Consider the following 56,598-nt stretch of genomic DNA (forward strand, 5'->3'; position numbering starts at 1 on the left):
TTGCGCCCTATAGAACCGAGCACATCAATCGGTATGGCGATTACACCTTAGACTTGGAAAGAAAGCTGCCGCCAATGAACTACAAAACCAAGATTCTTCAATAATTCAGTCACTTACAGCTCAATTTGGGTATTTTTACACGGATCCCGGCCGACCCTCTAAATCGCTGTTGCCATTACGATTCCTTTCGCCAGGTGAACGCGTCGGCAAACTGTTGCGCCTTGCGCTCGAGTTTCGAGTGAATCAGGTGGGTCACCTCGACCAGGCGCCGCGCGTACAGGTCGGCCAGCGCGTCGATCACCTGGCCCAGCGCCGCCGTGGCCGGCTGGTAGCGGAACACCGGCTCGCTGCCTTCATGGCGCAAGGTCACTGTCATGCCGGCGCGCGACAGATCCGCCAGCACGGTCGCGGCCAGCTTGTCGCCGATGTACAGCCGCTCGGCCACTTTTTGCACAGTCCAGTCCTGAGGCGCGCTGTTGCGCAAAAGCAGCAGCGCCTCCAGATGGGGAACGGAGGCAATGCTGGTCAGCAGGAAACGACGCAGTTCTTCGGGAATCGGTTGGAGCACCATGATGTACAAGAATCCATTGCGCCAAGCTAAGCCAACGCGGTCCAAAAATCGTATTCTAGTCGATTTTGCTTATCAAGTATGCATCGTTGTTGCGTGTTTACGTATCAACGTGTCAATACTTGAAGCGCCGCGCCAGCTTACGACAGGCCGCGCACCAGGTGCACCGCGCTCAGCACCGCCACCAGGATCAGCAGCACGCCCATGACGCGCGCGAGCAGCGTGGCGGCGCCCGGACGCTGTTCCAGCCAGCGCCCGGCGCCGCCGCCCAGCCAGGCCAGCGCGCCGTAGATGCCGGCCTGGGTCAGCGCCGTGATCGCCCGCAGCAGCGCTGCCTGGGTCCACCGCGGCGCGGGGCCGGGCCTGAGAAATTGCGGAAAGATGGCCAGCATGAACAGGTAGGCTTTGGGATTGAGCAAGCTGGTCACCAGCGCGCGCCGGAAGGTCGCGCCGCTGCTGCACGCCCTGGACGGCAGGCGTTGCGCAAACTGGCCGCTGCTGCGCATGAAGCTCCAGCCGATCCAGGCCGTGTACACGGCGCCGGCGGCCAGCATCGCCTGGAACAGGGCCGGCCACAGCCGCAGTACCGCGGCCACGCCCAGCGCCCCCATCGCCAGGTGGCAAACGCCGCCGCAGACGATGCCGGCCACCGCCGCCAGGCCGGCGCGCCGTCCGCCCAGCACGGCGCTGCCCATGACGAAGGCCATGTCGAGGCCGGGCAGGGCGATGATCCCGAACACGACCACAAAATACAGCCACAGATTGGCGCTCGCGCTCATGCCGGCACCGCCGGGCAGTGAAAGGCATGGTTCAGGGTAGGGAAGGGCATGGCGGGGCTCGCTTTCGGTTGGCAGGTTGGAACATCGACAGGGCGGAGAGTAGAGGTGGATCAGGGCAGATTGCGCCCTATTAATCTGCTATCGTTGCGCCATGTACCATCCAACCACCCGCGTGCTGGCAGTGCTGGAACTGCTGCAAACCCATGGCCGCCTGAGCGGCGCCGAGATGTCGGCGCGCCTCGCCGTCGATCCGCGCACCGTGCGCCGCTACATCGTCACGCTCGAAGAGATGGGCATTCCCATCACCACCGAGCGCGGGCGCCATGGCGGCTATGCGCTGATGGCCGGCTTCAAGCTGCCGCCGATGATGTTTACCAACGACGAAGCGCTGGCCCTGGCGATCGGCTTGCTCGCCGCGCGCAGCCTGGGCTTTGCCGAAGCCGCGCCGGCGGTGGCCAGTGCCCAGGCCAAGCTCGAACGCATCATGCCGGCCAACCTCAAGCGGCGCATGCGCGCCATCGACGACACCGTGCGGCTCGACATGCTCCGCGCGGTGGCGCCGCGGGACAACGACGCGCTTGTCACGCTCAGTTCGGCGGCGCTGGCGCAGCAGCGTGTCTGCCTGCGTTACCGCTCGCCCGAAGGCGGCGACACCGAGCGCGATTTCGACGCCTACGGCCTGGCGTTTCGCGGCGGCTGCTGGTACGTGATCGGCATGTGCCATCTGCGCGCCGGGATGCGTTCGTTCAGGATCGACCGCATCGTCAAGGCCGAGCCGCGGCCGGTCTCGTTTGCGCGTCCGGCCGGCTTCGACGCGCTTGGCTACCTGAAACAGTCGATGGCCCTGATGGCGCGCGAGCACGCGGTGGAAGTGCTGTTGCACTCCGACCTGAAAACGGCCAGCGCGCATTTTCATGGCGCGCTCGGCGTGTTCGAACAGGTGGCCGATGGCGTGCTGCTGCGCTGCACCGCCGACGACATCGACTGGTTCGCCGGCCACCTTGCGGGCCTGCCGTTCGACTTCGACGTGCGCGCGCCGGATCAGCTGCGCGCCAGTCTTGCAAAATTAGCTGAACGACTGCTTCGCATGGCGGGCACGCTCGGCTAGAATGCGTCGCTCAACTATTTTCGTTTTGGAAAACATGATTCAGAAAACACTGGCCGGCATCGTCCTCGGATGGACCCTGCTGGCAGCCGGCAGCGCATTTGCCGGCGGCTGTCCCGCACACTACATGGATGGGCGCCTGCCCGAGATCCGCAACCCCAAGCTGGCCAAAGCGACGACCGAATTGTGCTACGGCGTGTTCGGCGTGATGCACTCCGGGATCACCCGCACGCCGCTGTGGTCGGCCGAGCGCCTGCTGCCGGGCAACCTGAAACTGGCCAAGAAACTCTCGCGCGACGATTCCTTCCACGCCGAGGAACGGCTGTCGCCGTCGCAGCGCGCCGAGTTGTCCGACTACGCCCGCAGCGGTTTCGACCGCGGCCACATGGCGCCGAACGGCAACATGCCGGACCGGCAGACCCAGCACGAAAGTTTTACGCTGGCGAACATGGTGCCGCAGGATGCCGACAACAACCGCCACCTGTGGGCCGGGCTGGAGGGCCGCGTGCGCGATATGGTCCGGAAGGAAGGTACTTTATATGTGATCACCGGGCCGGCGTTCATCGGCGGGCGTTTGCAAAAGGTCGGCAACGTGCTGGTGCCGAGTCATCTGTACAAGGCGGTGTATAGTCCGAGCCAGAAGGCGGGCGCGGCGTGGATCGTGGAAAACCGTTCGACGGACGAGCTGGACGTGATGACGATCGCCGAGCTGGAAGAAAAGATCGGCATCAACCTGATGCCCTCCCTGAGCGCGCGGCAAAAATCCGCGATGCTGGACCTGCCGCAGCCGAAACAGAAGAAATCGCGCCGTTGGCCGTTTTGACTATCAAAGGAGACGCAATGAGTGGCAAGAAACAGAGTTTTGTACCGTACGCAAACGAGGCCGATGTGGTCGCGGTCGGCAAGCTGATGATCGAAAACCGGCTCGACCGGATCACGCTCAGCGGCGATGTCGACCTGACCGCCGACAAGGCCGGCCTGGAGCACGCGCGCAAGCTGCAGGCGCTGCTCGGCGAGATCGTCGCCACGCTGGAAGGGATGACCCTGCCGGCCGAGTTGCCGCCGCCGGCGGTGGGCGAAGTGGACAACCCCTTCAACTAAGGCGGTGTCAGGTCCGACATTCGGACCCGGCCAGGAAAGGCACGAGCTGAACCATCGGAACAAGGGCTGGGAATGGGATACTTGCGATTACTGCGGCGCCGGGGTGAGATGGTCTACACCGACAGTGAGCAAAACGCCCTGTTGGCGCTGTTCACGCGCTTTGAAGGCGTGAGCGCAGCGATTGACGCTGTGCATGTGAAAGGGGGATATCGGGTTCGCTGTACGATACCCGAGAAGACGTTCGACAGTCTCATCCTGGAACTTGAGCGGAATGACTGGTTTAGCGCAATGTAGGACGCACTCCGGGAACACCTGTGGTCGTTGAAACCGTCCCGGATGCGTTTTTTAGCAGGCGTCCTATTTGGCGCCGGCCGCCGGCGGTGGATTGGGATTGAGCTTCATCGACCAGATCACCGATGCGATTTTCCAGCCGTCCTCGGTGCGCACCAGATGCCAGGCTTCCTTGCCCCAGTTCTCGCGGTAGTCGCCCGCCTTGAAGCTGTAGTCGAACCAGACCTGCGCCACGTCCTCGTCGGCGTCGATGCGCACGTTCTCGAAGGTTTCCTCGAGTGGCTCTGTGGCTTTGGCGATGTCGTCGATGAATTCGCGGGGCGAGCCGCCGACGATCTTTTTCGGGCGCGGCAGCGCCTTGTTGGTGCGGCGCGCCATGATCCGGTCCAGGCTGGCATCCTCGTAGGCCGCGGCCCAGGTGATATCCTCGCGCAGGAACAGCTTCATGAAGTTGTCCTTGTCCTTGTTGACGATTGCCAGCCGAAACTTCTCGACGACCTTTTCGATCTGCTGCCGGCTCTGCGCAGGGGCATCGGCATGCGCCGGCAGCGTGGTGCACATCAGTAAGGCAAGCGCAAGGCCGCTTGCGGCCGTAACAAATCTCATCGTATCGTTCTCCTTGAAATTGATGAGTATATGCAAACATCAAGCGCCGAGGCTCACCAATTGTAACCATGATAACGATCGGACTGGCGACGTGTTGGTTTGACATCGGCGCCGTTTCACATGCCCCCTATCGTTGCAGCACATACGTCCCCGGCGCCGGTGCGAGTCCGCCTTGTACCTGGCGCGGCGGCAGGCGCGGCTGCCTCGATACCGCGTCGAGCCAGTGCGTCCACGCCGGCCACCACGAACCATCGCGCTGGCCGGCCTGCGCCAGCCAGCGGTCGGGATCGAGGTAGCACTCGCCGCGCGGCCGGTGCGCCGCGTGGTAGCGGCGCCCGCCATGGCCCGGTTCGCTGACAATGCCGGCATTGTGGCCGCCGCTGGTCAGCACAAAATGCACGTCGCACGGTGAAACAAGGTGGATCTTGTACACCGAGCGCCACGGCGATACATGATCCGTCATGGTGGCCACCACGAACAGCGGCGCCCGTATATCGCCCAGCGCGACCGGCCGCCCGTCGACCTGGTAACGCCCCGCACACAGATCGTTGTCAAGAAACAGCTTGCGCAGATACTCGCTGTGCATGCGGTACGGCATGCGCGTGGTGTCGGCGTTCCAGGCCATCAGGTCGGTCATCGGTGCGCGCTTGCCCAGCAGGTACTGGTTGATCGCCCTCGACCACACCAGGTCGTTCGAGCGCAGCAGCCGGAACGCCCCCGCCATCTGGCGATTGTCGAGATAGCCTTGCTGCCACATCAGGTCTTCCAGGAAGGAGATCTGGTTGTCGTCGATAAACAGCATCAGTTCGCCCGCCTCGCTGAAATCGGTCTGGGCGGCCAGCAGGGTCATCGAATTGATCAGCGCCTCGCCTTCGCAACCGAGCGAGGCCACCGCGATCGACAGCAGCGTGCCGCCGAGGCAATAGCCGGCCGTGTCGATGCGCTGGCCGGGCGCGACGCCACGGATGTGCCCGAGCGCGGCCATGATGCCGTCGCGCAGGTAGTCGTCCATGCCGAGGTCGCGGTCTTGCGCGTCCGGATTTCGCCACGACATCATGAATACCGTGTGCCCGTGCCCGACCAGGTAGCGCACCAGCGAATTGTGCGGCGACAGGTCGAGAATGTAGTACTTCATGATCCACGCCGGCACGATCAACATGGGCTCGGCGCAGACGCTGGCGCTGCCCGGCGCCGGATCATACTGGATCAGCTCGATCAAGTGGTTGCGGAACACCACCTGGCCCGGCGTGACGGCGACCTCGATGCCCGGCCGGAACGCGTCGGTCCCGGCGGGCGGCATGCCGGCCAGGCTGCGCCAGGTGTCGTCGGCCAGGTTCATCGCGCCGCGCACGAGATTGGCGCCGGCTTCGCGTACGGTTGCCTCGTCCACTTCCGGATTGGTGGCCACGACATTGAGCGGCGAGGCCAGGTCGAGCAGCTGGCGCGCGGTGAACGACACCACATCCTGATGGTGACGGCTGACCCCGTCGATGCCGGTGGTCGCGTTGTGCCACCATTGCTGATTGAGCAGGAAGGCCTGCTGCATCAGGTCGTACGGCCAGCGTTGCCAGGCCGGACTGCGGAAGCGCCGGTCCTGCGGCAGCGGTTCGATGCACGGCGCGGGCGCCTCGCGCAGCGTGCTGCGCAGTGCATAGTCGAGCCAGCGCATTTCTTTGGTCCAGGCCTTGTGCAGCAGGCGCTGCCACTTGGCGGGCGACTGCATCAGGTTGAGCAGCCAGTCGGCGTGCGCCAGCGCCAGGCTGGTGGGCGAGATGCCTTGCGTCAGCTGCGCCTGCATGGCGTGCAGATAACGGTCGAGCGGGCTGGGCGGTTCGATGTCGGGCGGCGCCGTCGCCTGCGGCGCGCCACGACGGTCGCTCAGTTCGGTCAGCGTGGTGGACGTGGACGGCAGCGGCATTGCGGATTCCTCCCGGGCCCAGTGGCGGGCGACACTCAAGCTTCGGCTGCGCGGCCGATCAAAACTTGAGGAAGGTCAATGGTGCGCAGGGTCGGCGCACTTTGCGGTACTCTCAACGGCTCCTGCTGCGGCGTTTTTCGGGGAGCGAACTTCATGGCAACAGACAGTGCCGAATCCTATGGCGAGCCCGGTGGCGACACGTTCACCGTGCCGCTGCACCGCGAAGAACTGCGGGTGGGAACGCGCGTCGTCGACACCGGGCGCGGCGTGCGGATTCACAAGAGCGTCGGCGAACATCTCCATCAGATCGACGAAACCCTGCTGTACGACGAGCTCGACGTCAGGCATGTGAGCGTCGACCGGATCGTGCCCCTGTCCGAGGCGCCGGTGGCGCGCCAGGAGGGCGACACGCTGATCGTGCCGGTGGTCGAAGAAGTGCTGGTGACCGAGCGGCGCCTGCGCACCAAGGAAGAAGTCCACATCACGCGCACCCGGCGCACCCGCACCCAGGGCGGGACCGTCATGCTGCGCGCGGAAGACATTGTCGTCGAACGGTTCGACGAAGGCCCTCACAAGTAAGCGAGTTCAAGCGAGTTCAACAACACGGAGGTAGTCATCATGGAACACACACTGGTAGCGGTATTTGACAATCGCGGCGACGCCGTGCAGGCGCTTGACGACCTGCTCGGGTCGGGTTACGCACGCCAGGACGTGCGTCTGAGCGATGGCGATGCGGACACATCCGGCAACCGGGTGGGCGGCGCGGCCGACCAATCGCTCGGATCGAGCATCAAGCATTTTTTCACCGACCTGTTCGGCGGTGAGCGCAGCGAGCATGCGCGGATGTATTCCGAGGCGATGGAACGCGGGCACTACCTGCTGACGGTGACGAGCACGACCGAACACGAGATCGAGCGCGCCGCCGACATTGTCGAGCGTCATGGGCCGCTTGATATCGACGAGCATGCCGGCCAGTGGCAGGGCGCCATGCAGGGTGGCGACGCCATGCGCGCGCAGACGCTGTCGCAGCAGTCCACGTCCGGCTCGGCGCAGGGTGGCGGCGCGCAGGGCTCGGCCATGGGCGGTTCGCAGCAGCGTGCGGCCGACACCACGGCCATTCCCGTGATCCAGGAAGAACTCAGGGTCGGCAAGCGCGAGGTGCAGCGCGGCGGCGTGCGGATTTACCAGCGCATCGTCGAGACGCCGGTGAGCGAAAGCATCGGCCTGCGCGAAGAGCATGTCAATGTGCAGCGGCGCGCGGTGGACAAAATGGTCGATCCGGCCGACATTGCCGCCTTCCAGGAAAACACGATCGAGCTGCGCGAAACGGCGGAAGAAGCGGTCGTCGAAAAATCCGCGCGGATGGTGGAGGAGGTTATCGTCGGCAAGGAAGTGACGCAGCGCCAGGAGCAGATCACGGACACGCTGCGCCATACCGAAGTGGACATCGAGCAACTTGCGCCGGACGACGACGCGTACTTCCGAGGCCACTGGACCAGCAATTTCTCACGCGAGGGCGGCAGTTACGACGATTATGCGCCGGCGTACCGCTACGGCACCAGCATGGCGGGCAGCGCGCTGTATCGTGGGCGTCCGTGGGAAGAGGTCGAGCCCGGGCTGCGCACCGATTGGGAGGCGCGCAATCCCGGATCGGCCTGGGAAAAGATGAAGGCGGCGATCAGGCATGGCTGGGAGCGCATGACTTCCTGATGCCGGCATTGTCGCCACTGCTTCGTCGTCTCCGCCAATGGCGGAAGCGACGAGCTAGCGATCCGCGCCAGCGCACGGCTTCTTACTGTGTCTACTCGGCAAACACCGCACTCGCCGGCGTAATCCTGACCGCCTCCGGCTTGATGTCGAGCTTCATGCTGCCGATGACCTTGTCTTCGTCGAGCAAGCTCTGCGGCTTGTTGCCGTCGTACTTGATCGTCGACACCGCATCGCTCACCAGTTTCTCTTTCAGTCCGGCGGCATCCTTGGTGATGAACACCAGCGACAGGTTCCTGGTCGACAGGTGCTTCTTGATGGCGGCGTTCAGGTCGGCCAGGGTCAGCTTGCTCAGGCCGTCGCGCATCATTTTGGTGAACTCGGGCGTGCCGTACCACTGCGAGTCGAGCGCATAGCCGAGATATTGGTCCTGCGTGGCGGTCATCACGAACACGTTTTTCATCAGGTAGCCGCGCGTGATCTCGAACTGCTCCTGGGTCAGACCGTGCTCGATCACCTTGTCGAGTTCGGTAAGCGCGATACGCAGCGCCATGTGGGCATTATCCGGCGCAACCGGACGAATCCAGACTTCGAACAGCTGGCCCTTGCGGCCGATATTCGGGTTCGGGAAGAACTGGAACATGCCGCGCGGGAACGCTTCGATGTAGGTGTAATCGCCATAGTTCATGCCGCGCACTTCGCGAATGCGCTGGTACAGATAGGCATTCGAGGCGCGGTGTTCACCGAGGAAGGTCTTGGCCAGCCACAGCGCCGGGAAGTCCGGATGGCCACGGCGTACCTCGATCGGCAAGCCGAACGACAGGGCGGTCGCGCGCGTGTTTTTCTCGATGATCTCCACTTCCCGGCCGTTCGGCATCTTTGCCAGCGGGGCACTGGTGGCAGGCAAGCCCGGACCGGGCGGCAGCTTGGCCAGCGCCTGCTTGAGCGCGGCCGTCATCTGGTCCGACACATCGCCCGAGATGCCGACCCGCACCGATCCCTGGGTGTAGGCCTTCTTGTAAAAATCCTTGACGTCGTCCAGGGTGATCGCGTCGATGCCTTTGGCGGTGCCGAGTACCGGATGGTCGTACGGCGTGCCGGCGAACACATTGGTTTGCAGGCGTTCCTTGCCCAGTTCTTCCTCGTTATTGTCCTTCAAGTCCACCAGCAGGGCGTTCTTGAGCGAATCCTTGAGGCGGCGGAAATCTTCCTCGCGAAAGCCCGGCGTGACCAGTTGCGGCATGGCCACGGTCATGTACTTGCTCCAGTTATCCTTGTGGATCGAACCGGTGAAGGTGGTCATTTCCTTGTCGGTCTGCTCGGTGAACGAGCCGGCCAGCGGGAACAGGGCCTTGGTCACTTCGTCGATCTTGCGCTCGCTTGAGCCGGCCGAGGCGACCATCATGGCGGTCAGCGCCGCCAGGCCTTCCTTGCCTTTTGGATCGTGCGCGGAACCGGCCGCGAACAACAGCTTGAAGCGGATCTGCGGCAAGGCCGATTTTTGCACCAGTACCTCTACCTTGGCTTCGGCGCCGCTCGCCGCTGCCGGCTTGGCCTGGCTTGCCGTCGCTTGCGGCAAGGCATCAACCGCCGGCGCGGCCGTGCCATTCGCGGCCAGGGTGGTCAGCTTGGGCAGGCTCGCCATCGCTTCCGGCAGCGCTTGGTTGGACAGGGTGGTGACGATCATGCCGTCATCGACCAGGTATTGACGCGCGGCCGCCAGCAGGTCGGCCGGGGTCAGGCTGTCGGTGACGCGGTAGAACTGGTTGAGCGTGCCGTAAGAACGGTTGTAGTGCACGTACGAAGCCAGGGTGCCGGCGATCTGCTCGGTATTGTCGAGCGAGCGGATCAGGCCGTATTTCTGGGCCGACTTGGCGTCGGCCAGCGCCTGCGCGGTGACCGGCACGTTGCGCAGCTGTGCGACGGTCTGCATGATCTGGTCGCGCACATAGACAGTGTCTTCCAGCTTTTTCACGCGGGCGATGATGGTCGCCAGGCTCGGGTCGATCCGTCCAGGGGTGTAGTCGCTGAACTGGTCGACCTTCTGCTCATCCTGTACCAGCTTTTTGTAGAGCGGCGAGGTGCGGCCGAACGAGAGCGACATCAGCATCGACAGCGCCGCGTGATCCTTGGCGGTGGCGGAAAACGCTGGCGCGCGGAAACCCACCGTGACGAACGGCAGCGTCTGGGTCGGCCAGGCGACATGCTTGTAGAGCGCACCGCGCGCAGCCGGCTCCACCGGTACTTCGCTCTTGTAACTGCCTTTCTGCCACTTGCTCCAGTATTTCTCGACCAGGGCGATGGCTTTTTGCGGCTCGACGTCCCCGGCGATGATCAAGGTGGTGCGTTCGGGGCGATACCAGCGGTCGAAAAACACTTTCGAATAGGCATACTGGTTCGGCATGTCCTCGATGTCCTTGATAAAGCCCATCGTGGTGTGCTTGTACGTATGCGTAGTGTAGGCGGCGTCGCGCTGCACTTCGAACAGCTTGGACATCGGATTGGCGCTGTTCTTATTGTATTCACCGAGCACGGCGCGCGATTCGGTCTTGAACGCATCTTCCTCGTACGACAGACTCTGGAAGCGGTCGGCCTCGACCTTGAGGATGGTTTCGAGGTCTTCCTTGGCGAAGGTCGTGTGGTAGTTGGTCAGGTCGTCGCTGGTATAGGCATTCTGGCGCGCGCCCGATTTGGTGATCACATCCTGGTATTTCTCAGGCGGATAAGCTTTGGTGCCGCGAAACATCATGTGCTCGAAAAAATGCGCAAAGCCCGACTTGCCCGGCTCGATCTCGTTGCGCGAACCGGTCTGCACAGGAATCTGTACCGACACCAGGTTCGGGAAGCCGGTCGGGACGACGATGATTTTCAGGCCGTTGGCCAGGGTTTTTTCGGTGGCTTTAAAGGGCAGAACATCGGCTTTGCCGGCTGGCGTCGCTGGTGCGGCCGCCAGCGCGTTCATGGCGAACGCGGGCAGGGCAAGCAGGCTGATCGGGATGAGTTTCGACACATTGTCTCCGGAGGCTAAAAATAGTAGCCGCAGGATAAAAGAATCGGACCAGAAAGAACAGCGGAAATTTGTGCATACACCCGTTTTGACATGTCCACCGCGGTGACAGGCACGGCGGTAGGCACCGGAGTGGACACGAGCTCGGCCGGCGTTCATGTCCATCCCGGTGTCCACTGCGGTGACAGGCACGGCGGTAGGCACCGGAGTGGACACGAGCTCGGCCGGCGTTCATGTCCATCCCGGTGTCCACTGCGGTGACAGGCACCGGAGTGGACACGAGCTCAGCCGGCGTTCATGGTGGAATGGCTGTCCGAGCGCGTGGTGGCGATGATGTCGGGCTCGGTCGCCGGCAGGCTGATGCGGTTGCGGCCCATGTGCTTGGCGCGGTACAGCGCCGCGTCCGCCGTCGCCACCAGCTGGCAGGCGCTGGTGTCCGACGAGGCGATCGCCGTGGCCGCGCCGATGCTCACCGTGACGTGTTCATTGACGCCGCGTCCGTTCGGCACCTTGAGCTGTTCGACCCGGCGGCGGATGCGCTCGGCCACGATGGCCGCCCCCTTGAGCGACTGGTTCGGCAAAATCACCGCGAATTCCTCGCCGCCGTAGCGCGCCACCAGGTCGTTCGCCCGCATTTCGCTCGATACGGCAATGGCGATGCGCTTCAGGCATTCGTCGCCGCCCAGATGCCCGTTGGCATCGTTGTAAGCCTTGAAATTGTCGACATCGACCATCAGCAAGGACAGCGGCTGCTGCTGGCGCAGCGCGCGCGACCACTCGGCGCCCAAGGTGTTGTCGAAACAGCGCCGGTTGGCCAGGCCGGTCAGTCCGTCGAGCGTCGCCAGTTGTTCCAGCGCGACCTGGGCCGCTTTTTCATCGGTGATGTCGCGCAGGGTCTGCACCACCGCTTCGAGCTTGCCGTGCTCGCCAAGGATGGGGATGGCATCGACGGCCAGGTAGCGCCGCTGCCCGAAGCGCGGCATGTCGCACCAGCTTTCCGCCCCCAGCTGGCCGGCCACGTGGCAGCTCTTGGCCACCTGCGGATACAAGGCATCGAGCTCGTCGCCGCGGTCCTGCACCACCAGGTCGGCCAGGGTCGGCCGCGCTTCCTCATAAAAACTCTGCCAGTGGTCGCGCGTGCCCAGCACTTCCTCGGCCGCCACCCCGGTCAGGCGCTCGCAGGCCCGGTTCCAGATGATCACCCGCCGTTCGTTGTCCAGCACAAACGCGGGAACGGCCAGCATCTCCATGAGCTTGTAGGCAAACGCGTGGCCCTGTTCCGGTGCGGCGTGCGCGCTTGCGCTCTGGACTATCATCGTGCTCATCATGTGCCGCCCCTGTGAAGTAGTTCCTGACAATATCCTGTCGGCAAAATATTGACTGCCGACAAGACTTAATTTTGCCCGTCGTGGACGGCGGTTCTATTGATAAAGCACAAGGGTGAGCGAGATCGTGCTTCAGTGTGCGGCAAACGCAACCGTCAAGGGGATCGACACCGACAGCACCACGCCGCTGCCGGGCAGGCTGTCGATGGCGAAGCAGCCGCCGATGGCGCGCACCCGTTCGCGCATGCCGGGCAGGCCGCAGCCGCGTCCGTTGCCAAGGTCGACCATGCCGACCCCGTTGTCCTGCACGCGCAAGGTGAGCATGTCGCCGAAGCGCTGCAGCTTGATGTCGACCTCGGTGGCATGCGCATGGCGCGCCACGTTCGACAGCGCTTCCTGCGCGATGCGGTACAGCATCGCGTCACGGTCGGCGTCCTCGGGCGCATGCAGCGCGTCCGGGTCGGCGCTGAAAGCATGGCGGATGCCGTGCATGCGGGTAAATTCGCTCAGTTGCCACTCCATCGCGCTCTGGAAGCCCGCTTCCAGCACGATCGGGCGCAGATCGTAAATAATGGCGCGCAAGGACTTGATGGTGTTGTCGAGATTGCAGATCATGCCGTCGATTTTTTGCGTGATCAGCGGATGAGCGCCGGTCGTGCTTACGTGCATCAATTGCAGGTCGATCTTGAGCGCCAGCAAATTCTGGCCCAGGTCGTCGTGGATGTCGCGCGCGATGCGCTGGCGTTCGCTTTCGCGCACGTTTTCCTGGTGCTTGGTGGCCTGGCATAGCGATAAATGGGTGTTGGCAAGCGCCAGTTCGGCCACGGCGCGCGCGTGGCGTTCGATGGCCAGCTGGGCTTCCGTGTCGGCCAGCTGGTCGTCCAGGCGCAAATGGCGTTGCAGCAAGGCGTAAAATCCCCAGCCGATGAACAGCATCCAGAACAGGGCGAGGAGAGCGGTGGGCGTAATGTGCATGAGAACCTTCCGAGGAAACTGATAAGACAAGCTGACAAGTCCAAGCTGACCCTGATCAAGTTACTCCCCGTCATCACCATTGATATTGTCTCGGATCAACTCTATTTCATTTTGGAACTTATCTGGCGTAACGGCATCATTTTTAGTGATTCCCAGTCGTCCCACGCGACCTTGGTATAATGGAGGGTTGACGATTAGGATAATCAAGTGACTTACAGCATCAAAGAGATTTTCTACACCCTGCAGGGAGAGGGCGCGCACGCGGGTCGTCCCGCCGTGTTTTGCCGTTTCTCGGGCTGCAACCTGTGGACCGGACGCGAAAGCGACCGCGCCAGCGCCGTCTGCACCTTCTGCGACACCGATTTTGTCGGCACCGATGGCGAACGCGGCGGCAAGTTTGCCAACGGCGAGGCCCTGGCCGCGCTGATTGACAGCCTGTGGCCGTCTTCCTACCCGCACAGCAAATACGTGGTCTTCACCGGTGGCGAGCCGCTGTTGCAGCTCGACGCCCCGCTGATCGACGCGATGCACGCGGCCGGTTTCGAGATCGCCATCGAAACCAACGGCACCTTGCCGGTGCCGCCCGGGGTCGACTGGATCTGCGTCAGCCCCAAGATGGGGTCGAAGCTGGTGGTGGAGAAGGGCAATGAGCTCAAAGTGGTCATTCCCCAGACCAATCAGGACCTGGGCGCCTATGAAAACCTCGATTTCGAGAATTTCTTCGTGCAGCCGATGGACGGCCCGCTCGGCGAACACAACACCCGTCTCGCCATCGAGACCTGCAAGCGCAATCCCAAGTGGAAGCTGAGCTTGCAAACCCATAAACTTTTACAGATACCTTAAAGCACTTCATGCTCACGATTACACGCAAGCTCGAATTCGATGCAGGGCACCGCATTCCCGACCATAAAAGCCAGTGCCGCAACCTGCACGGGCACCGCTACACCCTCGAAATCACCCTCACGGGCGCCGTCATCCAGGCCGAAGGCAACTCCGACAACGGCATGATCATGGACTTTTCCGACATCAAGGCGCTGGCCAAGGAGCACCTGGTCGATGTCTGGGACCACGCCTTCCTGGTCTACGAAAAAGACGACAAGGTGCGCGAGTTCCTGGCCTCGCTGCCGGGCCACAAGACCGTGGTGATCGACCGCATTCCGACCGTCGAGAACCTGGCGCAGATCGCTTTCGACATCCTCAAGGCGGCCTATACCGACCGCTTCGGCACCGGTTTGCACCTGCACAAGCTGGTGCTGCACGAAACTCCGAATTGCTGGGCAGAGATTACCGATGCCTGATCCAGCCTTCATGCAACTGGCGCTGGAACAGGCGCAACATGCATGGAGCCTGGGCGAAGTGCCGGTGGGCGCCGTGGTGGTCAAGGATGGCGAGGTGATCGCCACCGGCTTCAACCAGCCGATCGGCCGCCACGATCCGACCGCGCACGCCGAAATCGTGGCCTTGCGCGCCGCCGCCGACAAGCTGGGCAACTACCGTTTGCCCGGATGCGAGCTGTATGTGACCCTGGAGCCGTGCGTGATGTGTTCCGGCGCGATGATGCATGCGCGCCTGGCGCGCGTGGTGTTCGGCGCGCTTGACCCCAAGACCGGTGCCTGCGGCTCGGTGCTCAATTTGTTCGAGCAGGAGCAGTTGAATCATCACACGGAACTGGTCGGCGGCGTGCTGGCCGATGAGGCGAGCAGCATGCTGCGTGCATTTTTTGCCGAGCGGCGCAAGGCGGCGCAGGCAGCGCGGCTGGCGGCGCAGGCGGCTGCGGAGCCGGAGTCGGCCAGCGCACAGGGTGCAGCGCCGCAATAGCGCATCGTTAAGCGGTAGCTGGCAGCACGAATAGCCGGAAAGCCGTCTTTCCCGCGCAGGCGGGAACCCAAGTTCAATGTGCGGCGGTGAGCCCTGCGCGGGACCGACGGCCCGGCATGCCTGCACGCACTGTATGCCCGCCGCCCCGCAAAAATGGTATGCTCAATCGCGTCAGTGCTTGCGGCCTTGTTCCGCCGCATGCACGGCGCGTGTCACGCGACTCAACCAATCACCAGCCTCCAGCCTGAGCATGCCTATTCTTACCGCCAACGGGATCCGGATCGCCTACGAAACTGCAGGCGACCCCAAGGACACGCCGCTGCTGCTGATCATGGGCCTGGGCATGCAATTGACCGCCTGGCCCGAGGACTTCGTCGAAGGCCTGGTCGACCTCGGCTTCTACGTGATTCGCTTCGATAACCGCGACAGCGGCCTGTCCACCAAATTCGACCATGCCGGCACGCCCAGCCTGCCGCTGGCCTGGCTCAAGCGCCTGCTGCGCTGGCCGCAGCGGAGCAGCTACACCTTGTCCGACATGGCCGCCGACGCGCTCGGCTTGCTCAACACCCTCGGCATCGCGCGCGCCCACGTGGTCGGCGCCTCCATGGGCGGCATGATCGCGCAAATCCTGGCGGCCCGGCATCCCGACCGCGTCCTCAGCCTGACCTCCATCATGTCCGACAGCGGACGGCGCGGCCTGCCCGGTCCGAGCAAGGAAGCGCGCGCGCTGCTGATGCGCCCGCCCCGTAACATGCGCGACCCCGACAGCCTGATCGCCCACATGGTGCACACCATGCGCGTCATCGGCAGCCCCGCCTATCCGACCCCCGAACGCCTGCTGCGCGAACGCATCGCGCGCTCGGTCAAGCGCAACCTGTGCCCGGGCGGGCTGGCGCGCCAGATGATCGCCATCGTGGCCACGGGCGATCGCAGCGAACTGCTCAAGTCGATCCGCGCGCGCACGCTGGTCATCCACGGCGCGGCCGATCCGCTGGTGCCGCTGGCCGGCGGCGAAGACACGGCGCGCCTGGTGCCCGGCGCGCGCCTCGAAGTCATCGAGGGCATGGGCCACGACCTGCCGCCGCAGCTGATCGAGCGGCTGCTCGCCTTGATCGATGAGCACGCGCGCGGTAAGATAAGCCCCGACTCCACAGCGCGGCTTTTCGAAAAACAGTGAACATACCCCCCATCGGCATCGCCATCGTTGCGCCGAGCGGCTTTGGCAGCGACAACGCCGCCATCGAACGCGGCATCGCGTCCCTCACCGCGCAGGGCCACACGGTGCACAACTACTTTGAGGCCGACAAGGTGTTCCAGCGCTTCGGCGGCACCGACGACGCCCGCCTGGCGCAGCTCAATGCCGCCGCCAGCGACCCGCAGGTGCGGGTGGTCATGGCGCTGCGCGGCCAGTACGGCCTCACGCGCCTGCTGCCGCGCATCGATTTCGCGCGCATGGCCGACAGCGGCAAGATCTTTGTCGGCTACAGCGACTTCACCGCCTTCCATATGGGCCTGATGGCGCAGACCGGGGCGCAAAGCTATGCCGGGCCGATGCTCTACAGCGACTTCGGCGCCGCCGAACCGGTGACATTCACGCAGCACGACTTCTGGCACTGCCTGCAAGGCCCGCGCCATGTGATCCGTGCCTGCGTGCGCAATAATCCCGAGCTGGAGGTTGAAGGCACGATCTGGGGCGGCAACCTGGCCATGCTCATTTCACTGCTCGGTACCGACTGGTTCGCGCGCATCGACGACGGCATCGTCTTCGTCGAAGACATCAACGAACATCCCTACCGGGTCGAGCGCATGCTGCTGCAACTGCTGCAGTCGGGCGTGCTGGCGCGCCAGAAGGCGCTGGTCCTGGGCGATTTTTCGGGCTACCGCCTCACGCCCGCCGACAATGGCTACGACTTCGACGCCATGCTGGCCTACCTGCGCGCCAAGCTGCCGATTCCGGTGCTCACCGGCCTGCAGTTCGGGCACATGGCGCAACGCGTGACGATTCCGTTCGGCGCGCGCGCGCACCTGGTCTCCGACTGCGCCGGCTTCACGCTGACCATGAGCGGCTATCCGACCATCGCGCATGCCTGAGGGCCTGGCGGCGCACGCCTACTACCGGGCCACCTCGCCTGGTGAAACATACGCGCCGCTGGCCGGGCCGCATGACGCGGCCGTTTGCATCATCGGCGCGGGATTTGCCGGCCTGGCCACCGCCATCGGCCTGATGGAGCGCGGCGTGCGCGACATCGTCCTGCTCGACGCCCAGCGTGTCGGCCACGGCGCCTCGGGCCGCAACGGCGGTTTTGTCTTCGGCGGCTTTTCGCGCGGTGAGCGCAGCATCGCCGCCGCCATTGGCATCGACGCCGCGCGCAGCCTGTACCGGATGACGCTCGACGCGGTCGAACGCATCCGCCGCCGCGTCGACCAGTACGGCATCGACTGCGACGCCCGCCACGAAGGCGTGTACCTGGCCAACTGGTTCGACGATGCGCGCCTGCTGGACGAGCAGCAGCGCTTCATGATGGACGCCATGGGCGTCGAGTGGCAGCGTGTTTCGCGCGCCCAGCTGGCCGGCAAGCTCGATTCGACACGCTACTTCGGCGGCCTGTTCGAGCCGGCCGCCTTTCATTTTCATCCGCTCAAATATGCGCAGGGGCTGGCCCGCGTGCTGGCGCAAAACGGCGTGCGCGTGCATGAACACAGCAAGGCCGCCAGCATCGCCGCCGACGGCGAGGGCTGGATCGTGACCACCGCCGCCGGCAGCGTGCGCGCGCGCGACGTGGTGGTGTGCTGCGGCGGCTACATCGAAAAACTGGTGCCAGCCCTGGCGCGCGCGGTGCTGCCGATCGCCACCTACGTGATGGTGACCGAGCCGCTGGGCGAGCGCCTGCAAACGGCCATACGCACCGGAGCGGCCGTCTACGACACCCGTTTCGCGTTCGACTACTACCGCCCGCTGCCCGACACGCGCCTGTTGTGGGGCGGCCGTATCGCGGTGCGCGAGCGCAGCGGCCTTGAGGTCGCGCGCCTGCTGCACCAGGACATGCTCAAGGTCTACCCGCAACTGGCCGGCGTGCGCGTGGCGCATGCGTGGAGCGGCATGATGAGCTACGCGCGCCACCAGATGCCGCAGCTCGGGCGCCTGCCCGACGGCCTGTGGTACGGCATGGGCTTCGGCGGCCATGGCGTGGCGCCGACCACCCTGGCCGGCGAAGTGCTGGCCGCCGCCATCGCCGGCGACGGCGGCCCGCTGGCGCGCTTTGCCGCGTGGGGCCTGCCATCGGCGGGCGGGCCTGCGGGCCTGGCCGCCGCGCAGATGACCTACTGGTACTACGAACTGCGCGACTGGATGCGTCAATGAAGGCTGCGCGCTCGCTGCGCATCGATACGCTGCGCGGGATCGCCGTCTTTGGCATCATGCTGGTGAACGTCTGGGGCTTCGCGATCGGGAATAACTTCTCGCGCTACGGGGTCATCGGCGAACAGGCGCCGCTGCTCGACCAGCTGGTGGTGTTCGTGGTGGCCGCGTTTGCGGAGCAGAAGTTCTATCCGATTTTTGCGTTCCTGTTCGGCGCTGGCTTCGCGCTGCAAACGGGCGGGCGGCATTTTCCGGGGCCGCGGCTCGATCGCATCAAGACCACCTATCGGCGCCGCGTGACATGGCTGCTCGGGTGCGGCGTGCTGCATGGCTCCCTGCTGTGGTTCGGCGATATTCTCACCGTGTACGCGATCTGCGGCTTCTGGCTGCTGACGCACGCGGGCCGCAGGCTGTCCGATATCGTCGATTCGCTGCACCGCCTGGCCGCGCTCAATGTGGCGGTGCTGGTGTTCATGGCCTACCTGACGTACCAGCTGATGACGATGCCGACCGAAGCCGTCACCTGGGGCGTGGACGAAATCGCCCGCACGCACGCGGTGTACAGCGAGGGCACGCTGGGCGCGATCGCGCGCGAGCGGCTGTCCGACTACTGGGGCAATCTGGCCAATTCGCTGTTCTTCCTGCCCAAGGTGGCGCTGCTGTTCCTCATCGGTGTTCTCAGCGTGCGCCTGGGCTGGCTCACGCAACCGGAGCGGCATCGGGCGCTGTGGGGCAGGGTGCTGCTGGCCGCGCTGTGGGTGGGCCTGCCGCTCAACCTGTGGTGGGGCTGGGCCGCGCTGCGCGATGCGCTCGATCCGCACGCGGGCGGGCCGATGGCGGCATTGGTCTCGTTTTTCGTCGAAGTGGCCGGACCCTTGATGGCGGCCGGCTATGTGGCCCTGGCCATGCGCGCGCCGCAACGGCTGTTGGCGGCCGTGGCGCGCTGGCTGGCGCCGGTCGGGCGCATGGCGCTCACCAATTACCTGGCGCAGTCGGTGCTGTTCGGGCTCCTGCTGCAAGGGACGGGGCTGCGCCTTGGCGCGCTGCTGTCGCACGCGGGACTGGTTGGCGTGTGCCTGCTGCTGATGGTGGTGCAGGCGGCGTTCAGCCGCTGGTGGATGCGGCGCCACACGCAAGGCCCGATGGAGGCGGTATGGCGCCGCTTTGCCGCCGCCTGACCCGCGTGGCGGCTCAGGCGATGCTCATGTGGCCCGCGAGGATTTGCCAGCGGCCGTCATCGGCCTGGCGCCAGGTGCGCGTGCAGCGCAGGTCCAGGTTGAACGGCGACTCGCCGAAACTGCCGACCAGGTTCATGCGGGCCGAGATGACTCCCACCGGCCCGGCCGCCGCCACAAGGCGTTCGCCCGCCTCGATCGCGCGGAACTTCAGCAGGCCGGAACGGTGCATGTCGAGGTCTTGCTGTTTGCCGATGACCTGGCCCATATGCGTGGTAAACAGCAAGTCCGGCGCAATCAGGCGGTCGAGCGCATCGACGTCGGCGCCGAGCATGGCGACCCGTAATTGTTCTTCCAAAGCGATAATATGCTCGTGTGCTTCGTTCATTGCGCTCCCTCGTGCATTGAATGGATCAGAACTGATAGCGGAAACCGGTCGAGATGACCGTGACCCTGGTTTTGGTCAGGCGCATCGCTTCGGCGGTGATCGCCCAGTGCTGGTCAAAATCGAAACGGATGCCGCCGCCGATGCTCGGATCGGTTTCCTTATAGTCGTCCTTGCCCAACGCGGCCGCATGCATGTTGGTGCGCCCGATGCCGGCGCGGCCGGTCAGGTTAAGGCGCTCGCTCAAAGGGAAGGTGCCCGTGACCGCGATGCCGACATGTTCTTCCGGGTGGGCCGGCTCGTTGCGGCTGAAACCATAGCCGATTTCGATAAAGCTGAGCGAATTGCCGAATACTTCGACGCCGAGGTGCTTGTTGAACTGGTAGCCGGCACGCGGGCCGAACGACAAGTCATCGCGTTCGATCCGGTCATTCGACGACGATGCCTGGCCGGCTTGAAAACCGACGTACACGCCGGGTGAGTTCTGCACCGCCGTAGCCGGCATGGACACACCGGCGGCCAGTGCGACGAGCGCGCTGCTCAATATCATTCGCATAAAATATCCCGAGTAGGTTTGTGCGATAGCCTGACGAGCAATTGGCTATTGCTGCGGGAAATTATAGCCGGGCGTATGATAAAAGTGTCAATCCTGCTATCCATGCAACATAATATGGCAAATATAGTGGGTGCGCTGCGCATTCATCGGATCTGTAATGCATAAAAAGAGCAATATCCGCTGGGCTATTGCAGCCGTATTGGGGCGGACGTGGATTGTCTCGATCTCTGTCATGATGCAGGGGGCATGCTCATCCAAATCGACATTCAAGCTTTTTGTGTTTCAACCCATGTTACTATTTTCATGTGATAAATTTTTTGGATTGATTCATGGCGGACGATAACATCATCAAGCTGGTTCATATTCCACCGAAAGCGGTCCAGGTCAGCCACAATATGGTGTGGAATTTCAAGACTGAGGCTGATGCCCTGGCCTTTATTGCGTGCGTGAAGCAGACCGGTCAGATGGCTGCGTGCAAAGGAAATCATCACTACACTGATTGGCGCGAGGCCAGTTCGGATGAGCGCTTTTCGTTTGGAGCTAATTAATCCTGTTGCCGCTACCGCGCATTCTCTTTGCTCGTTGACAACTTTCATGCGTACCGGCCAGCGCGATGCCCGCCAAGGGGCGCGCACCACGCGCATGCGAAGTAACTACATCGCGCCATCCTCTTCAAGGCTCGCTTCATGCGCAGCGCCTCTACGGGCAGGTCGTTTCCCGGCGTCGGTCGTGGCCCCATCGTGTCGACAATGTCGGTCGCCTGGGTCTTCCCGATCATGGCGCATCACGCGATCGGGCAGTTCCGCGCCGTTGGAAATACTGCGAGAAGCCATTGTTTTTCACTGTGCTATACAGTGGCGGATGGTGGATATTGTATAATGGCCGATTCGCGCCCAGCGCCTGTTTCCATTCGCAAAAGACCCAAAACGCATGTTATCCACAGCAAATATCACCATGCAGTTCGGCGCCAAGCCGCTGTTTGAGAACATCTCCGTCAAATTCGGTGACGGCAACCGCTACGGCCTGATCGGCGCAAACGGCTGCGGCAAGTCGACCTTCATGAAGATCCTCGGTGGCGACCTTGAGCCCTCGGGCGGCACCGTCATGCTCGATACCAACGAGCGCCTCGGCAAACTGCGCCAGGACCAGTTCGCGTTCGAAGACATGCGCGTGCTCGACGTGGTGATGATGGGCCACACCGAATTGTGGAACGCGATCTCCGAGCGCGACGCCATCTACGCCAACCCGGAAGCGACCGACGACGACTACATGCACGCCGCCGAACTCGAAAGCAAGGTTGCCGAATACGACGGCTACTCGGCCGAAGCGCGCGCCGGCGAACTGCTGCTCGGCGCCGGCGTGTCGATCGACCAGCACCAGGGGCCGATGAGCGCCGTGGCGCCGGGCTGGAAGCTGCGCGTGCTGCTGGCCCAGGCCCTGTTCTCGAATCCGGACATCCTGCTGCTCGACGAGCCGACCAACAATCTGGACATCAACACGATTCGCTGGCTCGAAGACGTTCTCAACGACCGCAATTCGACCATGGTCATCATTTCGCACGATCGCCACTTCCTGAACCAGGTGTGCACCCACGTGGCCGACATGGACTACGGCACCCTGAAGGTCTATCCGGGCAACTACGACGAGTACATGTTCGCCTCGACCCAGGCGCGCAACCAGCAACTGGCCAACAACGCCAAGGCCAAAGAAAAAGTCGCCGAGCTGCAAGACTTCGTGCGCCGCTTCGCCGCCAACAAGTCCAAGGCGCGCCAGGCCACATCGCGCGCCAAGCAGATCGACAAGATCAAGGTCGACGACATCAAGCCATCGTCGCGCGCCTATCCTTTCGTGCGCTTTGAAGCCGAGAAGAAATTGCACCGCCTGGCGGTGGAAGTCGAAGGCATTTCCAAGAAGTACGACCGTCAGCTGTTCAAGAATTTCAGCATCATGGTGGAAGCCGGCGAGCGCATCGCCATCATCGGCGCCAACGGCGCCGGAAAAACCACTCTGCTGCGCTCGATCGGTGGCGAACTGACCGGTTTGCAGCCGGACACCGGTAGGGTCAAGTGGGCCGAGAACGCCAACGTCGGCTACATGCCGCAAGATCCGACCGAAGAATTCGCCACAGATGCCGTCCTGACCGACTGGATCGGCCAGTGGACCAAAGAAGGCGACGACGACCAGGCCGTGCGCTCGATCCTCGGCCGCCTGCTGTTCGGCGGCGACGACGTCAAGAAATCGGTGCGCGTGCTGTCCGGCGGTGAAAAAGGCCGCATGATGTACGGCAAGCTGATGCTCGGCCGCCACAACGTCATGCTGCTCGACGAGCCGACCAATCACATGGACATGGAATCGATCGAGTCGCTCAACATTGCGCTCGAAAAATACACCGGCACCCTGATTTTCGTCTCGCACGACCGCGAATTCGTCTCGTCGCTGGCCAACCGCATCCTCGAAATCAAGGAAAACGACATCGTCGACTTCCGTGGCAATTACGAAGACTATCTGACCAGCCAGGGTATCGACTAAGAGCGGCAGCGGGGCGTTTGCGTCCCGTCAAGTCGATGTGGCAAAGCGGGCACCAAGGTGAGGCACCAAGGTGCCCGCGCGTCATTCTGCGGGCACTCCCTGCAACGAATCTTCTCTTGTGAGATAGTACCGATATGAATATTCTCCCTATCAAATCCGTTGAATACGAGCATCCCCAAGCCGGCCTGAGCTGCACCGCGCAAGCCTGGGCGCGCGCCCCGGCCACGCCATCCGCTGCCGAAAAAACCGCGCTCAAGGAGCGCATCAAGCGCCTGCTGAAAGAACGCGAAGCGGTGCTGGTCGCCCACTATTACGTCGATGGCGACCTGCAAGACCTGGCCGAAGAAACCGGCGGCTGCGTCTCCGATTCGCTCGAAATGGCGCGCTTCGGCCGCGATCATCCGGCAAAAACGCTGGTCGTCGCCGGCGTGCGCTTCATGGGCGAGACCGCCAAGATCCTCAGCCCCGAAAAACGCATCCTGATGCCGGACCTGGACGCGACCTGTTCGCTCGACCTGGGTTGCCCGGCCGATGAATTCTCGGCCTTCTGCGACGCCCATCCTGACCGCACGGTCGTGGTCTACGCCAACACCAGCGCCGCCGTCAAGGCGCGCGCCGACTGGATGGTAACCTCGTCCATCGGTCTGGACATCGTGGCCCACCTCCATGCGCAGGGCAAAAAGATCCTGTGGGCGCCGGACAAGCACCTCGGTTCCTACATTCAAAAGCAAACCGGCGCCGACATGCTGCTGTGGCAGGGCTCCTGTCTGGTGCATGACGAATTCAAGGGCATCGAACTCGACCTGCTCAAGGCCGAGCATCCCGAGGCGCGCGTGCTGGTCCATCCCGAATCGCCCGCCAATGTTGTCGCGCTTGCCGATGTGGTCGGCTCCACGACCCAGCTGATCAACGCCGCGCAGACGATGGATGCCACCACCTTCATCGTTGCCACCGATAATGGCATCCTGCACAAGATGCGCGCCGCCGCGCCGGGCAAGCATTTCATCGAAGCGCCAACCGCCGGCAACAGCGCCACTTGCAAGAGCTGCGCGCACTGTCCATGGATGGCGATGAACGGCCTGCAAAACCTGGCCGACGTGCTCGAGAACGGCAGCAACGAAATCCATGTCGACCCGCAAGTGGGCAAGGAAGCCGTGCGTGCCATCGATCGCATGCTCGATTTCGCGGCAGCAAAGAAAGCCAAAGCCTTGCCAACCAGCGCGTTGGCCAATGAAGCAACCCTGTTTTCCGGAGTGGGTCCAGCATGAGCAATTTACGAAATCCCTACGCCGTCTTCGACGCGGCACTGCAAACCGCGTTCGAATCGAACCTGCTGGCCGCCTTGCTGGAGGACGTCGGCAGCGGCGACCTGACCGGCAAACTGGTGCCGGACGACACCCGCGTGCGCGCCCGCGTGATCGTGCGCGAAGAAGCCGTGCTCTGCGGCGGACCGTGGTTCGAAGGCGTGATGCTGGCCCTCGATCCGAGCATCGATGTCGACTGGCAATATGCCGAAGGCGACCTGATGAATGCCGGCAGCGTGGTCTGCACCATCGAAGCGCCGCCGCGCGCCTTGCTGACGGCCGAGCGCGCCGCGCTGAACTTCATGCAATTGCTGTCGGGCGTGGCGACGGTGACGCGCAGCTATGTTGAAGTGGTCGAAGGCACCAAGGCCGCGATCCTCGACACGCGCAAAACCCTGCCGGGCCTGCGCCAGGCGCAAAAATACGCGGTGCGGGTCGGCGGCGGCAAGAACCAGCGCATGGCGCTCTATGACGGTATCCTGATCAAGGAAAATCATATCGCGGCCGCTGGCGGCGTGAGCAAGGCGCTGGCCGCCGCGCAGGCCTTGAATGCCGGCGTGTCGATTCAAATCGAAGTGGAAACCCTGGCCCAATTGGGCGAAGCGCTGGACGCCGGCGCCACCTCGATCCTGCTCGATAACTTCGAACTGGCGACGATGCGCCACGCGGTCGCACTCAATGCCGGCCGGGCACTGCTGGAAGCCTCGGGAGGGGTGAATATGGATAGCGTGCGGGCGATTGCCGACACGGGCGTGGACCGTATTTCCATCGGCAGCCTGACCAAAGACATCAAGGCTACCGATTTCTCGCTGCGGATTATTGACTGAGCGCCGACTGATCGACGTAAATCAGTTTCGACGTATTGAAACCAAGCGCCTGGGCTTTATCGACCAGGCGCTTTTTTGTTGCCTCGTCCATGGTCGGGGTACGCGACAGCAGCCAGAAGTTGTCCCGATCCGGTCCGCTGACCAGCGAATAGCCGCCATTCTCGCGATCGAGGTCGAACACGATATACGAGCCGTAAAAGGGGCCGAAGAACGAGACCTTCAGATAGCCGACATCCGGCTTCTCGACGAAATACGCCTTGCCTTCCGACTGTTTCCATTCCTTTTTCCCGGCGTGATAGCCGCGGTTGATGACTTTGATGCCGCCGTCGTCGCGCATGCTGTACTCGGCCGACACGCGGCTCAAGCCGCGCTCGAAAGAATGATCCAGGCGCGCGATTTCGTACCATTTACCGAGATATTTGGCCGAGTCGAAATTGGCCACCGGTTCGATGCCCTGCGGCTTGGAAACGCAGCCGGCCAGCAGGAATGCCATTACCGCTAACAATGTTTTCATGATGAACTCCGCACAGTAAAAATGTTGAGTTCGATTTTAGCCCAAGGGGTGGCCAGCCCCTTGCGCGATTGCTACACCAGCCCCCCGAGCGCGAACGCGACCAGGCCGATGGGGCCGGCCGCCTGCGCCAGCACGCTCACCCGTTGCGGCGCATAGGTCAGCAACAGCATCAGCGCCAGCGCCGCCGCCGTCATCCCACCGAGCCAGACCAAGGGACCATGGCCGCCGCCGGCCTTCAACACGGCGGCCACGAAGGCCAGCACCAGCGCGCTCGCGCCGGCCGCCTGCAAACGCCGGCGCAGCTCCGGCGGCGCTTCCTGGCCGCGACCGTGCATGTCGGCGTAGTGCCGCTGCATCGCCACGCTCAACGCGCCGAAGCCCGCATGACAGAGCGCGAACATCGCCACCATATACCAACCCCCGCTCATGATGCCGCCTCGACCGCTGGGCTGAGCGCCGTTGTTTTTGCTTCTTTGACCTTGCCGCGCCCGAGGCGCAGCGCGCCGTAACCGAGCAGCAGTCCCAGTGCCAGCACCGTGAGGTCGAACCACGCCACCGCGCTCGGGCCGTCGACCAGGGTCACCCCGAGGTGCGACGAGGTCGTCAACACATTGAGCAGCGGGATCGCGCCGAACAGCAGCGCCCCGGCGGCCAGCTGCAAGCGCCACATGGCGCGATCGGGTTTGATCTGCGCCAGCAGCGCGGCCGCGCCCCAGGCCGCGAAGAAGACCGCGATTTCATTTTCCGGCCGTTTGTCCATCCCGACCGGCAGCAGGCGATTGGCCCAGAAGTAGCAGGCCATCGCAATCGGCAAACCGGCAATCGCGCCGATGTTGAGTGCCTCCACCAGGCGCGTGCCGAACTTGACGCGCGCACCGGCCTTGAGCGCCTTGGCCTGCGTCTGGCGGCTCTTGACCGCCCACAGGATCGCGCCGGTGGCCACCATCGCATACCCGGCCAGGCCCGAGATGAAGAACAATGCGCGCAGCAGCGGCTCGGCAAAGCGCGCCACGTGCAGGCCGTACATCACGCCGTGCGTCGCCGCCGGCGGCGCCAGCTGCTCGCCCGCGCTGGCCAGCCTGGCCCCGCTCACGCCGTCGAACTGCATCGCCGGCTGCTTGTACGACAGATCGCGCCCACCGGCGCGCGTCACCGAAATGCTGGCGTTGGCGTGGTTCGGATGATTGACCGTGATCTGCCCGGCGTGGCCGCCGCCCCAATGGGCTTCGGCCTGTTCCAGCATCGGCCGCAGCGGCGCCAGCACGGCCGCCTCGCCCGGTTTCTTGGCTGGCTTGCCTGCGCTCGGGAACACTTCTTCGGTAAATTTGTCGCGGTCGCCCTTGTACGCCACCTGGGCGGCGCCCGGCATGTACATGAACATCAAGGTCACCAGGCCCGTGTAGGTGATCATCAGATGGAACGGCAGTGCCAGCACCGCCGTCGCATTGTGCGCGTCCAGCCACGAGCGCTGGCCTTTGTTGGGGCGGAAGGTGAAGAAGTCCTTGAAGATGCGCTTGTGCGTAATCACGCCGCTGATGATCGACACCAGCATGAACATCGCGCAAAAGCCCACGATCCAGCGCGCCCACAGGGGAGACATGTAGTGCAGGTCGAAGTGCAGGCGGTACAGGAACTCGCCGCCGCGCGTCGCGCGCGGTTCGGCCAGCGCGGCGCCGGTGAGCGGATCGATCAGGGCTGATTTCAGGCGCTGGCGTTTGCGCGGCGTGCCTTCCGGCGGTGGCGGCGCGGTCCAGGCGATGCGCACGGCGCCATTGCGCGCGGTCGGCAGGTTGATGAACCAGCGCGGCGCGTCCGGCGCGCGCGCCTGCAGCGCCTTGACCGCCATCTCGGCGGCATCGACGCTGCTGGTCTTGTTGGCGGCCACGCCATGCAGCTCGGGCTCCATCCACAAGGTGACTTCTTCCTGGTAGTAGCTGGCGGTGCCGCCGGCAAAGATCACCAGCAGGACCCAGCACGTCAACAGGCCCGACCAGGTATGCAGCCAGGCCATCGACTGGCGAAGATTTTCTTTCATGGGACGTTCCGGTACAGAAGATAGACGATGGCGGCCATGCCGGCCGCGGGCAGCAGCAGGCCAAGCCAGGCGCGCGTGGCGCTGCGCGCGGCGAACACCCAGATCACGGCGCAGGTGTAGATGGCGAACGAGGCCAGGGTGGCGGCGATGACGGCGTCGGCGCGTCCGGTACCCAGCATGCGCGGCAGCAGCAGCGCGAGCAGGGCGCTGGCCGCCGCCGCCAGCAGGTAGCCGCCGAGGATGGCGGCCAGCGCGCGCGCGCCGACGCCGAGCCGGTAAGCGAGAGGGGCGGACAGGCGCATGTTACGGCGTATTGACGTTCGGTTTTGCCGCTGGCGGGGCCGCGATGGCGCTCGCACCGGCCGTCTGCACCATGCTCATGGTGGTGACGTAGCTGGCGACGTCGTACGGCTTGCCGTCGCGCTGGCCGCCGGTTTTGTCGGTGTGGTGCGCTTCGAGCACATAGGTGCCTTTCCACGGCATGGCAAAGTTGACCATGCCCTGCTCATCGCTCTGCGCTTCCTTGCCCCAGCCCGATTGCGCCACCACGCCGACCTTGGTCTTGGCCAAGGGTTTACCCTGATAGCTCAGTTGGAACTGGCCCGGTTTGCCGGTCGGGACGATGTCGAGCGTCAGGCGCGCCTGCTGCGCGGCGCTGCCGTTGACCAGGCGCGCGGCCGGGGTCCAGATCGAGCGCACCACGGTGTCGCCGGTTTTCTTTTCGAACGCCGGATAGCTCGCTTCTTCGGCGATGATGCTCTGGCCATCGGCTGCGCGCGCCGACAGCACGAAGGCGCCGGCGGTCTTATCGAGTTTGAGCTTGCGGTCGGCGCCGGCGCCGATCAGGGTGGCGCTGGGCGAGCCGAACTTGTCGAGCAGGCCGGGCGAGGCTTCGCGCAGGTTTTCGCCGAATTCCCCAAAATAGACCGAGGCGCTCTTGCCATCCTGTTCGATCCAGATCTGGTGCGCGCTGGCGCCGGCAAAGGCGCCGCACAGGAGCGTGGCGAGGAGGGTGCGTGCGAGGTTGTTCATGATGTGTCCTGATTGTGATTGGGATGATTAGTATTGATAGCGCAGATTGGCCGACACCGAACGCGGCTCGCCGTAATAGCCGCCGTTGTAGAACCCCACGCGCCGGTAGTAGGTTTTATCGAGCAAATTATTGATGTTCACGCCGGCCGACAGCTGGGGCGTGATCTGGTAGCGGGCCATCAGGTTGAGCAGCGTGTACGCCGCCTGGCTGGTGCGCACCTTGCCGGCCGGGCTGGTTGCGGTGACGTAGATTTCGCTCTGCCAGTTGACGCCACCGCCGATCGTCACAGCGCGCCATTCGCCCGGCAGGCGCCAGGTGCTGGTCAGGCGCACCATGTCGCGCGGCTGGATCGTATTGACCAGGACATCCTTGGCATTGCGCGACGTGCTGCGCGTGGCGCCGGCCGACAGCTGCCAGCCCGGCAGCGGCGAGCCCGATACTTCGGCTTCCACGCCGCGGCTCTTGGTGCCTTTGCCGGTCGAGATGTAGGGACGTGTGCCATCGGCCAGCAGCACGCCTTTCGGTACCGAGGCGTCCTCTTCGCCCAGGTTGTCCTGCTTGGCTTCGAACACGGCGACGGCGGCGTTCAGGCGGCCGCCGAAAAATTCGGCCTTCAAGCCCGCTTCCACGTTGCTGCCGGTGACCGGGTCGAGGAAGTTGTTGTCCTTGTCCTTGTAGTTCTGCGGCTTGAACAAATCGCTGTAGCTGGCGTACAGGGAGGTGTTCGACGCCAGGTCGAACACCACGCCGGCGTACGGCGTGAGCACATCTTTCGATGCGTAGCGCCCGGTGGCGTTGACAAACCCGCCGCTGGTGTTGAAGTTGTCGGTGCGGGTCTTCCAGGTGCTCATGCGCGCGCCGGCGATCACTTGCAGCGGATCGGCCAGGCGCAGGCGCGCGGCCAGGTAGGCGCCCGACTGCTCCGTCACCGCCGAGGCGCTCGCACCGGTGTGCCAGCTGGTCGGCTTCGGCACCTTGCCGGTCCAGTTGCGGAAGTCCGGAATCGCCAGCGAAAACGGCAGCGGGTCCTGGGTGGCCACCGTCGGGCTCACACCTTCGCGGCGCCAGCCGTTCCAGCCTGCGACCAGTTCGTGCCTGCGACCGAACAGGGTAAACGCGCCGGTCGCATACAAATCCAGGTTGTCCTGGGTTTCTTCGTAAGGAAAGGCGCCGACCCATGCGCTAAGCCCGGTACCGTCGCGGTTCGGATAGCCGCTGCCGCCGTAGAACAGCGCGCCGTCGGAGGTCGAATCGAGCCGGTTGTACGCGAGCTTGACTTTCCAGTCGTCGTTGATGCGGTGTTCGAGATTGGCGTACACATTGCGGTAGGTGCGTTCCCAGCTGCTCCACTCGGCGGCCACGTTGAAGGAACGCGGCAGCTTGGCCGGCGTGCCGTCGCTGAAGAACAGCGGCGTGGTGCCCCAGGTGGTGCCCTTCGGCGTGTTGTGCTGGTAGTCGACGCCGGCGCTCAGGAGGCTGCCCTTGCCCAGGTCGGCCTCGACCAGCACCCCGGCGACAATCTTGCGCTCCTTGTACAGGTCCAGGTGCGAATGGCGGTTCTGCACGACGCCGGTCAGGCTTGCGCGTATGGTTCCCGCTTCGTTCAGCGGCGCCGAAATGCTGGCCTGTACGCGCCGCATGTCCCACGAGCCGAGGTTGACCGAGGCCGAACCGCTCAATTGCCGCGTCGGGCGCTTGTGCACCATATTGATGGTGGCCGACGGGTCGCCCGCGCCGGTCACCAGGCCGGTGGCGCCGCGCACCACTTCGATGCGGTCGTACAGGGCCGTGTCGAACAGGGCGCTGTTGCCCGAGCTGTAGTTGGCGGCCACGCCGTCGACCTGGAAGTTACTGATCGAGAAACCGCGCGACGAGAAGCCGGTGCGCTCGGAATCGTTTTCCTGCACCGTGATGCCGGGCGTCTGCACCAGCACGTCGGCGATGCTGGTCAGGTTCATGTCGTCCATGCGCTGGCGCGTGATGACGGTGACCGACTGCGGCGTTTCGCGCAGCGACAGGTTGAAGCGGGTGGCGGTGCTGGCGGCCTTGGCGCCGTAGGACGGGCTGTCGTCCTTGTCGCCACGGATCTCGACGACGCTGACAGGCGCGTCATCGAGCGCGGCCTCCGGCGTTGCGGCGTGGGCCGCGCCGGCGATGGACAGCAGGAGCGCCGAGCGAACCGCCAGCGCGAGGGGATGTAAGGTCATGGTCATGTCAACGAAGCTCAAAAGGTGTAGCGGGCGGTCAGGGCGACGGCGCGGCGCTGGCCGTAGAAGCAGTCGCCGCGTGCCAGGCAGGTCGAAATCTGGACTTTGTCGGTCAGGTTGGTGACGTTGAGCGCCACCCGCAGCGGTCCGCTGCTGTACGAGAGCATGGCGTCGAGCAGGGTGATGTCGGGCGTTTCGAGTTGATCGAGGCCGTCCATCGACGCGCCCAGGTAGCGCACGCCGGCGCCGGCGGAAAAGCCGTCGCGCTGCGCGACCGGGAAGCGGTGCGTCAGCCAGGCCGACACATTGTGCCTGGGGATGCCGTTGATGCGCTTGCCGTTGTCGGCGCCATTGCTGCGCGCGATGGTGGCGTCGGTGTAGGCATACCCGGCGGTCCAGTCCCAGTCGCGTCCCAGGTTGCCGGCACTTTCCAGTTCCAGTCCGCGCACCCGCACTTCGCCGATCTGCACGCTGTTGAGCGGATTGGCCGGGTCGCTGGTCTTGCGGTTGGTGTCGCGCAGGTCGTACACGGCCAGGGTGGTCATCAGGTTGCGGCCGGGCGGCTGCCACTTCAGGCCCGCTTCCCACTGCTTGCCACGCTGTGGTTCGAACGCCTTGCCGTTCAGGTCCACGCCGCCCAGCGGCAGGAACGATTCGGCATAGCTCACGTACGGCGACCAGCCGCCGTCGGCCAGGTACAGCAGGCCCACGCGTTTGGTGTTGGCGCTGTCGTCGGTGCGCGCGGCGGCGCGCCCTTCGACATCGTTGGTCACGCCATCGTGGCGCAGGCCGAGCAGCGCCACCCAGTGCGGACCGTATTTGATCTGGTCCTGCACGTAGTAGCCGTTCTGGCGCAGATTGGTGGTCGGCAGGTGGGCCAGCGAGGCCGGCCTGGTGTAGTTGCCGTACACCGGCGCGTACACATCGAGCGGCGCCGCCACGCCACGGCCGCTGGCCTGGCGCGTTTCGACGCGCTGCACGTCGGCGCCGAGCAGGATGGTGTGCTGCAGCCCACCGGTGGCGACTTTCGCCTCGATCTGTGTGTCGACCATCAGCGTGTCGAGATTGTTCAGGTTCTGCGTCAGGTCGCGGTTGATGGTGCGCTGGTCGGCATTGAACACCGGGCGCGCCGGACGGCCGGTCGCCGCAACGGCGGTGAAGCTGGTGTAGGCGCTGCGGTAATCGACTTCGCTTTTGGTCTTGCGCAGGGTCTGGCGCAGGCTCAGGGTGTCGCTGAAGCGGTGGCTGAACAGGTAGCCGAGCGCGGTCTGCTCGGTATCGTAGGCGTCATAGCCTGGTTCGCCGGTGAAAAGGCTGGTCGGAATCTGGCCGAACCTGGACGGCAGGAGCGTGCCTTGCCACGGGAAGAAGCCGATCATCGAGCCGCTCCGGTCTTCCTGGCGCAGGGCCAGCAAGGTCAGCGAGGTATTCGCGTTGGGCGCCCAGGTCAGCGAGGGGGCGATCAGCTTGCGGTCGTCGTCGACCATGTTCACCTGCGTGCCGCTGTCGCGGCCCACGGCGACCAGGCGCGCCAGCCAGTGGCCGTCGGTGTCGAGCACCTGGTTGATGTCGAGCGAGAGCTGCTTGCGGCTGTTGCTGCCGATTTGTACCTGCACTTCGCGCTGCGAGCTCGCCATCGGCCGCTTGGAGACCAGGTTGACCACGCCGCCGATGCCGCCCTGGCCGTACAGGACCGACGACGGTCCGCGCAGCACTTCGACCCGCTCCAGCGTGTAGGGATCGGGGCGGGTGGTGTTGTAGCTGCCGAAGTTCGATTGCACGCCGTCCTGCAGCATGGCCGGATTGCCGCCGCGCGAGGTGACCGAATCGGCCCGGCTGTCGAAGTAGCTCGATATCATGCCGGCGCTGTAGTTCATGGTTTGGCGCAGGGTTTGCGCGCCTTGTTCCTCGAAGCGTTCGCGCGGAATCACGCTGATCGACTGCGGCGTTTCGATCAGCGGCGTGTCGGTCTTGGTGCCGGCGCCGCTGCGGCGCGCGACGTAGCCGTTGTCTTCCTTTTTGCCGTCGACGGTGATGACCGGCATGGCGACAGCGGCGTCGGCGACCTCGGGGACGTCGTTGGCGAAGGCCAGCGAGCCGGGGCCGGCCAGGGCGGCGAAGATCAGTGCGGAGCGGACCGCTGCGGCCAGCGGAAGGGGATTACAGTGCGCGGCGCCGGCGTACGCCGGGCCGAAGGGTGCGTAGTGCGCCATGGAGCCATCCTGGAAAGTGAGTGCAATGGCTGGCTGAACGAGCGTGTGGCTGGCTATTGAATGAGAATTATTCTCAATTATAGCCGTTTGATTTCAATCGGGCAATGGTCGCATTATGCAATGCGGTTTGACAGGGCGGGCAGGGTGCTCTCGGCGCCGGCGTCGATTTTGAGTGAAATGAGCTCGTCGGCGCGGGTTTTGCCGAGGTTGATGGCGGCAATCGGCTTGCCGCTGTCCGCCGCCATGCGGCAGAAGCGAAAGCCGGAATAGACAATCAGCGAGGAGCCGATCACCAGCAGTGCGTCGGCGTCCGTCATGCGTTCGAGCGCGGCGCGCGTCACGCCGGCCGGCACGCCGTCGCCGAAAAACACCACGTCGGGTTTGAGCGTGCCGCCGCAGTGCACGCAGTAGGGCAGGTGGAATTCGGCCAGCGCGTCCGGTTCCAGGTGGGCGTCGCCGTCCGGCGCGGGCGTGGCGACGGCGCCGGCCAGCGCCGGATTGGCCTCGACCAGCTGCCCCTGCACGAAGGAGCGCGGAAAACTGGCGTGGCAGTCGAGGCAGACGACCTGGTGGATGTTCCCGTGCAGTTCGAGGACATCGGCGCTGCCGGCGCGCTGGTGCAGGCCGTCGACGTTCTGCGTCATCAGGGCGCCGAGTTTGCCGAGCGCTTGCAGCTGCGCCAGCGCGGTGTGGCCGGCGTTCGGGGCGGCGGCCGACAAGGCCGGATAGCCAACCATGCTGCGTGCCCAGTAGCGCTTGCGCACCGCTTCCATCTTGCGGAATTCCGGCCCCTGGACCGGTGTTTTCCCGCGCCGCACGCCATCGCGGTCGCGGTAGTCGGGAATGCCGGACGCGGTGCTCATGCCGGCACCGCTCAAGACCAGGATGCGCCGGTGGCGTTCGACAAAGTCAGCCAGCAGGTCGAGTGCTTCGCTGTCAGCAGTCATGCGAATGCACCGCCAGTTCGTCGAAGCCGGAAGCGGCGTCCGGCTCGCGCGCGAAGCGGTGGCCGGGCAGCAGGGCGATCAGGATTTCGGCCGTGGTGCGGATGGTGCAGCCGGCCAGCACGTGGCCGCCGAGTACGCGCCCGGCGGCGTCGGCCAGCGCCATATGCAGGTGCGGGCCGTCCGGGGACAGGGAGCCGGCCAGGGTCAGGATTTCGATATCGCCTTCGAGTTCCGTCGCATCGAGCGCGCCGGCCAGGCGCAGGCGCGCGCCGCGCAGGCTGCCGATGCCCTGCAATACGAAGCCGGCGCTCGCGCCATGCCCGGCCAGCACGCCGGCGAGGGTGGCGCGCAAGTCTTGTCCCGGCATCAGCCTGAGGGGAAGTGTCTTCATGCGCCTGATTCTACCCGGCCTTGCGGCGCGACGAGAACACGATCCCGCCGACGATCAGCGCGAACGCCACGCCGTGGTACAGGTGCGGCAGTTCGCCCAGGAAGGCCGACGACATCATGGCCGCGAACAGCGGGGTCAGATTGGTGAAGAAGGCGCCCACGCTCGGTCCCGCGCGCTGCACCCCGGCGCCCCAGCAGCGAAAGGCGATGATGGCCGGTCCGATGGCGACGTACATCAGCGCCGCGCAAACGGTCCAGCTCCAGTCGATGGTGTGCGCCGCGCCAGCCCATTCGACCCCGGCGAAGAGGCCCGACCACAGGACCCCGTAGATGACCTGGGCCAGCAAAAAGGCGGCCCAGTCGGCGCGCACGGCCGGTGGATCCTTTTGCTGCGTCAGCAGCCAGCTGTAGAACGACCAGGCGATGGTCGCCAGGATCATGTACAGGTCGCCGGCCACCAGCCGCATCGCCGCCAGCTGGTTCCAGTCGCCCCGGCACAGCACCACCAGCACGCCGACGATCGACATGGCCGCGCCGATGACTTGCTGGCGCCCGACCTTGACGCCGAAGAACAGCGCGCCGATGGCCAGCATCCAGACCGGCATGCCGGCGGCCACCAGGGTGACGTTGATCGGGGTGGAGCTTTGCAGGGCCAGGTACTGAAGGGAGTTGTACAGGCCGATCCCGAGCAGGCCGAGAAGGGCGAAGCGGCGCCAGTTGCCGCGCAGGGCGTCGCTGGCGAACAGGCGCCGGCCCAGCGGCAGCAGGATCAGCATGGCGATCGACCAGCGCAGCAGGTTGAGCGTCATCGGCGGCACCGCCTCGCGCACCAGGCGCCCGACGATGGCGTTGCCTGCCCACAGAAGCGGGGGCAGGGTCAGCAAACCGATGGTGGAGGGGGACAGTTTCTGGTTCATGAGACACCGTCGTTCCCGCGCCAAGGCGGGAACGACGTGTTAACGGCGTGGCGGGGTCAGCACGCTCGGCAAGGCCTTCGGCAAGGTATTCGGATAGTCGCGGCTGAAATGCAGGCCACGGCTCTCGCGCCTTGTCAGCGCGCTGTTGACGATCAGCGAGGCCACATCGACCAGGTTGCGCAGTTCCAGCAAATCGTGGGTGATGCGGAAGTTGCGGTAGTACTCGTCGATTTCTTCCTTGAGCAGCGCGATGCGGTGCTGCGCGCGCTCGAGGCGCTTGGTGGTGCGCACGATGCCGACGTAATTCCACATGAAGCGGCGCAGTTCGTCCCAGTTGTGGGCAATGACGACTTCTTCGTCGGCGTTGGTGACGCGGCTTTCATCCCAGGCGGGCAGGTCGCGCGTATCGCCTTTCGGCATGGCGGCGATTTCGTGCGCGCAGGCGCGCCCGACCACCAGGCATTCGAGCAGCGAATTGCTGGCCAGGCGGTTGGCGCCGTGCAGGCCGGTGCAGGCGGTTTCGCCGACCGCGTACAGGCCCGGTACATCGGTGCGCCCGGCCAGGTCGGTGACGATGCCGCCGCAGGTGAAGTGCACCGCCGGCACCACCGGAATCGGTTCCCTGGTGATGTCGATGCCCAGTTCCAGGCAGCGCGCATAAATGGTCGGGAAGTGCTCCTTGAGGAATTCCGGAGACTGGTGGCTGATATCGAGGTGCACATAATCGAGGCCGCGCTTTTTCATCTCGAAGTCGATCGCGCGCGCCACCACGTCGCGCGGGGCCAGTTCGCCGCGCTCGTCGTACATCGGCATGAAGCGGGTCCCGGCGGCGGCGCCGGCTTCGGGCGGCAGCTTGAGCAAGCCGCCTTCGCCGCGGATCGCTTCGGTGATCAGGAAGGACTTGGCGTACGGGTGGTACAGGCAGGTCGGGTGGAACTGGATGAATTCCATGTTCGAGACGCGGCAGCCGGCGCGCCAGGCCATGGCGATGCCGTCGCCGGTCGCGGTGTCCGGGTTGGTCGTATACAAATACACCTTGCCCGCGCCGCCGGTGGCCAGCACCGTGTGCTCGGCTTCGAAGGTGAGGACCTGGCCGGTTTTTTCGTCCTGCACGTACAGGCCGTAGCAGTGCGGCTGGCCGGCGCTGGCGGCGGCCGGCTTCGGGCCGAGTTTGTCGGAGGTGATCACGTCGATCGCGCAGTGCTGCTCGAACAGGGAGATATTCGGATGCGCGCGCACCTTTTGTTCGAGCGTGACCTGGACCGCGTGCCCGGTGGCGTCGGCCGCGTGAATGATGCGGCGCTGGCTGTGGCCACCCTCGCGGGTCAGGTGGAAACCCATTTCGGCGGTCGGGTCGCGCGTGAACGGCACGCCTTGTTCGATCAGCCATTCGATCGCTTCGCGCCCGTGTTCGACGATGAAGCGGGTGGCCGCCTCGTCGCACAAGCCGCCGCCGGCCACCAGGGTGTCGTCGATGTGCTGGGCGTGGCTGTCGCCCGAGTCCAGCACCGCGGCGATGCCGCCCTGAGCCCAGTTGCTGGCTCCGTCGAGCAGCGCCCGCTTGGAGATGATGGCCACGGTGCGCGTTTGCGCAAGGTGCAGTGCAACCGACAGACCGGCCAGTCCGCTGCCGACAATAGCGACGTCAAATTTCATGTTGGGCGAGTAATAAGTAACGAAGCATCACTATAGTCTATTTGGCTGGACCGTGTCTGGGCTTCAAGAAATGCCAGGAAATGCTTGTTTCTAGTCAATACCTCTTGTGTCTCTGTAAGCGATTATTTACCACGCCGTGTTGTCCGGCGTGGAAGCAATTGGCATCGCTGGCATTGGGGGAAGCGTGATCCGGATTTTCAGTCACTACGTATCCAAGATGGCGTTCGTGCTGTTGCTGCTCGAACTGCTGATGTTGCTCGCTTCGGCCAGCGTGGCCTCGGTGCTGTGGTTTTCGGACCAGCACGGCAGTTTCAGGGCCGATAACCTGTACCTGTCCTCGCTGACCTTCGCGCTGGTGATCATTTTCAGCATGAGCGCGCTGGGGATGTACCAGCATAGTTCGCGCGAGGGCATCCGCACCACCCTGATCCGCATCATGCCGTCGTTCGCGCTCGGTTTCGCTCTGCTGTCGGCCCTGATCGCGGTGCGCCCGGAGTTCTATTTCGGGCGCGGCATCAGCAGCGTGATCTTCGCCATCGGCGCCACCGCCGTGGTGCTCACGCGCCTGGTGGTGTTCAAATCGGCCGAGTCGGCGCTGCTCGAAGCGCGCCTGATTTTCGTCGGCAGCGGCCCGCTGGCGCGCGAATGCATGGATCTGGCGCACAGCAAGATCGGATTTCACCAGTTCAGCGTGGTCGGCTGCGTGCCGATCAGCGGCGAAGACAGCTGCGTGCCGGCCTCGCAGCTGCTGCCGGTGGGCGAATCGCTGCTGTCGATGGCGCGCCGCTACGAGGCGCGCGAACTGGTGGTGACGGTGACCAACCGGCGCAGCAAGGAATTCCCCGTGCGCGACCTGCTGGCCTGCGCGCTCGGCGGCGTGCGCGTGATCGACGCGGCCACCTTTTTCGAGCGCGAAGCGTGCCAGATCCGGCTCGATTCGCTGCAGCCGAGCTACCTGATCTTCGGCGGCGGCTTCGACCAGAGCTTCTGGCGCGCCAGCGTCAAGCGCAGCTTCGACCTGCTCGCCAGCGGTTTGATCACCCTGGTCTCGCTGCCGGTGATGCTGGCCGCCGCCGCCGCCATCGTCTTCGAGGACGGCGGGCCGGTGTTCTACCAGCAGGAGCGGGTTGGCAAGGATGGCGCGATCTTCAATGTGCTCAAGTTCCGCAGCATGCGCAAGAACGCCGAGGCCCCGGGCGTGCCTACCTGGGCGGCCGCCAACGATCCGCGCGTGACCCGCGTCGGCCATTACCTGCGCATGCTGCGCATCGATGAACTGCCGCAGATGCTCAATGTGTTCAAGGGCGAGATGAGTTTCGTGGGCCCGCGCCCGGAGCGCGCCTTCTTCGTCGAGCAGCTGGCGCGCGATATCCCTTACTACAACGTCCGCCACAGCATCAAGCCCGGCGTGACCGGGCTGGCCCAGGTGCGCTACCAGTACGGGGCCTCGGTCGAAGACGCGATCCAGAAACTGCAATACGACCTTTACTACGTCAAGAACAATAGCCTGTTCCTCGATCTGCTGATCCTGATCGATACGGTGCAGGTGGTTTTGCTGGGCAAGGGAAGCCGCTGACGGCAACCCATCTCTTACAAGGAGCTGCACAATGGGCAAAAAGAAGCTGTTGGTGGTCGAGGATGACAAGGGCCTGCAAAAGCAGCTGCGCTGGAGCTTCGACGGCTACGATGTCCTGATCGCCGAAGACCGCGAAAGCGCGCTGGCGCAGTTGCGCCGGCACCGGCCCGCAGTGGTCACGCTCGACCTGGGCCTGCCGCCCGATCCGGACGGCGCCACCGAAGGCCTGGCCACCTTGCAGGCGCTGCTGGCCGAGGTGTCCGATACCAAAGTGATCGTCTTGTCGGGCAACCAGGAGCGCGTCCACGCGCTCAAGGCGATCGGGATGGGCGCCTACGATTTTCACCAGAAGCCGTTCGACGCCGACACCCTCAAACTCGTGGTGGAGCGTGCCTTCTATCTGCACGCGATGCAGGAAGAGAACCAGCGCATGCTGCAGATCGGGTCCGATTCGCCGCTGGCGCGCATCGTCACGCGCGATCCGGGCATGCTGCGCCTGTGCCGCAGCGTCGAAAAGCTGGCGCCGTCGTCGGCCACGGTGATGCTGCTGGGGGACTCCGGCAGCGGCAAGGAACTGTTCGCGCGCGGCCTGCACGACCTCTCGGCGCGCCACGACAAGCGCTTTGTCGCGATCAACTGCGCCGCCATTCCGGCCGACCTGCTCGAGAGCGAATTGTTCGGCCACGAAAAGGGGGCGTTCACCGGGGCCGGCCAGCAAACCCTGGGCAAGATCGAGATGGCGCAGGGCGGCACCTTCTTCCTCGACGAAATCGGCGACATGGCGATGGCGCTGCAGGCCAAGCTGCTGCGCTTCGTGCAGGAGCGCGTGATCGAGCGCATCGGCGGGCGCAGCGAAATTGCGATCGACGCGCGCATCGTGTGCGCCACCCACCAGGATTTGCCCAAACTGGTGCGCGAAGGGCGCTTTCGCGAAGATCTGTACTACCGCCTGAGCGAAGTGGTGCTGGCCATTCCGCCGCTGCGCGAACGGGTCGGCGACGCGGTGCTGCTGGCGCACCATTTCAAGCACCAGGCCAGCCTGATGGAACGGCGCAACGTGCCGGCGTTCACCGAAGACGCGGTGCTGGCGATCGAGCAGTATGGCTGGCCGGGCAATGTGCGCGAGCTGGAAAACTGCATCCGGCGCGCGGTGATCATGGCGGAAGGGCCGCAGATCGGCGCGCGCGACCTGGGCCTGGGCGGCGTGCCGCAGCCGGACGCCCCGGTCAACCTGCGCCAGGTGCGCGACGCCGCCGAATACAAGGTGATGGTGACGGCGCTGGCGCGCACCAACGGCTCGATCGTCAAGGCGGCCGAGCTGCTGGGCGTGAGCCGCCCGACCCTGTACGACCTGATGCACCATCACGGCATCAGGATTTCTCCGTGACGGCCAGCATCGATATCACCACGACGCGATCCAGTTCGCGCTGACCTCCGCCACTTCGTCGCGCCATGCGCGGCTGGCGAAGGTGCGGCCGGCGCCGGCGATGGTGACGCACTTGCAGCGCAGCTCATGGCGGGCCACCAGGGCCGGCAACTGCTGCGCGGCCGGATCGCCGCCGCCGAGGATCACCAGCGCCGCGCCATCGAAGCCGGCCAGGCCCGCCAGCACGCGCTGCGGCAGCGCGCCTGGCGCGGCCACGGCCTCGCCCTCGCGCGGCGCCACCCAGGGATTGAGCAGCACCACGCCCGACACGCGCTGGTCGGCTTGCGCATAGCGCAGGGCCGCCATGGCGGCGTCGCCCAGGCCCCACAGCACCAGTTCGCGCATCTCGGGCACCTGGGCGAAGAAGGCGCGGGTGGCGGCATGGATGTCGTCGCCCAGGGCGTCGATGGTGCGCGCCTCGCCCTCGCTGTCGCCCATGCCGCGGTGGTCGAAACGCAGCACCGGGATGCCGCGCCCGGCCAGCACGCGCGCCAGCAGCGTGAAATGGCGGTGGTGGCCGATCCGGTATTGGGGGCCGCTGGTGACGACCAGTACGCCGCGCGCGAGCGGGCGTTCGGGCAGGTCGAGAATGCCGATCAGGGAATTGCCCTGGCAAGTGAACTGGAGTGCGCGTTGTTCGGCAAACATCAGCCTTCCCCCGTAAATACAGCACTGGTGGCGGCCAGCAGGGCCGGGCATTCGGCGATCTCGTTGGGGCCCCAGAACGGCGCCCCCTCGATCGGGTGAAAGTGCAGGGTGGCCCCGCGCGCGCTCCAGCGCCGCGCAATGCGCGCCGCGCTGGCGGCCAGGCGCTGCGGCGCCGGCGAGCCGCTGGCGAACCAGTGCACCTGGCAGGGCGGCAGCGGCAGCGCGGCGGCGTCGCAGGCGTCGATGGCGTGCACCAGCGGCGCGGCCAGTTCGTAGCCGCCCACTTCGAGCATGCCGCGCATGCCCAGCTCGGCGCGCAGCTGGCCGGTGGTGCCCAGCAGGGAAGGCTCGGCCGGGTCGGCGCCGCGCATGCGCGCGGCCAGGTCCTGGCGCAGGAACTGGCTGATGCAGGTGCGCCCGTTAAGAAAGGGCTGCCACAGGATGACGCCGTCGACCGCCATGGTGCAGGCGGCGTCGAGGGCCAGCAAGCCGCCCAGGCGCAGGCCCCACAGATGCATCGGGCCGCCGCCGGCGCGCTCGCCGAGCCAGGCGCGGGCGACGGCAAGGTCGCGCTTCCAGATGTCCCAGCGCGCCAGGCTGAGGTCGCCGCAACTGTCGCCGCAGCCGAACAGGTCGATTTGCAGCACCGCGTAGCCGGCGGCGGCGAAGCGGCGCGCCTGCAGGGTGGCCATGCGGCGCGCCTTGTTCAGTTCGTCCGCGAACGGATGGACGTACAGGATCGCCCCGCGCGCGCGTGCCTGCGGCGCGGGCGCGTGATACAGGCTGAAACGGGTGCCGGGATCGACATCGAAAAAGAACGGGTACACGCGCGGTAGCGGCAACAGGGGCGCATTCATGGTGTTCTGATCTCCTGTACGGTTCCCGGCAGCCTGCCGGGACACTGGTTTCATTAAACACCCCCGAAATTGCGCGCCTCTTGCGCGCGCACAAGCCCAAGAGTGCCATGCGCTTGTTTGACCCGCGTCAAGGACGGCGCGGCCGTTTTTCTCAATCATTGATTCCCTTGGGAAACAATTCAATCAGAGGAAACCATGGCCCAGCTCGTGCACGAACTGATCACCGAAGCCGCCCGCCGCACGCCGCAGGGACTGGCCTTGCGCTATCTCGACAATAGCCTCGGCTATGCCCAGCTGGCGCGCTGCATCGATGTGGCGGCGCAGGGCTTGCTGGCCCTGGGGCTGCAGCGCGGCGAGCGGGTCGCGATTTTTCTCGACAAGTGCGAGGAGGCGGTGCTGGCCCTGTTCGGCGCGGCCGCCGCCGGACTGGTGTTCGTGCCGGTCAATCCCTTGCTGAAAGCGGCCCAGGTCGGCCATCTGCTGCGCGACTGCGGCGCCCGCGTGCTGCTGACGTCGCCGGGACGGCTGGCGGCGCTCGACCAGGAACTGGTCCAGTGCCCGGCGCTGCGCTGCGTGCTGCAGACCGGGAGGGAGGATGGCATGCTGCCCGGGCTGGGCGTACTGGGTTGGGATGGCTGGATGCGGCGCGCCGCCGCCGCCCCGCTGCGCGCGCCGCACCGCTCAATCGAGAGCGACATCGCGGCGCTGCTGTACACCTCGGGCGACAGCGGCGCGCCCAAGGGCGTGGTGGTGTCGCACCGCAACCTGGTGGCGGGCGCGGCCAGCGCAGCCGCCGAGCTCGGGCACACGGCGCACGACCGCATCCTGGCGCTGCTGCCGCTCAGCCTGGCCTACGGCCTGAGCCAGCTGACCAGCGCCTTTGCGGCCGGCGCCGCCGTGGTGCTGATGAATCCGCTGTTGACGCGCGACATCCCCGAGCTGGTGGCGCGCGAACGCATCACCGGCCTGGCCGCGCTGCCGCCGCTGTGGATCCAGCTGGCCGAGCTGCACTGGAGCGCGCCGTGCAGCCTGCGCTACCTGACCAGTTCGGGCGGGGTGCTGCCGCGCGCGACCCTGGCCGCGCTGCGCCAGCGCCTGCCGCAGGCGCGCCTGTACCTGATGTTCGGAATGACCGAGGCATTGCGCTCGACCTGCCTGGGGCCGGAGCAGCTCGACCTGCGGCCGGACTCGATCGGCAAGGCCATTCCCAACGCCGAGGTGCTGGTGCTGCGCCCCGACGGCGAGCCGTGCGCGCCGGGCGAGCCGGGCGAACTGGTGCACCGCGGGCCGCTGGTCGCGCTCGGCTACTGGAACGACGCCGCGCGCACCGCCGAGCGCTTCCGCCCGCTGCCCTCGCGCGACGGGCTGCCGCTGTCCGAGCTGGCGCTGTGGTCGGGCGACACGGTGCGCATCGACGAGGAAGGGTTTCTGTACTTTATCGGGCGCAGCGACGAGACCATCAAGACCGGTGGCTACCGGGTCAGCCCGAGCGAGATCGAGGAGGTGCTGTACGCGACCGGGCTGGTGGAGGAGGCGGCGGCGCTGGGGCTGGACCATCCAGTGCTGGGACAGTCGATCGCGCTGGCGGTCACGCCGCGCTCGGGCTGCCTGCTGGACCCGGCGGCGCTGCTGGCCGCCTGCCGCGCCAAATTGCCCTTCTACATGAAGCCGCTGCTGGCGCAGGTGCGGGCGGCGGCCTTGCCGCGCAGTCCCAACGGCAGCTTCGACCGGCGCCTGCTGGCCGCGCAGATGGCGGGCGCGGCCTGATCGCGGCCCGGCCTGATCGCGGCCCGGCCTGATCGCGGGACAAAATCAGCCGCGTGTAAGCAGATTGCCGGCCATGCGCAGAAGAAAGCCCGCACTGCCCGCTTCGCACGGGGTAAACCGTGGCAGGGCGAACAGGTCGCTGCCGCTGCGCGCCGCGCCGCGTCCGCTGCCGACGGCCGCCTCGAAGCCCTGGGCACGCAGCATCAGGCCGTGGCGCTGCTCGAAATCCTCGCCCGGCTTGCCGCTGGGGTAGGCGAACAGGCTCACGCGCGCGCGGATCAATTCTTCGATGCGGCACCGGCCCTCGGCGATCTCGGCGCGCGCGGCGGCGTTGGACAGGGTCGAGAGCACCGTGTGGTGCAGCGGATGGGCGCCGATCCCCATGCCGGCGCGGTGCAGGGCCAGCACCTGGTCCGAACTCATCATGGTCGGGGTCGGGCGGCGCGCCATCGACAGGGCGCGCGCCAGGCGCTCGGCCGGCGGCAGCAGGCGCAGCGCGGCCAGCAGCATCTCGATCACGGCGCGGCGCCGCACCGGGCAGCCGATGTCGTAGCTGGCAAAGCCGCTGCGGCCCAGGTTGAGGCGCTCGCCGGGCGCGTTGCGCACCACTTCGGTGACGATGTCGCTCCAGGTGCAGCCGCCGTCGAGGTAGGCGGCGGCGACGAAAAACGTGGCCGGCACGCCATAGCGCTGCAACAGGGGCAGCGCGACCGAGGCGTGCTCGGCGTAGCCGTTGTCGAAGGTCAGGCAGGCGGCGCGCGCCGGCAAGGTGCCTTCGGCCAGGTGGGTGACGGCGCGCGCGAGCGGCATCAGGCGGAACCAGCGGCGCAACAGGCGCAGGTGCTGCTCGAAACGGCGTCCGTGCAGGCACTCGGGAAACAGCGGGTCGGGTGCGGCCAGCACGCGCTGGTACATGAGAATCGAAAGCGGAACGCGCATGTGATTTTCTTTGGTGAAACTAATTGACTTGCCTCAATGATGCGTCTGTGCCCGTCGGTACACTGAAACTCTTAAGTTGAGGCAATACTAAATCAGCGCGGGTGGCGACTTGTTGAGCATTCTCATGCCGCCCGCCTTGCTGGTCCCCGGCGACCGGCCCGTGTTGACAATGGAGGCGTGCATGCGTATCGGAATTTTGTCTTATCCCATGCTGTTCGAACGCGAAGACGGCGTCCAGCAGCAAGTCCGCGAAACCATCCGCGCGCTGGTGCGGCTGGGCGTGCAGGGGACGTCGGGAATCGACGTGGAGTTGGTCAATCCGTATGCCAGCCGGCTCGATGAATACGACCTGATCCACGTGTTTTCGGCCACCCACGGCAACCAGCGCCTGGTGGAAGCGGCCGTCGAACAGGGCGTGCCGGTGGTGCTCACGCCGCTGATCGCGCCGGGCTGGAACCGCGCCAGCGGCACCAGCGCGCGCGCCGCCGACCATCGGCTGGGCAACATGACCTCGTGGAATGTGCAGTCCGGCTACGCCCAGACCCGGCGCGCCTTGCAGCAGGCCAGCCTGATCGTGGCGCTCGGTGAAGCCGAGAAGCAAGCCATCGGCGCCGGCTTCCTGATCGACAGCGGGCGGGTGCGGGTGCTGCCGAACGGCGTCAATACGGCCTTGCTGGCGGCCGATGGCGATCTGTTCCGCAAGCGCACCGGAATGAGCGGGCCGTTCGCCCTGATGGCCGGCCCGATTTCGCCCTACCAGAACCAGCTGGCGATGGCGCAGGCCATGGCGGCGCTGTCGCTGCCGGTGGTGCTGGTGGGCGAGGCCGGCGAACGCGACCAGGATTACCTGCGCGAGCTGCGCAGCGTGCGCGGCCTCACTTGCCTGGGCGCGCTGCGCCAGGATGAAGCGATGCTGGCCAGTACCTACGCGGCGGCCGCGCTGTGCATCGCGCCGGGCGACGGCCAGGGCACGGCGCTGGCGGTGCGCGACGCGCTGGCGGCGGGCGCGCCGATGCTGATCGCGCGCGATTCGCCGTTCAGCCTGGCCGGTGCCGAGTTCGCGCTGGCGCGGGTCGCTTGGGACGATACCGACGCCCAGCAGCGCGCGGTGCTGCGGCTGCTGGTGTCGCCGCCGCCGCGCGAACAGGTGCGCGCGCTGGTGCGCGGCGACAGCTGGGAGCGGGTGGCGCGGCAGGTGGCGGCCTGCTACGCGCAGGTGCACGGGGAGCGCCAGAGTGCGCTGGCCTGGACATGATCGCCGCTTTCAGGAGTGCGCGGCCGGGCCGGGGCAGCCGCCGTCCGGGTGCGCCAGCGCATCGTACACGCGCAGATAGCCGCGCGCCATTTCGGGCAGGCTGTGCCTGGCGATGACCTGGCTGCGCGCGCGCATGCCGTGGCGCGCCGCCATGTCGGGGATGCGGCAGTAATCGGCAATCGCGGCGGCCATCAGGTCGGGCGCGCGCGGCGGCACCAGGATGCCGGTAAAGCCGGGATGCACCAGCACCGTATTGCCGCCCACGGCGGTCGCCACCACCGGCAGCCCGGTGGCCATGGCTTCGAGGATGGTATTCGAACTGCCTTCGGCCAGCGAGGGCAGCACGAACAGGTCCATGGCGCGCAGCAACTGGGCGATGTCGGTGCGTTCTCCCGGCAGCCAGGCGCGGTGCGCGGCGCCGGCGCGGGTGAGGGTGTCGAGGCAGGCGGCGCGTTGCGGGCCGTCGCCCACGATCAGCAGGCGCATGCGCTGGTGGGCCGGATGGGGCGAGGCGATCAGGCGCAGGAAAGCTTCGACCAGGGTGCCGTAATCCTTGATTTCCTCCATCCGGCCGACGCTGCCGATGACGAAGGCATTGTCCTGCATGAAGCCGGCCGGGCCGATCGCGGCCGGCGGGCCCAGGCGCGGGTGGAACTGGACGCTGTCGACCCCGTTCGAAATCTGCGACACTTTTTCGGGTTCGGCGCCGACGCTGTCGATCAGCCAGTGTTCGAGGTCGGCGCTGACGGCGATGAAGTGCCCGATCAGCGGACGCAGCAGGCGGCGCAGCAGCTTGTACTTCAGGCGCTTGCCGTACAGGTCGCTCATATCGCGGCCATGCTCGCCGTGCACGCGCAGCTTGACGCCGGCCAGCGCCGCCACCAGCTGGCCTTCGATGCCGCACAGGTTGCGCGTGTGAATCAGATCCGGCTGCAGCGCGCGCAGGGCGCGGAACAGGCGCAGGTAATGGCCCCAGTCCTTGCCTTCGCGCTTGTTCAGGCTGATGATCTCGACGCCGCGCTGCTTGATATGCGCGTGATACTCCGAATAATCCTTGAGGCAGACGATGGCGTGCCGGTAGCGTTCGGGCGGCATATGCTTGATCAGGTTGATCAGGCCGTTTTCGAGACCGCCGACGTCGAGCTGATGGATCAGATGCACCACAAGGCGCGGCGGTTCAAGGGAAGTAGTCATGGTCGACTCCAAAGGTTAATCGGGCGAACGGAACAAACAGGATGACGCGGATAGCGCCGCCCTCAACTTCACACCGGTGTCAGGTCTGACATTCGGACACGGCCTCAACTGCAAACTCCGGTGTCAGACCTGACACCAGCTTGTTGTTTGGCATCGGCTAGTCGTAGTAGCCGTGGTAGTCGCCGCCGTTGAAGGCGCGCGCTTTGTTGCAGATCAGGTCGACGCGGGCGCAGTTGTCGAGCCGCAGCAGCGCTTCCTTGACGTCGCGCTGGGTCGTCGTCTCGGATTCGACCACCATCACCACCTGGCCCATCTGGGCCGCCAGTACCGCCGCTTCGGTGGTCAGCAGCAGGGGCGGCAAATCGAAAATCACAATCCGGTCCGGGTAGCGGTTGGCAATTTCCGAGAGCAGCTTGCTCATCGCGTGGCTGGCCAGCAGTTCGGTGGCGTGCTTGTTGTTGCGCCCCGCCGGCAACAGGCTCAGGGTCGGGATGTTGGTCTTGAGAATCACGTCCGACAGGCTCAGGTCGTCGTTGAGCAGGATGTCCATCAGCCCCAGCCCCGGCGCCAGGCCGAGCGTGCGCAGCACCGAGGGTCGCGCCACGTCGGCGTCGACCAGCAGCACGGTGTGGTCTTTTTCCATGGCGATGCTCATCGCCAGGTTGATCGCACAGTAGGTCTTGCCTTCGCCGGGCAGGGCGCTGGTGACGACGATCAGGTTGCCGTGCCGTACCCCGCCGGATACCGCCGCGCGCGCATTGCGCAATAGGGGGCGCTTGATGATGCGAAAGTCTTCGGCCACGCTGGTGCGCCCGCCGTCGTACGTCACCATGCCCATCTGCTGCAGGCGCGCCAGGTTGATGTCGACTTCGCGCAGCTGCTCGGCGCTGTGGGCGCCGGCGGGCGCGTCGGGGCCGTGCGGCGCAGCGGCCGGTGTAAGGGAACTGTCCACGTTGTACTCCCTGGGGCTTAGCCCGTAAAAAATCCGGATGCCATGATCGCGCCGTACAGGCCGAGCAGGGCGGTGAAGGCGCAGCCGAGCAGGTATTGTCCCCGCCGCAGCTTGTTGCTTTCGGCATCGTTCCAACTCATCGATACCGTACCGAGCACGTTCAGGCCGGTGATCTCGCGCAGCGCACTCGGACTCACAAACGTTGGACGGATCTGGCTGATCAGGAGCGCCGCGCCCAGGCCGGCACACAGGGCGATCAGCAGCACGCCGCTGTAGAACAGGCGCCGGTTGGGGCCGACCGGCGAAATCGGCATGGTGGGCGGATCGATGATGCGGAAGGTCATCATCTCGGTCGAGGAACTCAGGTCGCCCGAGATCCTGGCCGACTCGCGCCGCGCGATCAGCTTTTCGTAGTTGTCCTTGTTGATTTCATAATCGCGGTTGAGCTGGGCCAGTTGCGATTCGACTTCCGGCACCGCATTGCTCTGCTCGCGCAGGCGCTCGTGGCGCACGCTGTACTCATGCACCCGCACCCGCATCGAGGCCACCTTGGCGTCGGCCTCGGTCAGGGCCACCTTGAGCTGCTGCAGCATGGGGCTGTAGAAGCGGCCCGGGTCGCCATCGCGCAGCGCCAGTTTGCTTTCTTCGATCTTGCGCGCTTCGAGCTGGGCCAGCAGGCGGCGCGCGCTGACCACGTCCGGGTGCAGGTCGGTGTATTGCAGGCGCAAGGTGTCCAGGTTCTTGTTGATGGCGGCGATGCGGGCGTCGATGTCGGGGTTGACGACGGCGCGCGGACGCGCATCGGCGCCGGCCGGCAGCGGGTCGCCGTTGATGCGGGCCTGGATCGCGATGCGCGCCTGTTCGGCTTCGAGCAGGTCGATGCGCGCGGTGCTGAGCGCGTCGCTGGCAATGGCCAGCTGGGCGCTGTAATCGACGCCCTGGCGCGGCAGCAGCGCGCTGTTGCGCAGCTTGAATTCCTTGACCGTGTTTTCGGCCGCCACCAGGCGCTGCTCGTAGTTCTTGATCTGGTCGTCGATGAAACGGATGGCGTTCTGCGAATCGGCTTTCTTGCCCTTGAAGCTGCCTTCCAGGAAGATGGTCAGCAGCGCCTGCACCACGTCGTGCACCTGCTTGGGATTGTCGCCGCCGTAAGTGATCGAATAGATATCGTTGGTGCTGGTGCCGGAAATTTTCAGGCGCATGGCCAGCTCGTCGATCTGTTGCTCGCGCTGGCGCGGCGTGGTGGCGTCGACATCGAGGTCGACCGTGCGCAACACGCGCTCCAGATTCGGCCGGCTGAGCAGGGTACGGCTCATGATCGACACTTGGTGTTGCACGTTGGGCATGCTGGTCATGCTGGCCATCAGCGGTTTGAGGATACTCTGGGTATCGACAAACACGCGCGCCGAACTCTGGTAGTCGTTCGGCAGGCGCAGCACCACCACCCAGCCCAGCCCCGCCACGACCCACATGGTGCCGATGGCGAGCCACCGATATTTCCAGATGCCTCGTACATGCAGCAGCAACTGGCTGATGAAGTCCTCCATATCGTGTGGGTCTCCGTAAGTCGGACGGCGATGGGAAGCGACACTGCCAGCTTCACTACTCGTTCGATTATATGTCCGTGGAAACTGTAAGTTTCCGCTGATCACGGGCGCGTTGATTCGCGTCAAGAGTAAAAAGAGCATGCGCCCGCAGCCTGCCCTGAGCAAAAAAATCGTCCGGCCAGGCGCGCTCCTGACCGGAAAAATGCCGGCTGACAGCGAGCCGTGCATCAGAGTCCACCGGGGCGGTCCGGCGCCCGCATCCCCAGCCGGCGCTGACCGCGCAGCACCGGCTGCGGGCCCTGGAATGGCCGCAAACAGCGTGGCCACCTTGTTCTTCTTGTCCGCATGGCCGGCCTAGTTGCGGCGCCGTGTCATCAGCGTCATGCCCAGCAGGCCGAGGCCGAACAGCGCCAGGCCGCCCGGTTCCGGCACCGCCGTTTTCTGCATGGCGTTGGCGAGGGTGGTCTGGTTGATGGTCAACTGATAGTTCTGGTTGGCGTTGAGCGTGAGCGAGGTGGCTGCGAATTTCAGCCAGCCCGGGTCGAATGTCGAGTTGCCAGCGTAGCCGCCATTGCGGCTGGACAAGCTCTCGCCGTTGAGTTTGCCGGGCGAGTAGTCGAGCATGAGTTCGCCGGTATCCAGGTTGATGATGTTCACGCTCCACGCCAGGCGGGCGATGGCGTTGGTGCCGCTGCCGCTGCCGCTGCTGGCATAGGCCTGGGTCATCGGCCTGCCGTCGAAGGAGACCGACATGGTCTCGCTGGCGCCGAGGGTGAAGCGGAACATGGTCAGGGTACCGACGTCGGACTGGCCGCCGGCCTCGCCATCGCTGCGCAGGGACGCGTCGGCGCGCGTTTCGACGCGTGCCCCGGCGTCGCGCGCACCGATGGTCATGGCGTTGCCGGTCATGTTCTGGTCGGCATAGCCGAAGGTACCGGGCAGGCTTGGCAGTATGGAAAAGTAGCTGAAGTCGTTTTCGGCGCGCGGCGGCGTGGGCAGCCCGACAAACTGGTGCGCCACATCGGGCATTGTGCCGCTGAGGATGCCGCTGCTCGGGGTCGTCGCGATGACGCTCGCGCCGTTGAGGGAAGCGGTGGCACGGGCGGTGACGGCGCCGTTGAGCGAGGTGAAATCCGTCGACTTGAAGGCGCCGCCGCTGTGATGAAGCAGGCGGAAATTGTCGATCAGGAGGACGGACTGGGCGAATGCATCGGCGCGCGCGCCGTTCATTGCGGCCAGGCAGAGACCGGCAATCGCCGCATGTTTCATCAGGGATGTCGGGACTAGTTTCATAATTAACTCTCCGGTGGGATCAGGTGGGGAAGCGTCGACAGCTTGCGGCGCCGCCGTGCAAACCTTGTATGCAGCAAGCGTGCCAGCCCGGTTTATGCTTACAAATCAATGACTTGCCAAGAGTAACTCAACAGTTCAGAGTGATTTCCACAAGGATGCAAAATTTCCCGACGTTCTACGTTTGTTGCAGAACAATGTCCGGGCGGAGCGCCTGAACTTCCGTATTGATGGCCCTGTCTGACTTACACAACTTTGCGCGCGGACCGGCAGGCGGACCGTGCGATCACGTGGAAGGAAGAGAGCCATGTTTCAAGACGATCTACCGATTGCAACCTTCGAAATGCCGGCGGGCTTGCGCGAGCCGGAACCGAGCGAGGCGCCGCCGGCGGCCCACGATCCGGGGCAGCAGCTGCAGGTTTTCCATATCCGCCTTGCCAATTCGGCCGGACGGCGCGAAGCCGCCAGCCTGCTGATCCGCAAGATGTACGGCTGGCGCGGCTATGCCTTCGAGCCCAGCCTGCAGCACGATCCGAACAAGGTGACCTTGTATGCCGAAACCGGGGGGGTACTGGTCGGCACCATGAGCTTGTGCCTGGACAGTGCATTCGGGCTACCGGCCGATGACAATTTTCGCGACAAGCTCGACGCGCTGCGCAGCCAGGGCCGGCGCTTGTGCGAGCCCTCGCGCCTGGCGATCGACAAGGGAGTCACCAAGCGCGTGTTCGCCGCGCTGATCCATATCTCGTATCTGTACTCGCACAAGCTGCACGGATTCACCGATTATGTGATCGAAGTCAATCCACGCCACGTGATGTTCTATAAGCGCATGCTCGGTTTCAGCGACTTCGGCGGCGAGCGTCCGTGCAGCCGGGTCGGCGCGCCGGCTGTCCTGCTGCGCCTGCCGCTGGAAGAGATGGGCGTGCAGATCCGCAAATGGGGCGGGCTGATGGAGCAGCATGGCGAAGAGCGCTCCTTTTACCCGTATTTTTTTCCGGTGTGGGACGAGCCGGGCATCACCGCGCGCCTGAACGGCGGGCGTCACTGACACGGGGGCGCGATGCACATTTTCGATGAGCAAAAATTCCGACAAACCGGGCCGTACGGAGCCGCGGTCGGGCAAGACCGCTTGCTGGCGGCGCTGCGCGCGCTCGTCGGTCCGGCCCATGCCAGCGCCGAGCTCGACGCGCTCAGGCGCTACAGTTGCAGCACCGCCGCGCGCGCCACCACGCCGCTGGCGGTGGTCTCTCCTGCCAGCCAGGCCGAGGTGGTGGCCGTGGTGCGGCTGGGCGCGGAGCTGGGCTTGCCGCTGTATCCGATCAGTACCGGACGCAACTGGGGCTATGGCGACGCCTGCGCGGTCGGCGAGGCGCAGCTGATCGTCGACCTGGGCAGGATGAACCGGATCGTCAGCGTCGACGCCGAGCTCGGCTACGCCGTGATCGAGCCGGGCGTGACCCAGCAGCAGTTGTCGGATTATTTACAGGCCGAACAACTGGACTGGTGGATCGATTGCACCGGCGCCGGTCCGGATACCAGCTTCATGGGCAATATCCTGGAACGGGGCTTCGGCCACTCGCCGTACGGCAACCGGCTGCAGCACGTTTCCGGCATGCGCGTCGTGCTGGCCAGCGGCGACGTGCTCGACACCGGCTTCGGCCATTATCCGCAAGCGCGCGCGACCCATCTGTTTCCTTACGGCGTGGGACCGTTCATCGATGGCATGTTTACCCAGTCGAATTTCGGCATCGTGACGCGCATCGGCATCTGGCTGGTGCCGGCCGCCGATTGCGTGAACCATTTTCTGTGCACGGTGTCTGACCATGAAGACATCGCCGCGGTGGTCGATGCCCTGCGGCCGCTGCGCATGAACGGCACCTTGCGCAGCATTGTTCATATTGGCAACGACCTGCGTGTGATTTCTGGCGGGCGCGTGTTTCCGCGTGCGCTGGCGCCCGGCCAGTCTTGCCTTCCGCAGGCGGTGCGCGGTGCCCTGCGCGAAGCGGCGGCGATTGGGGCGTGGACTGTATCGGGCGCGCTGTCTGGCACTGCGGCGCAGGTGGCGGCGGCGCGCGCGGCGATCAAGGCGGCTTTGCGCGGCACGCGCGCGCGCACCGCGTTCTTGAGCGAGCGCAAGCTGCGCTGGGGCGGCGTGCTGGCGCGTGTGCTTGGTTCGACGCGGGCCGGGCAGCGCCTGCGCGCGCAGGTCGGGCTGGGCGAAGCGCTGTTTGCGATGAACCGGGGCAAGCCGAACGGACGCTTTCTGGCGGGTGCTTACTGGCGACGGCGCGCGGCCTTGCCGCCCGGCTTTCCGCAGCGGGCCGATCCGGCGCAGGACAATTGCGGCATGCTGTGGATTTCCCCGGTGCTGCCGATGCGCGGGGCCGATGTGCTGGAGTTGCACGCGCTGGTCGCACCGCTGTTCGCGGCGCATGGTTTCGATTTGTTTGTGACGTTCAGCATGATCAACGAACGTTCGCTGGGGGCGGTACTGACAATTGCCTACGACAAGGAGGATGCGGATGAAGTGACACGCGCAAAACAGTGCTACCAGGCGGTGTTCGACAGCGTGATGGATGCCGGCTATATCCCTTATCGTGTCGGCAACCAGTCGATGGGACAGCTCGATCCGCACGGGGATGTGTACTGGAAGACGGTGGCGCGGATCAAGAAGGCGCTCGATCCCGCCGGGATTATTGCACCTGGACGTTACGAGCCGGGACGGACGTAAGGGTTGGTGCGGCGCTGGCCGGGGGCATGCACGATGGCGCCATGCCGTGGCGGCGCTGCTGCCTCACGCCGGGCATCGGTAATCGACGGCATCGCATGGTATGGCGACGCTGCGACGCGCCGGCGTGCGCGGTGATGCCAACGCATCGTGCGTGTGCCTGACTGGCTGGCTGGTATCACCGGACCAGCCTTGGCGGACGGATCCGCTTGCGGACGGCGCTGGCCTACAAGGTACGCAGCAGGGCGGCCGCCTGTTCGTGATGGGCGGAGCGCTGCGGCTTTGCGAGCAGGCGTTCGAGTTCGCGGCGCGCGCCGCGCTTGTCGCCGGAACGCGCCAGCGCCGTGCCCAGGTGGAAGTGAATATTGCCGGCCGAGGGCGCCAGCGCATTGGCTTTGCGCAGCAAGGGCACGGCGCGGGCGAAATTGCCGCGCTCGACATCAATCCAGCCGAGCGTGTCGAGGACGGCCGGGTTGCCGGGCGCCAGTGCATGCGCGCGCTCGGCGTAGGCTTGTGCGCGTGCATCGCCGCTTTGCTGGCAGGCCCAGGCGATGTCGTTGAGCGCGATCACATTATCCGGGTCGGCTTTGAGGATGGCTTCCAGATGCCCGATGGCACCCTTGTAGTCGTTCGCGACCAGCTTGCTGCTGGCATAGTACAGGCGCGCCGGCACATCGCCTGGATGCTCCTTGAACCACTGGCCCATGCGCGCATCGGCATCCGCAGCGCGGCCGAGCTTGTTCAGGGCGCCGTGGATCTGGATCAGCAGGCCGGCGTCGGCCTTGCGTGCAAAGGCGCGCTCCCATGAGGCCAAGGCTGCCGCATGCTGGCCCTGGGCTGCATGGACGTCGCCTTCGAGCTTGTGTCCGTTTGCGGAATCCGGTTTGCGCTGCTGGGCGTCGAGAGCGACGGCGCGCGCTTCGGCAAATTTCTGTTGCCTGAGCAACAGATTGATCAGGGTTGTCTGGGCCTCGAACGAGGCCGGTTCGATAGCGAGCGACTGGCGCAGCAGGGCCAGGGCGGCGCTGTCGTCCTGCTTCGCCACTTGCAAGTTTGCCATCCGCAACAGTGGCGCGGACGAGCTCGGGGCCAGGACTGCCAGGCGGCCGTAGGCTTCGATGGCGGCGCTCAGGTCGCCGTTGAGCACGTAGGCTTGGGCGAGCATCTCGGCAGCTTGCGGATTGGATGGATTGGCGGTCTGGAGGGTGCGGGCAAGGCGCAGGGCTTTGTCCTTGCTGCCGGCGCGGGCATACATATCGGCAAGGCGCAGCGCCAGCGGCAGGGCGTCGGGCTCGATGTTGCGCGCGCGTTCCAGCCAGGCGACGGCGTCGACCATCTTTCCTTCACGTTGCGCGAGGCCTGCCAAGGCTTCAAGCAGCGCACGGTTGCGCGGCGCTTTTTGCAAGGCCGCTGCGTAGCGTTGGCGGGCATCGGCCGGCTTGCCTTCGACCAGGTCCAGCTGGGCCAGGTTGGCCAGCGCAGGCAGGTACAGCGGTTCGAGCAGCAGTGCTTTGTCGAAACTGGCGCGTGCCAGGCCGGCCTCGCGCCGCGCGAGGTAAATGCCGCCCTTGAGATTCTGGACCAGTGGATTGTTGCCGCGCTGCTCCATTTCCTCGACGGAGGCGAGCGCTTTGTCGATATCGTTGGCCTGCAGATGGGTCATGACCAGCAGCAAACCGGTGCGCGGCGCGCCGCCGTCCAACGCGGAGGCGCGCTGCAGTTCGGCGGCTGCGCGTCCGGTGTCGCCGCTGCCCAGGCGGCTTAATGCCAGCGATGTGTGCAGCGCGGTGGCTTTCGGATCGAGCGCGAGGGCCTGCTCGAAAAAGGCGGTGGCGGGGCCGAACTTGCGTGCATTCAAGCTCGCTTCGCCGGCCAGGGTCAGCAGTTCGACATCGGCGGGGTATTTCTCGAGCAAGGGCGTGAGCAGGTCGAGGGCTGCCTGGGGGGCGTTCGAGCGCACGTGCAATGTACTCATCAGCTTGGTGGCGTACGGATCGCCCGGATAAGCGGCGAGAAATTTCTGCAGATGTTGCTCCGCCTGTCCCGTCGCCCCCAGGCCCAATTGCACCGCGCCGGAGAGCAGGATGGCGGGATAGTAGTCCGGCGCGACGCGCAGTACTTGTTGCAGCGAAGCCAGGGAGGATGTCAGTTTTCTTTCGCGGAAGTCGGCCATGGCGTCGGCGTACACCACCGGGAGCGAGGCGCCGGCCAGTTTGCGGGCGGCGGCGAGCGCCTGGCGCGCTTCCCCGAAACGTCCGGCGTCGATGTGCAGGTTCGCCACGTCCAGCCGGGCTTGTACGTTGTACGGTTGCAAAACCAGGATGCGTGCGTGCGCGGCCAGGGCCTCTGCCGGCTTGCCGGCGGCGCGCTGCAAATCGGCATGAAAACGCAGGCACTCGACGTTGTCTGGATGGGCGGCCAGTGCGCGCTTGATCAGCGCGGCAGCCTCGGCGTCCTGCTTGCCGGCCAGTGCCATGCGCGCCATGCCGAGCAGGGCATCGGGCAGGTCCGCTTGCAGGCCGAGCGCTTGCGCGAACAGCGCGCTGGCCTGGGCGCTGTCGCCGCTGCCGAGCAGGGCGTTGGCGCGCAGGGCCAGGATGGCGGGGCGCTCGGCGGCCGGGGCAGTGAGGCCGATTTCGGCCAGCAGGCGGTCATGCTGGCCCTGCATCAACATGGCCCTGCCCAGCAGAAGCGGCAAACCGGGCGCCGTCACGCCGAGTTCGCGCGCGCGCCGCAACTCTTTCTCGGCCGAAGGCGCATCGCCTTGCTCAAGATACACCTCGCCCAGCAACAGACGGGCTTCGCGGTCGCCGCTATTTTTTTGGATGGCATTTTTCAGCACGATCACCGCCGCCCGCAAATCACCTTTCACGCGATGTTGCCTGGCCTCGGCCACGAGGGCGTCGGGGTCGGCCGGCTTGCATCCGCCAAGCACGGCGGCCGACAGCAGGGCGAAGGCAATGGCGATGGCGGCAAGCGGACGCGGCCAGCGGGAAATGGAATAGGACATGACGTTCTCCTGACGCGCCAACGCACTGGCATCTTCCTAGCCTGAATTTTGCATAAAAAAGAGCAAGAATGCCGTAAGTGATTGATAAAATGTGAGTTATCCCTAAAACACAATTTCAACACGAACGCACCTTGCCCGGCATGAATTCTACCTCAGAGCAGCT

Annotated in this window: 51 protein-coding genes; 22 read left to right on the plus strand and 29 right to left on the minus strand. The window is 65.3% G+C overall.

Translation table 11 applies throughout. The features are described 5' to 3' along the window. Positions 1–175: 175 nt before the first annotated feature. Both F2P45_RS26060 and F2P45_RS26065 read right to left on the minus strand, forming a co-directional pair. Positions 176–571, minus strand: coding sequence for a hypothetical protein (locus F2P45_RS26060; protein ID WP_166881131.1), 396 nt, complete (start codon positions 569–571; stop codon positions 176–178). A gap of 137 nt (positions 572–708) precedes the next feature. Next, a complete protein-coding gene (locus F2P45_RS26065; RefSeq protein ID WP_166881132.1) occupies positions 709–1,347 on the minus strand; it encodes a LysE family translocator in 639 nt (212 codons plus the stop codon). A gap of 151 nt (positions 1,348–1,498) precedes the next feature. Between F2P45_RS26065 and F2P45_RS26070 the strand changes: the two genes are divergently transcribed. The 4 genes from F2P45_RS26070 (at position 1,499) to F2P45_RS35755 (ending at position 3,847) form a co-directional block, all read left to right on the plus strand. Continuing rightward, positions 1,499–2,455, plus strand: coding sequence for a helix-turn-helix transcriptional regulator (locus F2P45_RS26070; RefSeq protein ID WP_166881133.1), 957 nt, complete (start codon positions 1,499–1,501; stop codon positions 2,453–2,455). Positions 2,456–2,489: 34 nt separating this feature from the next. Beyond that, positions 2,490–3,275, plus strand: a complete 786-nt coding sequence (locus tag F2P45_RS26075; protein ID WP_166881134.1) for a DNA/RNA non-specific endonuclease — start codon at positions 2,490–2,492, stop codon at positions 3,273–3,275. Between the two features lie 17 nt (positions 3,276–3,292). Next, positions 3,293–3,553, plus strand: a complete 261-nt coding sequence (locus tag F2P45_RS26080; RefSeq protein ID WP_166881135.1) for a hypothetical protein — start codon at positions 3,293–3,295, stop codon at positions 3,551–3,553. A 108-nt stretch (positions 3,554–3,661) separates the two neighbouring features. Beyond that, complete coding sequence (locus tag F2P45_RS35755) at positions 3,662–3,847, plus strand: hypothetical protein (RefSeq protein WP_223164835.1); 186 nt, start codon at positions 3,662–3,664, stop codon at positions 3,845–3,847. Between the two features lie 63 nt (positions 3,848–3,910). On the opposite strand, the gene F2P45_RS26085 is transcribed toward F2P45_RS35755, so the two are convergent. Further along, positions 3,911–4,450, minus strand: coding sequence for a YybH family protein (locus tag F2P45_RS26085; protein ID WP_166881136.1), 540 nt, complete (start codon positions 4,448–4,450; stop codon positions 3,911–3,913). 127 nt (positions 4,451–4,577) lie between these two features. Further along, positions 4,578–6,368 carry a PHA/PHB synthase family protein gene (locus tag F2P45_RS26090; protein ID WP_166881137.1) on the minus strand — a complete coding sequence of 597 codons (1,791 nt, stop codon included), beginning with the start codon at positions 6,366–6,368 and terminating at the stop codon, positions 4,578–4,580. Positions 6,369–6,521: 153 nt separating this feature from the next. Here F2P45_RS26090 and F2P45_RS26095 point away from each other — a divergent pair, with 153 nt between their 5' ends. Beyond that, the gene (locus tag F2P45_RS26095; RefSeq protein WP_166881138.1) at positions 6,522–6,947 is read left to right on the plus strand and encodes a DUF2382 domain-containing protein; all 426 of its coding nucleotides are present in this window, start codon (positions 6,522–6,524) and stop codon (positions 6,945–6,947) included. A 39-nt stretch (positions 6,948–6,986) separates the two neighbouring features. Next, positions 6,987–8,078, plus strand: a complete 1,092-nt coding sequence (locus F2P45_RS26100) for a DUF2382 domain-containing protein (RefSeq protein ID WP_166881139.1) — start codon at positions 6,987–6,989, stop codon at positions 8,076–8,078. 91 nt (positions 8,079–8,169) lie between these two features. Here F2P45_RS26100 and F2P45_RS26105 read toward each other — a convergent pair whose 3' ends face one another. The 3 genes from F2P45_RS26105 to F2P45_RS26115 form a co-directional block, all read right to left on the minus strand. Further along, positions 8,170–11,085 (minus strand): M16 family metallopeptidase, encoded by a 2,916-nt coding sequence (locus tag F2P45_RS26105; protein WP_370663315.1) that lies wholly within the window; start codon positions 11,083–11,085, stop codon positions 8,170–8,172. 281 nt (positions 11,086–11,366) lie between these two features. Continuing rightward, positions 11,367–12,407, minus strand: a complete 1,041-nt coding sequence (locus tag F2P45_RS26110) for a sensor domain-containing diguanylate cyclase (RefSeq protein WP_229505315.1) — start codon at positions 12,405–12,407, stop codon at positions 11,367–11,369. Between the two features lie 132 nt (positions 12,408–12,539). Continuing rightward, complete coding sequence (locus F2P45_RS26115; RefSeq protein ID WP_166881140.1) at positions 12,540–13,382, minus strand: sensor histidine kinase; 843 nt, start codon at positions 13,380–13,382, stop codon at positions 12,540–12,542. 207 nt (positions 13,383–13,589) lie between these two features. On the opposite strand from F2P45_RS26115, the gene queE reads away from it, so the two are divergent. The 7 genes from queE (at position 13,590) to F2P45_RS26150 (ending at position 19,736) form a co-directional block, all read left to right on the plus strand. Beyond that, positions 13,590–14,225, plus strand: a complete 636-nt coding sequence (gene queE / locus F2P45_RS26120) for a 7-carboxy-7-deazaguanine synthase (protein WP_166881141.1) — start codon at positions 13,590–13,592, stop codon at positions 14,223–14,225. An 8-nt stretch (positions 14,226–14,233) separates the two neighbouring features. After that, on the plus strand, positions 14,234–14,680 hold the full coding sequence (queD, locus tag F2P45_RS26125) for a 6-carboxytetrahydropterin synthase QueD (protein ID WP_166881142.1): 447 nt from the start codon (positions 14,234–14,236) through the stop codon (positions 14,678–14,680). Next, positions 14,673–15,200, plus strand: a complete 528-nt coding sequence (gene tadA, locus F2P45_RS26130) for a tRNA adenosine(34) deaminase TadA (RefSeq protein ID WP_166881143.1) — start codon at positions 14,673–14,675, stop codon at positions 15,198–15,200. Before queD ends, tadA begins: the two co-directional genes overlap by 8 nt. Before the next feature lie 250 nt (positions 15,201–15,450). Further along, positions 15,451–16,377, plus strand: a complete 927-nt coding sequence (locus F2P45_RS26135; protein WP_166881144.1) for an alpha/beta fold hydrolase — start codon at positions 15,451–15,453, stop codon at positions 16,375–16,377. Continuing rightward, complete coding sequence (gene ldcA / locus F2P45_RS26140) at positions 16,374–17,291, plus strand: muramoyltetrapeptide carboxypeptidase (protein WP_166881145.1); 918 nt, start codon at positions 16,374–16,376, stop codon at positions 17,289–17,291. The genes F2P45_RS26135 and ldcA overlap by 4 nt, the downstream gene beginning before the upstream one ends. Then, on the plus strand, positions 17,284–18,561 hold the full coding sequence (locus F2P45_RS26145) for an NAD(P)/FAD-dependent oxidoreductase (protein ID WP_166881146.1): 1,278 nt from the start codon (positions 17,284–17,286) through the stop codon (positions 18,559–18,561). Before ldcA ends, F2P45_RS26145 begins: the two co-directional genes overlap by 8 nt. Next, a complete protein-coding gene (locus F2P45_RS26150) occupies positions 18,558–19,736 on the plus strand; it encodes a DUF418 domain-containing protein (protein ID WP_166881147.1) in 1,179 nt (392 codons plus the stop codon). The genes F2P45_RS26145 and F2P45_RS26150 overlap by 4 nt, the downstream gene beginning before the upstream one ends. Before the next feature lie 13 nt (positions 19,737–19,749). Here the strand turns inward: F2P45_RS26150 and F2P45_RS26155 are convergent, their stop codons facing one another. The 3 genes from F2P45_RS26155 to F2P45_RS26165 all read right to left on the minus strand — a co-directional run bounded on the left by F2P45_RS26155 (position 19,750) and on the right by F2P45_RS26165 (position 21,270). Then, positions 19,750–20,121, minus strand: coding sequence for a nuclear transport factor 2 family protein (locus F2P45_RS26155; RefSeq protein ID WP_166881148.1), 372 nt, complete (start codon positions 20,119–20,121; stop codon positions 19,750–19,752). Positions 20,122–20,146: 25 nt separating this feature from the next. Continuing rightward, positions 20,147–20,674 (minus strand): porin family protein, encoded by a 528-nt coding sequence (locus F2P45_RS26160; RefSeq protein WP_166881149.1) that lies wholly within the window; start codon positions 20,672–20,674, stop codon positions 20,147–20,149. A 266-nt stretch (positions 20,675–20,940) separates the two neighbouring features. Further along, positions 20,941–21,270 carry a hypothetical protein gene (locus F2P45_RS26165; protein WP_166881150.1) on the minus strand — a complete coding sequence of 110 codons (330 nt, stop codon included), beginning with the start codon at positions 21,268–21,270 and terminating at the stop codon, positions 20,941–20,943. 334 nt (positions 21,271–21,604) lie between these two features. Here F2P45_RS26165 and F2P45_RS26170 point away from each other — a divergent pair, with 334 nt between their 5' ends. The 3 genes from F2P45_RS26170 to nadC all read left to right on the plus strand — a co-directional run bounded on the left by F2P45_RS26170 (position 21,605) and on the right by nadC (position 25,334). Continuing rightward, the gene (locus tag F2P45_RS26170) at positions 21,605–23,203 is read left to right on the plus strand and encodes an ABC-F family ATPase (RefSeq protein ID WP_166881151.1); all 1,599 of its coding nucleotides are present in this window, start codon (positions 21,605–21,607) and stop codon (positions 23,201–23,203) included. 134 nt (positions 23,204–23,337) lie between these two features. After that, positions 23,338–24,471, plus strand: coding sequence for a quinolinate synthase NadA (nadA, locus tag F2P45_RS26175; protein WP_166881152.1), 1,134 nt, complete (start codon positions 23,338–23,340; stop codon positions 24,469–24,471). After that, positions 24,468–25,334, plus strand: coding sequence for a carboxylating nicotinate-nucleotide diphosphorylase (nadC, locus tag F2P45_RS26180; protein WP_166881153.1), 867 nt, complete (start codon positions 24,468–24,470; stop codon positions 25,332–25,334). Before nadA ends, nadC begins: the two co-directional genes overlap by 4 nt. Here the strand turns inward: nadC and F2P45_RS26185 are convergent. The 11 genes from F2P45_RS26185 to nadB all read right to left on the minus strand — a co-directional run bounded on the left by F2P45_RS26185 (position 25,324) and on the right by nadB (position 37,246). Further along, positions 25,324–25,848 (minus strand): lipocalin family protein, encoded by a 525-nt coding sequence (locus tag F2P45_RS26185; RefSeq protein WP_166881154.1) that lies wholly within the window; start codon positions 25,846–25,848, stop codon positions 25,324–25,326. The two genes, nadC and F2P45_RS26185, sit on opposite strands and share 11 nt — an antisense overlap. Before the next feature lie 71 nt (positions 25,849–25,919). Continuing rightward, a complete protein-coding gene (locus F2P45_RS26190; RefSeq protein ID WP_166881155.1) occupies positions 25,920–26,276 on the minus strand; it encodes a DUF3325 domain-containing protein in 357 nt (118 codons plus the stop codon). Beyond that, positions 26,273–27,883 (minus strand): PepSY-associated TM helix domain-containing protein, encoded by a 1,611-nt coding sequence (locus tag F2P45_RS26195; RefSeq protein WP_166881156.1) that lies wholly within the window; start codon positions 27,881–27,883, stop codon positions 26,273–26,275. Before F2P45_RS26195 ends, F2P45_RS26190 begins: the two co-directional genes overlap by 4 nt. Next, the gene (locus tag F2P45_RS26200) at positions 27,880–28,185 is read right to left on the minus strand and encodes a DUF3649 domain-containing protein (protein ID WP_166881157.1); all 306 of its coding nucleotides are present in this window, start codon (positions 28,183–28,185) and stop codon (positions 27,880–27,882) included. Before F2P45_RS26200 ends, F2P45_RS26195 begins: the two co-directional genes overlap by 4 nt. A gap of 1 nt (position 28,186) precedes the next feature. Beyond that, entirely contained in the window at positions 28,187–28,915 is a 729-nt protein-coding gene (locus F2P45_RS26205; protein WP_166881158.1) for a DUF4198 domain-containing protein, read from the minus strand. 27 nt (positions 28,916–28,942) lie between these two features. Beyond that, positions 28,943–31,123 carry a TonB-dependent siderophore receptor gene (locus F2P45_RS26210; RefSeq protein ID WP_166881159.1) on the minus strand — a complete coding sequence of 727 codons (2,181 nt, stop codon included), beginning with the start codon at positions 31,121–31,123 and terminating at the stop codon, positions 28,943–28,945. A 17-nt stretch (positions 31,124–31,140) separates the two neighbouring features. Continuing rightward, positions 31,141–33,336: a TonB-dependent siderophore receptor gene (locus tag F2P45_RS26215; protein ID WP_166881160.1), complete on the minus strand. Its 2,196-nt coding sequence runs from the start codon at positions 33,334–33,336 to the stop codon at positions 31,141–31,143. Between the two features lie 113 nt (positions 33,337–33,449). Next, on the minus strand, positions 33,450–34,283 hold the full coding sequence (locus tag F2P45_RS26220; protein WP_166881161.1) for an NAD-dependent protein deacetylase: 834 nt from the start codon (positions 34,281–34,283) through the stop codon (positions 33,450–33,452). After that, a complete protein-coding gene (locus F2P45_RS26225) occupies positions 34,273–34,674 on the minus strand; it encodes a PPC domain-containing DNA-binding protein (RefSeq protein ID WP_166881162.1) in 402 nt (133 codons plus the stop codon). The genes F2P45_RS26220 and F2P45_RS26225 overlap by 11 nt, the downstream gene beginning before the upstream one ends. Positions 34,675–34,684: 10 nt before the next feature. Continuing rightward, positions 34,685–35,590, minus strand: a complete 906-nt coding sequence (locus F2P45_RS26230; RefSeq protein ID WP_166881163.1) for a DMT family transporter — start codon at positions 35,588–35,590, stop codon at positions 34,685–34,687. A gap of 39 nt (positions 35,591–35,629) precedes the next feature. Beyond that, entirely contained in the window at positions 35,630–37,246 is a 1,617-nt protein-coding gene (gene nadB / locus F2P45_RS26235) for an L-aspartate oxidase (protein ID WP_166881164.1), read from the minus strand. Positions 37,247–37,430: 184 nt separating this feature from the next. On the opposite strand from nadB, the gene F2P45_RS26240 reads away from it, so the two are divergent. Both F2P45_RS26240 and prsR read left to right on the plus strand, forming a co-directional pair. Continuing rightward, positions 37,431–38,822 (plus strand): TIGR03013 family XrtA/PEP-CTERM system glycosyltransferase, encoded by a 1,392-nt coding sequence (locus F2P45_RS26240; RefSeq protein ID WP_166881165.1) that lies wholly within the window; start codon positions 37,431–37,433, stop codon positions 38,820–38,822. 31 nt (positions 38,823–38,853) lie between these two features. Then, positions 38,854–40,209: a PEP-CTERM-box response regulator transcription factor gene (gene prsR / locus F2P45_RS26245; protein ID WP_166881166.1), complete on the plus strand. Its 1,356-nt coding sequence runs from the start codon at positions 38,854–38,856 to the stop codon at positions 40,207–40,209. A gap of 15 nt (positions 40,210–40,224) precedes the next feature. Here the strand turns inward: prsR and F2P45_RS26250 are convergent, their stop codons facing one another. Continuing rightward, complete coding sequence (locus F2P45_RS26250) at positions 40,225–40,896, minus strand: hydrolase 1, exosortase A system-associated (protein WP_166881167.1); 672 nt, start codon at positions 40,894–40,896, stop codon at positions 40,225–40,227. Continuing rightward, complete coding sequence (locus F2P45_RS26255; protein ID WP_166881168.1) at positions 40,896–41,753, minus strand: hydrolase 2, exosortase A system-associated; 858 nt, start codon at positions 41,751–41,753, stop codon at positions 40,896–40,898. The genes F2P45_RS26250 and F2P45_RS26255 overlap by 1 nt, the downstream gene beginning before the upstream one ends. A 195-nt stretch (positions 41,754–41,948) precedes the next feature. Here F2P45_RS26255 and F2P45_RS26260 point away from each other — a divergent pair, with 195 nt between their 5' ends. Further along, positions 41,949–43,520, plus strand: a complete 1,572-nt coding sequence (locus F2P45_RS26260; RefSeq protein ID WP_166881169.1) for an acyl-CoA ligase (AMP-forming), exosortase A system-associated — start codon at positions 41,949–41,951, stop codon at positions 43,518–43,520. Between the two features lie 45 nt (positions 43,521–43,565). Here the strand turns inward: F2P45_RS26260 and F2P45_RS26265 are convergent, their stop codons facing one another. Further along, on the minus strand, positions 43,566–44,459 hold the full coding sequence (locus tag F2P45_RS26265; protein ID WP_166881170.1) for a polysaccharide deacetylase family protein: 894 nt from the start codon (positions 44,457–44,459) through the stop codon (positions 43,566–43,568). Between the two features lie 181 nt (positions 44,460–44,640). Here F2P45_RS26265 and F2P45_RS26270 point away from each other — a divergent pair, with 181 nt between their 5' ends. Beyond that, entirely contained in the window at positions 44,641–45,714 is a 1,074-nt protein-coding gene (locus F2P45_RS26270) for a glycosyltransferase (RefSeq protein ID WP_166881171.1), read from the plus strand. A gap of 9 nt (positions 45,715–45,723) precedes the next feature. On the opposite strand, the gene F2P45_RS26275 is transcribed toward F2P45_RS26270, so the two are convergent. The 4 genes from F2P45_RS26275 to F2P45_RS26290 form a co-directional block, all read right to left on the minus strand. After that, positions 45,724–46,908 (minus strand): TIGR03088 family PEP-CTERM/XrtA system glycosyltransferase, encoded by a 1,185-nt coding sequence (locus tag F2P45_RS26275; RefSeq protein ID WP_166881172.1) that lies wholly within the window; start codon positions 46,906–46,908, stop codon positions 45,724–45,726. A gap of 157 nt (positions 46,909–47,065) precedes the next feature. Next, positions 47,066–47,860: an XrtA-associated tyrosine autokinase gene (locus F2P45_RS26280; RefSeq protein WP_370663316.1), complete on the minus strand. Its 795-nt coding sequence runs from the start codon at positions 47,858–47,860 to the stop codon at positions 47,066–47,068. 17 nt (positions 47,861–47,877) lie between these two features. Further along, the gene (locus tag F2P45_RS26285) at positions 47,878–49,407 is read right to left on the minus strand and encodes an XrtA system polysaccharide chain length determinant (protein ID WP_166881173.1); all 1,530 of its coding nucleotides are present in this window, start codon (positions 49,405–49,407) and stop codon (positions 47,878–47,880) included. Between the two features lie 354 nt (positions 49,408–49,761). Next, positions 49,762–50,700: an EDSAP-1 family PEP-CTERM protein gene (locus F2P45_RS26290; RefSeq protein WP_166881174.1), complete on the minus strand. Its 939-nt coding sequence runs from the start codon at positions 50,698–50,700 to the stop codon at positions 49,762–49,764. A gap of 304 nt (positions 50,701–51,004) precedes the next feature. Between F2P45_RS26290 and F2P45_RS26295 the strand changes: the two genes are divergently transcribed. Then, entirely contained in the window at positions 51,005–51,745 is a 741-nt protein-coding gene (locus F2P45_RS26295) for an N-acyl amino acid synthase FeeM domain-containing protein (protein ID WP_166881175.1), read from the plus strand. Between the two features lie 12 nt (positions 51,746–51,757). Next, positions 51,758–53,428, plus strand: a complete 1,671-nt coding sequence (locus tag F2P45_RS26300; RefSeq protein ID WP_166881176.1) for an FAD-binding oxidoreductase — start codon at positions 51,758–51,760, stop codon at positions 53,426–53,428. A gap of 223 nt (positions 53,429–53,651) precedes the next feature. On the opposite strand, the gene prsT is transcribed toward F2P45_RS26300, so the two are convergent. Beyond that, the gene (gene prsT, locus F2P45_RS26305; RefSeq protein ID WP_166881177.1) at positions 53,652–56,435 is read right to left on the minus strand and encodes an XrtA/PEP-CTERM system TPR-repeat protein PrsT; all 2,784 of its coding nucleotides are present in this window, start codon (positions 56,433–56,435) and stop codon (positions 53,652–53,654) included. Between the last annotated feature and the right edge of the window lie 163 nt (positions 56,436–56,598).

The sequence above is a fragment of the Massilia mucilaginosa genome, assembly GCF_011682145.1.
Classification (GTDB): Bacteria; Pseudomonadota; Gammaproteobacteria; order Burkholderiales; family Burkholderiaceae_D; genus Telluria_A; species Telluria_A mucilaginosa.

Bases quoted from the DNA above. Each gene is read 5' to 3' on its own strand.
- F2P45_RS26060 (WP_166881131.1), bottom strand. From the start codon at position 571: ATGGTGCTCCAACCGATTCCCGAAGAACTGCGTCGTTTCCTGCTGACC.
- F2P45_RS26065 (WP_166881132.1), bottom strand. From the start codon at position 1,347: ATGAGCGCGAGCGCCAATCTGTGGCTGTATTTTGTGGTCGTGTTCGGG.
- F2P45_RS26070 (WP_166881133.1), top strand. From the start codon at position 1,499: ATGTACCATCCAACCACCCGCGTGCTGGCAGTGCTGGAACTGCTGCAA.
- F2P45_RS26075 (WP_166881134.1), top strand. From the start codon at position 2,490: ATGATTCAGAAAACACTGGCCGGCATCGTCCTCGGATGGACCCTGCTG.
- F2P45_RS26080 (WP_166881135.1), top strand. From the start codon at position 3,293: ATGAGTGGCAAGAAACAGAGTTTTGTACCGTACGCAAACGAGGCCGAT.
- F2P45_RS35755 (WP_223164835.1), top strand. From the start codon at position 3,662: ATGGTCTACACCGACAGTGAGCAAAACGCCCTGTTGGCGCTGTTCACG.
- F2P45_RS26085 (WP_166881136.1), bottom strand. From the start codon at position 4,450: ATGAGATTTGTTACGGCCGCAAGCGGCCTTGCGCTTGCCTTACTGATG.
- F2P45_RS26090 (WP_166881137.1), bottom strand. From the start codon at position 6,368: ATGCCGCTGCCGTCCACGTCCACCACGCTGACCGAACTGAGCGACCGT.
- F2P45_RS26095 (WP_166881138.1), top strand. From the start codon at position 6,522: ATGGCAACAGACAGTGCCGAATCCTATGGCGAGCCCGGTGGCGACACG.
- F2P45_RS26100 (WP_166881139.1), top strand. From the start codon at position 6,987: ATGGAACACACACTGGTAGCGGTATTTGACAATCGCGGCGACGCCGTG.
- F2P45_RS26110 (WP_229505315.1), bottom strand. From the start codon at position 12,407: ATGAGCACGATGATAGTCCAGAGCGCAAGCGCGCACGCCGCACCGGAA.
- F2P45_RS26115 (WP_166881140.1), bottom strand. From the start codon at position 13,382: ATGCACATTACGCCCACCGCTCTCCTCGCCCTGTTCTGGATGCTGTTC.
- queD (WP_166881142.1), top strand. From the start codon at position 14,234: ATGCTCACGATTACACGCAAGCTCGAATTCGATGCAGGGCACCGCATT.
- tadA (WP_166881143.1), top strand. From the start codon at position 14,673: ATGCCTGATCCAGCCTTCATGCAACTGGCGCTGGAACAGGCGCAACAT.
- F2P45_RS26135 (WP_166881144.1), top strand. From the start codon at position 15,451: ATGCCTATTCTTACCGCCAACGGGATCCGGATCGCCTACGAAACTGCA.
- F2P45_RS26145 (WP_166881146.1), top strand. From the start codon at position 17,284: ATGCCTGAGGGCCTGGCGGCGCACGCCTACTACCGGGCCACCTCGCCT.
- F2P45_RS26150 (WP_166881147.1), top strand. From the start codon at position 18,558: ATGAAGGCTGCGCGCTCGCTGCGCATCGATACGCTGCGCGGGATCGCC.
- F2P45_RS26155 (WP_166881148.1), bottom strand. From the start codon at position 20,121: ATGAACGAAGCACACGAGCATATTATCGCTTTGGAAGAACAATTACGG.
- F2P45_RS26160 (WP_166881149.1), bottom strand. From the start codon at position 20,674: ATGCGAATGATATTGAGCAGCGCGCTCGTCGCACTGGCCGCCGGTGTG.
- F2P45_RS26165 (WP_166881150.1), bottom strand. From the start codon at position 21,270: ATGAAAGTTGTCAACGAGCAAAGAGAATGCGCGGTAGCGGCAACAGGA.
- F2P45_RS26170 (WP_166881151.1), top strand. From the start codon at position 21,605: ATGTTATCCACAGCAAATATCACCATGCAGTTCGGCGCCAAGCCGCTG.
- nadA (WP_166881152.1), top strand. From the start codon at position 23,338: ATGAATATTCTCCCTATCAAATCCGTTGAATACGAGCATCCCCAAGCC.
- nadC (WP_166881153.1), top strand. From the start codon at position 24,468: ATGAGCAATTTACGAAATCCCTACGCCGTCTTCGACGCGGCACTGCAA.
- F2P45_RS26185 (WP_166881154.1), bottom strand. From the start codon at position 25,848: ATGAAAACATTGTTAGCGGTAATGGCATTCCTGCTGGCCGGCTGCGTT.
- F2P45_RS26190 (WP_166881155.1), bottom strand. From the start codon at position 26,276: ATGAGCGGGGGTTGGTATATGGTGGCGATGTTCGCGCTCTGTCATGCG.
- F2P45_RS26195 (WP_166881156.1), bottom strand. From the start codon at position 27,883: ATGAAAGAAAATCTTCGCCAGTCGATGGCCTGGCTGCATACCTGGTCG.
- F2P45_RS26200 (WP_166881157.1), bottom strand. From the start codon at position 28,185: ATGCGCCTGTCCGCCCCTCTCGCTTACCGGCTCGGCGTCGGCGCGCGC.
- F2P45_RS26205 (WP_166881158.1), bottom strand. From the start codon at position 28,915: ATGAACAACCTCGCACGCACCCTCCTCGCCACGCTCCTGTGCGGCGCC.
- F2P45_RS26210 (WP_166881159.1), bottom strand. From the start codon at position 31,123: ATGACCTTACATCCCCTCGCGCTGGCGGTTCGCTCGGCGCTCCTGCTG.
- F2P45_RS26215 (WP_166881160.1), bottom strand. From the start codon at position 33,336: ATGGCGCACTACGCACCCTTCGGCCCGGCGTACGCCGGCGCCGCGCAC.
- F2P45_RS26220 (WP_166881161.1), bottom strand. From the start codon at position 34,283: ATGACTGCTGACAGCGAAGCACTCGACCTGCTGGCTGACTTTGTCGAA.
- F2P45_RS26225 (WP_166881162.1), bottom strand. From the start codon at position 34,674: ATGAAGACACTTCCCCTCAGGCTGATGCCGGGACAAGACTTGCGCGCC.
- F2P45_RS26230 (WP_166881163.1), bottom strand. From the start codon at position 35,590: ATGAACCAGAAACTGTCCCCCTCCACCATCGGTTTGCTGACCCTGCCC.
- nadB (WP_166881164.1), bottom strand. From the start codon at position 37,246: ATGAAATTTGACGTCGCTATTGTCGGCAGCGGACTGGCCGGTCTGTCG.
- prsR (WP_166881166.1), top strand. From the start codon at position 38,854: ATGGGCAAAAAGAAGCTGTTGGTGGTCGAGGATGACAAGGGCCTGCAA.
- F2P45_RS26250 (WP_166881167.1), bottom strand. From the start codon at position 40,896: ATGTTTGCCGAACAACGCGCACTCCAGTTCACTTGCCAGGGCAATTCC.
- F2P45_RS26255 (WP_166881168.1), bottom strand. From the start codon at position 41,753: ATGAATGCGCCCCTGTTGCCGCTACCGCGCGTGTACCCGTTCTTTTTC.
- F2P45_RS26260 (WP_166881169.1), top strand. From the start codon at position 41,949: ATGGCCCAGCTCGTGCACGAACTGATCACCGAAGCCGCCCGCCGCACG.
- F2P45_RS26265 (WP_166881170.1), bottom strand. From the start codon at position 44,459: ATGCGCGTTCCGCTTTCGATTCTCATGTACCAGCGCGTGCTGGCCGCA.
- F2P45_RS26270 (WP_166881171.1), top strand. From the start codon at position 44,641: ATGCGTATCGGAATTTTGTCTTATCCCATGCTGTTCGAACGCGAAGAC.
- F2P45_RS26275 (WP_166881172.1), bottom strand. From the start codon at position 46,908: ATGACTACTTCCCTTGAACCGCCGCGCCTTGTGGTGCATCTGATCCAT.
- F2P45_RS26285 (WP_166881173.1), bottom strand. From the start codon at position 49,407: ATGGAGGACTTCATCAGCCAGTTGCTGCTGCATGTACGAGGCATCTGG.
- F2P45_RS26290 (WP_166881174.1), bottom strand. From the start codon at position 50,700: ATGAAACTAGTCCCGACATCCCTGATGAAACATGCGGCGATTGCCGGT.
- F2P45_RS26295 (WP_166881175.1), top strand. From the start codon at position 51,005: ATGTTTCAAGACGATCTACCGATTGCAACCTTCGAAATGCCGGCGGGC.
- F2P45_RS26300 (WP_166881176.1), top strand. From the start codon at position 51,758: ATGCACATTTTCGATGAGCAAAAATTCCGACAAACCGGGCCGTACGGA.
- prsT (WP_166881177.1), bottom strand. From the start codon at position 56,435: ATGTCCTATTCCATTTCCCGCTGGCCGCGTCCGCTTGCCGCCATCGCC.